Here is a 57,671-nt window from a genome sequence, read left to right on the forward strand (position 1 = left end):
ACGTGGCGTCGTTGACGGCACGCTTTGTCTGTCCCGATCCAGCCGGATAGGTCTTGACGAGATGCTCGATGCGAATAGCGGGTGCGGTCATTTGTAGAGCTCGTCAATCGCGGTGGCTGCGGTGGCCTTGCTTGCGCCTGCCGTTGTCACGGGCGGCTGCTCCCTGCGACGGCCTGCCAAGAGGAAAGCAAGGGGCCCGATGACACCGATGAGAATCGAAATCGCCAGCCACGCGACGCGGGGGAGTGTCAGACGGCTTTCCGGGGTCTTGAGATTGACGACCACAGCGAGCAGGAGAAGAACGAACTCGAGGACGGTCAAGGCAGCAATGCCGATCTGTAGGCCAGTCGGTAGGGATGAGAAATCAGCGTTCACGGCAATCTCCATTCATGCTCATGTGGTGGTGAGTGTGGGCTGCGCGGCTGACGGCGGTGCGCAGCGGGATGACAAAGTTGGCAAGGCCGCAGCCCAGCCCGATGAGGGCGCCCAAGCCACTGGTCCACGAGCGGCGGCTGCGGGTCAGATCCGCACTGACAGCGACATAGCCCAGCGATTGGGCGGCGATCCGGTCCACGATGGGTGCCTTGGCGAGCGTGGGCACTGCCGAGAAGGCGACGGCGACGGCTGCACCCACACGACGGGTCCTGATGGCGTGTGCCACGGCAATCGCCGCCACAGTCGCAAAAGGGATGGCAGCATCACGGGGGTGTAGGGCTGCCACGGCCTCCTCGTCGGCGTCATCAGGTTGGAGGACGCCCAAGCGGACGGCTACCGCGCCCAGATTGATGGCCCAACCCATCCCCAACGCATGTGGCACGATGATGCGATCATCGGCGGGGTTGAACAGCCGCCGCCCCCAGCCTTTGCCCACGGATAGGTTCCACGGAATGCCGAACAGGTGGGACGCCCGTGGCGGGTCGAACTCGTCGGGCTGTTCTGTCGCGAACTCGGCGTCGAGCTGGGCCGCAAATCGGCCAGGGTCACCCATCTCAACGCAGGCAGCACCCTCGCCGACGGCAGCTGCGCGCTCCTCCAAGGCGGTGCGTAGGTCATCAAGGCCCGCTCGCGCGGAAGGATTGGTCAGGGCTGTGCCCACCCTGGCCAGGTATTCGTCGATGGTCACTGATCTTCTCCTCTCGCGGACATGAGGTTGGACATGTCGTGGACCAGCCCGCGCCATGCGTCGGCGCGGCGGAGCCTCGCGCTTTCACCCTCTGGGGTAAGCCGGTAGTAGCGGCGCGGCGGGCCGCTGGGGGACTCGTGCCACGTCGTCTCCACGAGGCCTGAACTGCGGAGGCGACTGAGCATTGGGTAGACCGTTCCACGGGTTGTTGCTAGGGCTCCGTACTGGCCGAGCAGGTCGACGAGTTCGCCGCCATAAACCTCGCGTCCCGCCAGCAATTGAAGGACGGCCAACTCGACGGCACCTCGTCGGAACTGCAACAGATCATCCACGGACCTATTGTTAACCTAAGCATGCTTGTAACGCAAGCATGCTTAGGTTAACTGATCCTCGGATGGGGAGTCGGAGATCGACTTGTTCAGGATGGTGTCGATCCATATGGCCTCGCATTTGCTCAACAGCCCTGACCCATGAACATCGCCAGATCCTGCTCGCCGGATTCGCCCATGAACTGCGAGAACAACAAGTGGGGTGTGGCCGGGATCTCCCGCCATCCACCGCCTGACGGCAGAACCTCCGGGCGACCGACACGTTCAGTTCGATGTCGCTGGCGTAGGGGGAGCAGATTGGGTCGGTATCCGAACTCGACTCGCTGAACAAACATGAGGGCCTTGCACGCGGTTGGATCGACGTACCTGCGGGGGTTTCGACGCGGGATCCCGAAATCGTCGGGCTGGTGGCAACAGTCGTCACGGGCGCACTTGCCCCGAGACGCGGACGGTGGTGGCCATCGCTGGCTCCATCCCGAGAAGCACGAGGGCGCACACGCCAGGACTCTCACCAGAACGCCAGAACCAAGGCGCGGGGTTAACCCCGGCCGCATCTCGCAAGATCGTTGTCTGGATGGGGTAGCGTCATGGGCACCATGACCGGTTTACGCTACCCGCTTCGGTGGGAGTCCAGGGCTGGTCTTCGTTCTTCAAGATCGCAGAGGACTGGGTGCATCAAAGCAAGTCGCTCAAGAACAGGGATGACCGGTGAAGGTCTTCTCCAGCCAAGTCCCGTGACGTGTCGCCTCCTTGTGCAGCCTTACGCTCAAAGGAGGCGACGCAATGCTATCGCTCAATATCTACTGCGATGAGAGCACGCACCTACCCAATGATGGCCGACCATATATGGTCCTTGGGGCGATTGTGTGTCCGGTGAGCCGTTCGCGCGAGGTTGCCGTCAGGTTACGTGAGATTCGCGTGAAGCATCAGATTCGTCCTGATTTCGAGATCAAATGGACCAAGGTATCGCCGGCGAAAATTGAGTTCTACCTATGACGTCATAGATTATTTCTTTGACGACGATGATCTCAGCTTCCGTGCAGTTGTTGCTCCGAAGCGGTGTCTTGACCATTTGCGCTTCGAGCAGACACACGATGACTGGGAACACGCTGCTGAGGGTGGTCGAGGGTGTGGCCACCGTCGAGCTGGTGGGTTACCTGGTCAAGGAACTTGTGCCGGGGGAGATGCTGGTACTGGCGGCCACGAGTGTGTTGGATTGGGGTGCGGGAGCATCTGCGTAAGGTGTGCAAGGGGCCGCGGGTGGTGGCGGTGGCGTTCGGTGCGGCGTTGAAGGAGCTGGATCCAGCAACGACGATCGGGCTCACCGCCTCGGTGGACACAGGCGATCACGTCATCTACACCTATCCGCTGTATCGCGCGAACGCAGACCGGTTCGTCAAGGCACCGGTGTTGGCGTTCCGCAAGGCCGGGTATGACGCCACGCCTGCCTCGGAAGAGCAGCAGCCGCGTGATGCTTTCGCTCTGCGGGTGATCAAGCAGATTCACTATGACGCCTATGCGCAGGCCAACAATCGGCCGTCGCTGAATGCGATTGCCTTCGTAGTGTGCTCCAACGTGGACCACGCCATCCCTCTCGAGAGGGATGGCGGCCATGACAAGGCGAACGTGAGGCCGTGCCACTCAGCCAAGACTGCCCGTGAGGACGTGTGGTGGAGGAAGGCTCCGCGCGTCTACTTCTACTAATGCGGCTTCTACTAATGCGGCGCCGTTGCGCCATGTCTCGCGGGCCTCAACTTTGTGAGCTTCTGGGGCCAGTTCGCGCGACGTGGTGGATCCTCACGGCGTTGGTGAGAGGTTGGGGCCGTCGGGTCTCTAGAGTTGGCCGGCTCCTCAACGATGGGGGGCTAGCCACGCACAAACCCCGAATTCAAACATGTATTGACCTTTAGCGGGTCAAGAAGCGACGTTAGCGTGCGAGGGTCCTCGCGTAGGCGCGGGTTTTCTTGGCCGCCCACTCGTAGTGGGAACTGGTCGCCGACACAAAGTAGGAACCCAAGCTGGTCGTCCCCGTCCACCCGAAGTGCTTCTTGGTGAACAGCTCGTCGTTACTGAAACCTTCGATCATACCGAGTACGTGCTGGTGTGATGCTGCCAAGAGATCGCGAGCTGCTTCGTAGGTCGTATTCTGATGTTGGCGGACGAACTGTTCGTTGAGCGCGGCGTAGTTACGCCACGTGTACGGTTCAGGAAAGAAGCCTGTGAGGGTGCCAGCCTGATTGGCACTGACCCATACGGTGACGAGATTTTGCCATTCATGCAGGTGGATCACGACGTCACGTAGGCATTTGTCGCGCTGCCAATGTGCCTCAGTACCGCCTGTCAACAGCGCTGCCGGGAATGGCGCGTCGGCTTGCTCAGGAGTGAATCCGTCCCATAACTTCGTGAGCTTCGTGAAGGAGGCACTCGCTGCGGCCAACAGTTCGCTCTTCGTCGTCGGTCTGGGCATGCGATCATCCTAAACGACCCGAACCGCACGGGCAGGATGGACTGGAGGCATCCTTGGCGCCGTGATCACGTGTGCAGGCCAGCTTTGAGGGTAAACCCGTGGTCCGGCTGTCGCGCGATACCGGTATCGAATACGTCACCCTTGGCCGCTATCTTCGGGTCAACGAGACATGCCGATATCCGTGGTCTACCGGTGTGCTCTCCATTTGGCAGTCAGCGTTGAATCTTTTGTCCACGAAGCCGGGCAAAAGATGGGATGGACAGTCGACTAGAGAGGCCTCGGTCGTTTTGGTAGCGCTCATGAGGCCACTTTATCGGCGTGGTAGTCGTCATCATCTTGAGTTGTGTCTTGCATAACCTTGGTTGTGTAGGTCATATTTGGGGTGCGGAGTTGAGGTTCACGCAGGACCGGGTCGGCAAGGCTCACGTGCGTCACGTCGTTGCTACTTGTGAACCCATCCCGATTGTCACCAAGTGTGGAGACGAAGGTTGGTCGTACATCGGGGTCGACGACCGTGGCCTCGAACTCGAGGTTGTCGCCGTTGATATTCTCGAAGGTCTCCTGGTTATCCACGCCATGCCGACTGCGCTGAGAGGACGCTGACATGCGAGCCACACCCAAGATCACTGTGGACACGCCCATCGGGGCCGACGTAGACCTTGAAGCCGAGGATGTACGTACCAGCACCGGACGACGCCTTACCGACACCGTGGTCGACGAACTCGTTGAGGCGGCCACTGAGGCCCGCGGTGTGGGTAGGCCATCGCTGAGTTCTCCCGGCGTGCGTTCGCCGTCGGTGACCGTGCGGCTTCCCCAAGGACTCAACGCCAAGCTCGACCATGAAGCTGCGCGTACTGGGAAGCGACGCTCCGAGATTGTGCGTGAAGCGCTCGAGGCTGCGCTCGCATGAGGACTAGCCTCCCCAACACCTGATACGTGCAGGTTAACGGCGCTCATGCTGCCGCCGCCTCGTCGGAGTCGATGAGGTCGGCAAGATCGTCGGTGCTGCCGAGAAGCCGGTGCAGGATGGACAAGTCCTTCATGGTGACACGGATTGTGGGCGCGGGAGCCTCGAGCTCGCCTGTGCGATGGCTGAGGAATGGGCTGGAAAGCTTGTGGGTGAGCCTGCAGTTGTCGATTTGGGTCTGGTAGGCATGCCATTGTTTGCGCTCGCCTGACCGATAGATCCAACCCGCGCCGGCCATGGAGGCGAAGAGGCGATTTCTGCCGGTGGAGATGTTCGCGTCCCTCGACAGCACCTTGGCGGCATGATCGACCGACATGTCGTCATAGCAGGCGGCCATGGTCGTCCAGGGCTGTGCTGCCGGCTCGAGTTCCTTGGCGCGGAATTCGGCTGCCTCGCGGGCGTCCTCGGCATCGATGATCATGTGGGTGGATCGCCCTATGCTTGATGCCAGACTTTCTGGTTGTCGTCGGAGTCATCATCGCTGCCTAGCAGATGGCCTATTGCCGCGGATTCCCACCATCTCCACATATCACGATCAACGCTCCTTGCCAGGGGCGTTTTCATAGGCACGTGCGGTTTGGTGATCGTAAAGCGGAGCCATTGGAACGATTGAAAACGAATCTGAGAGTAGCGTAGAGGCCACGGTGTACATGCACCTGGCTAGACGTCGAACCCGTGGCCCGATCAAGAAGCAGCGCAACGGATCGCTACCGGTCCCAATTCGTCGTACCGAGCGGTCATGTCCACGCTGCCCTGCTGACATTTTGCACCTATGCGGGGCGGTGTAGGCCAGGCTTTACCTGCTGAAGTCGGTTGCCCCAAGCAGTGTGGCCAACCGTAAGAGAACGGGCACATGGCGGTGGCGAGTGTCGACGCCCAGGGCAAACCACAGAAGCCACCGATGGCCGGCATCCTGCCTGCTGTCGCGTCGAGCACGGCGACAAAGGTCTGGATGAATGTCTTGAGGGCGCGTTCACTCCCACCAGTCTAAAAAGCTTTGTCAGTCATCATTTTACCTTCCTTTTGATGTCGACTAGTGGAGCCCATCATGGTCAGGGGTTGTCGTCGTGATCGGACTTGTGGGGCGCCGAACTGTAGATTCCTGCCATATCGGCCCGTATTTGGGCGGTGGAAAGCTTCTTGCGAGTGGGGACGTGGTGACGGGTGCAGATGTCGCGCGCGAGAATGAGGTCTTCTCCACGGCAGTCACATCCGGGTGGTAACCGCTGCTCGTGGGTATAGGCATGTTACCGGCTGGCAAATGAGGCATCGAAGCTGCTGTTGGAGCATATTTCTATGCTGATGGAATGGGTATGTAGGCGGGCATAGTAGACGACTGCATCCTCGATGCATACATCGTACCTCCATGGATATGTTACCCATGTAATGGGCAGGAGCGGATCGAGTTGCTGAGGTGAAATATTCTGCTGCTGGCACCGCTTGCTCTAATAAGGGCGACAATAGGAATCCAGCATCGGGGCATGGTGGGTGAAGTACGGCTGTTCCGGGATAGATTGTGGTGGCATTCATGATGACAGGGCGGAACATATATCGCGGCATTTCCTCCCTTCTTAGGTTGACTGGAAAGGGGATATGACACCCATCGTCCTGGGTCTGACAGGGGTAGACAATATAGCTTAGAAATGTGTATAAGTAAGATGTTTCTCGCAATGAAAGACGATATGTCACGAGTTTTCTGGTGCTGTTTCCCGACACGGAACCGTTAGTTTGAACCAATTTTGAACTGAGGACACCAAGTTGACCCCCTGGTGTGCAACGATGCTTCTTGCTTGCAGTTGCGAGCAATTGTTCCCGATGAAAGGAACCCACAAATGAAGGTTAAGTTCTTAGCAGCGCCGCTGGTTGTTGGTGCCTTGATGGCGCCGGCAGCTTTCTCTGGAGCGACAGCTCATGCTGCCCCGGTTGCCCCCATGGTTGCGGTGAGCGCCACTCAGCCCAATAAGACCCTTTCTGTTGCGGAAGCGCAGAAGGAGTTGCAGGTTGTCAATGCCCGTATTGCCTCGCTTCTGGATACCCAGAAGAGCGCAAAGGAGGCCTTCGCACCCGCGAACGTCACCAACATCATTGGTAAGCTCCTCGAGACGGCCAAACGGATCAAGGAAGCACTCGTCAACATTATTAAGGGTGGGGTTGCCTTCCTGAAGTCGATCCCCACTCGTGTCGAGTTGCTGGTAACGATGGTCGATACCGTCAATGGTGCAGCCCACACCCTGCAGGACAAGGCCCAGCCAGCCCACTCCCACGTGTTCCTTGAGTTGGTTCACGCCAGTGTGCTGCTGGTGGCCGTGAGCGCCACTAGCGATCAGCTGAAGGACGAAATGGCGGCTGTGAAGAAGGCTCTTGCGGAGGCTCAGAAGATGCCTGACATCAAGCCCAACGATGGGGCCACCTTCTACACCAAGGCCAAGCTGGCCCGCGTGCTTCGCCAGATTCGTTTCGATCGCAACACCTGTGTGCTGCCCTTTAAGCGCTTGGGCACCATTTACTTCTTGAGCCGTGCCCTGCTCAAGGCCACTGGTGTGCTGATGGAACCGCTGGTGCGTGTTTCCGAGGTCGATCAGGCCATCACGGACGTCAAGGCTGCCTACCAGGATGCCCTCAAGGCTCCCAACAGGTTGCTGACCCCGGCAGTGCCGGCCGTCTGCGCGCCTGCTCCGGCCGCCTCCTGATGCTGTTGTTCTGACACTTGCATCGAGATCATTTACGGCATGGGCCCATTCCTTATTGAGGGGTGGGCCCATGTTCGTGTTTACGGCTTCTTCTCCTCCGGGCTCTATTGAGGTGGCGGTGTGGGGCACGTGGTTACGTCCCGCCACGACGTCGGATGCGTTATCGCTGAAATGAACTACGGGGTGACTGGACACGCACCCAAGTGATGAAATACCTTGCCCTTTGTGGCTTTCGAAATCCGCTGGTCTAGCCGGGTCGGCGGGGATGGAATGCCTGTCGGTGCTATCGGGCCCTCGGCTCCCCTTTGGTATCCCGAGTGGGCTTATTGACCCTGGCACATCTATGTCCCGAACTGGCCCCAGCTCACACCCGTGCGGGGCGTGGCAGCAACCCGTCAACAGCCTGGCACGTCGCATCGAAGTGGAATCGGGGTTGGCCTGTGATCATCTTGAGAGTCCGTTGACGATCGTGCCCCGATTCCCCGCCCGTGGGTGACACAATGGACCTTGTGATACTCGCGAACCCTCTCAAGGTCGGTGACCTGCTTGTGGCAAGTCGCCAAATTGACGAGGGTATTTTCTACGAGTCCGTCGTTTATCTCATCGACGTCGCTCTTGACGGCGTCCTTGGAGTTATCGTCAACCAACCATGCACAGCGGGGACCTTGTACAGACAACTTCCTGGCTGGGTGCATTTAGCTACCCCGCCGCAGGATCTCTTCCTCGGCGGTCCGATGTCGCCAAATGGGGCCATCTGCCTGGCCCGAGTGCAACGCTCGAGTGAGGAACCTCCCGGATGGCGACGTGTCCAAGGACTGACTGGTCTGCTCCACCTCGACACCCCGACTGAACTTGTGGAAGGTGCGTTTACCGACGTCCGGATCTTCGCGGGATACGCCGAATGGGTGCCCGGCCAGCTAGAGGCCGAACTCATTCGCGGAGACTGGATCAGAGCCGTCGCTCACCCCGAAGACATCTTCTCCTCTGAGCCGCGAGGTTTATGGCGGGCGGTGCTGCATCGTCAGAACGGCCCCGCGGCGTTGCTCGCAACGGCGACCGACACCCCTGCCCTCAACTGATCACCGGCCAGGAGTATGGGGGCTACCATATGCACCATCTCAGAATCCAGTCAGGAGGTCCACGGTGGACGCCGCCGGTGATTATGGGCCGATTCTTGTCGTTGACGACGACGCGGCCCTAGCGGAGATGCTTCAGCTTGTCCTCATCAAAGAAGGGTTCTCGACAGCATGGGTCGGGCACGGCAGCGATGTCATGGATGTATTCCGCGAGCACCGGCCCGCCCTGGTCCTTCTCGACCTCATGCTGCCCGGGCGTGACGGTATCCGGATCTGTCAGGACATCCGACGTGAGTCAGGCGTCCCGATCATCATGCTCACTGCTCGCTCTGACACCCCTGATGTCGTCCAAGGACTTGGTGCCGGAGCCGACGACTACGTCTGCAAGCCGTTCCGGTCCGCCGAGCTTATCGCTCGTATTCGTGCCCGGTTGCGCACACCCGTCGCCCAGCGTGAGGAGGGCGAGGTCATTACCGTCGGGGACCTGACGATTGATCCTGCTGCCCATCTGGTTCAACTGGGAGGCGAGGAGATCTCACTCACTCCGTTGGAATACTCCCTGCTCGTTACGATGGCCCAATACCCCAAAGGGTATTCAGCAGGGAGACCCTATTGCGTGAGGTATGGGGATACACCAACATCACCGATACTCGGTTGGTCAACGTCCATGTGCAGAGACTGCGTTCTAAGGTGGAGCGCAACGCGGACCATCCCCAGATGATCGTCACTGTTCGTGGCATCGGTTACCGCATCAACACCCCTGGGGAGGAAAGCTGATCACCCTGGCGGGGCGCGCCGGTCGTGGTCGGCGGCCGGGTTGGTGCCCATCGTGGCTGACCGGACCTCGACGGCTGTGGTGGTCTTCCCTGCCGCTGCGCACGGTTGCTGTCACTTTGTCGAGTAGCCTCGTCATTCTCATTGTTGGTGGCTTCTTCCTCGTTCGTCAGGCCACCGCTGGCATCGTTGAAGCTAAGCGTACCTCGGCCATCGCCGAGGCGACCGCGACCATCAATCGGATTCAGGGGCAACTGCGCGACACCGATCTGCGTACGGCATCCCTCTATGAGCGGCTCAATCTTCTTGCTGACGACGCCGCGAGCCAGTCCGACCAATACCACGTCCTCATTCAGGGACCGGTTTCCGGCCTCATCTCCCAAGGCGTGTCCCCAGATTCGGTCCCGACGGACCTGACAGCGATGGTGGGGGAGTCCAACGGCATGTGGACTGCCCCCACGACGGTGCACTACACCGACCACGTCCGTCCAGATGCCCCCGGAATCGTCGTTGGGTCGACGCTGTGGTCGCCAGAGGCCAGCCAATCCATCCCGGTATATTTCATCTTTCCCGAGACTCAGGAGGTTGCTGCCGTCGAGCTATTGCGTCGCAGTGTCATTAGCGTCGGCGCTCTCATGGCCTTGGCTATTGCAGTTACGACCTATTTGGCGACTCGTCATATTTCCTTGCCGATTCGCCAAGCGTCCATCACTGCTTCAAAACTGGCCAAAGGCGCCCTTGGTGAGCGGATGGTGGTGCGCGGGACCGACGATCTGGCGACCCTAGCATCGTCCATGAACGACATGGCTGCGCAGCTGGACCGACGCATCGGTGAACTCGAGAAGTTGTCGAGTCTGCAACAGCAGTTCGTTTCTGACGTATCCCACGAGTTACGCACGCCGATGACGACGATGCGGTTGGCCTCGGAAATGATCGAGGCCAACCCGGACGATCCGGTGCAAGTGCGATCCGTGGAGCTCATGCGCGCCCAGATGGAGCGGCTGGAACTGCTTCTCGCTGACCTGTTGGAGATCTCGCGGTTTGACGCCGGTGCTGCCCAACTCAGCCTAGAAGACTGTGACATTGTTGACTTGGTGCGGTCCGAGATCAGCGACGTCACACCGTTGGCCGATCGTCTAGGAGTATCGATCGCGCTCGTCGCCGAGGCTGCTCAGACCGCCGAGGTAGATCCGCGTCGTATCAGCCGCATCATCCGAAATCTGGTATCCAACGCCGTCGAGCACGCTGAGGGCAAGACCGTTGAGGTCACGGTGGTGGGCAACGACTGTGCGGTGGGAGTCGCTGTGCGTGATCACGGTGTCGGGTTTGAGGCATGGCAAGCTGAGAAGGTCTTCGGACGATTCTGGCGAGGCGACCCATCACGGGTGCGTACTGTGGGTGGCAGTGGCCTGGGGCTGGCGATCTCGCGTCAGGATGCGAACCTTCATCATGGCTGGCTGACAGCCTGGGGACGCCCGAACCAGGGGGCCTACTTCCGATTGGTGGTTCCCAGACAGCCCGGCGGAGTCATCGTCAAGTCCCCGCTCCCCGCATCTCCGACCGATGCCGACCGCTCTGACGACGAGGAGGAACGATGACTCTACGCCCTTCCCGGCGTGCTGTGCTGTCAGCTGCCGCTGTCTTGCTCACCGGATGCTCCGAAGTACCATCCCAGGGCCCAGTGAAGCGAGCCGATGATCCCCGCGCCGCCGCGCGGGAAGGCATCGACGTCGCTCCCCATCCTCCTGCAGACGGCGCATCCATCGACCTCGTGGTGGGCGGGTTCCTGCAGGCGATGGCGAGCGCGCGTGACGACTACCGGGTCGCGAGGTCTTACCTCACTAGAGACATGACAGATCGATGGGATCCTCATGCGAAAGTCACCATCTACGACGCCACGAACCATAAGCCGACCAGCACCGTCGCTACCGCAGCGCTTCAGGCCCCCGTGGTGGGGCAGATCGATTCCGGAGGCCACTATCATCCGACTAGTTCTCAAACTCTCAACCATGACTTCGGAATGGCGCAGGAATCGGGTCAGTGGCGTATCTCCCGGCCTCCAGAAGGGGTGCTCATTTCCCAGTACACCTTTCAACGGAGCTGGTCGACGATTCCCATCTACTTTTTGACAGAGGCGGCAGACCGCCTCGTGCCCGACGTCATTCATCTTCCCAGTGCCGCCGCCGACCCAGATGCCGCTCTTCGGGCGATGACAGCCGGGGTTCCCAAGCCTCTCGATGCGGTGCTGCGAACGGCCTTGCCGGACGGGGTGACGGTGACGGGGACGACGTCGGTGGATGCCGTCGGTGTGGTCACCGTTCCGTTGAGTGCTTCGGCGGCCCAACTGTCGCCATCCCAGCGGCGTCTGTTAGCCAGCCAGGTCACATGGACCCTGAATGGTTTCGCAGCGATATCGCGCGTCCGGTTTACTGCTGGTGGCTCTCTGCTTTCGCTTCCGGAGGCGGCAGAAGATCAAACCGTGTCCGCAGATCTTTACGCCGAGTTCATCCCCCTTCCCGCTACCCACTCACCGACCGTGGTCGCCGTCATCAAGGGGCAGATGGGGCGTGTCGCGGCCTCAGGACACAACTTCCAGATCATGCCCGGAGCACTGGGGCGAGAAGCGACCACGAACAACAGTGTGGCGGAGGTCGCATCTACCCAGCTTACGATGCCAATGATCTCCCCGCGCAGCCCAGGTGCGGTCTGGCATGCGGTCTCAGCAGATCGACGTTCATTGCTCACCTGGCAGGAAGGGAGCGAGGATATCCAGGTGTTGGCCACTGGCGTGAACTTGCTGCGGCCTCAAGTGCTCGGCGATCACAGCATCATGACCTTTTCGGACACGGACCCGACGCTGATCGTCATCGGATCAGACGGCACCCGAATGTCGACCGTCGTCGATCTCGGTGGGCGCAGGGTGAGGTCGTTCAGCGTGGCCCCTGACGCGGTCCAGGTCGCCCTCGTCCTTGAACGGGGGAAGACACGTGCGCTGGGGATCGGGCTACTGTCCCGCCAGGAAGGCGCGGTCCACCTCAGTCACATAGCCGACATCCCGCTGTCCTCCTCAGACGTGAATCTGTCGATCATTACCGACGTTGCATGGCTATCTCAGACTCGGTTGTGCGTGCTGGGTCGTGCAATCGACGCTGGTGTCACGACCCCTTACGAGATCGCCGTCGACGGATCTGGCGCGACGTCAATGGGTCAGCTCACCGCCACTAGCATGGCGGCCGTCGTCGCGTTGCCGAAGGAAACGGGCACCGAGGCAGTCGTGTTGAGCGAGGACGGGATATTGCTGCGCCACGAGGACAGTTTCCGCTGGCGTCAGATCCTCCAAGGTGTCAGGGCCGTTGCGGTCACTGCTTGACCCTTCCGCCGAAGCAGGCCGAGCCACGAAACTAATGGATCGTGAATACACTCGAATCGCTGGCGGATCTGTTTCTGGGGGCATGTTGTCCCGGTTGTACAGCGCCTGGAATCGGAATCTGTCAAGCGTGTCTGGAAGCCGTGAATCCGGCGCCACGGGTCATCCTTGACGGACCGCCCCCGATCATCGCCTGCATGGGCTACCACGGTCCGATCCCGGGGATCGTCACCGCCCACAAGGACCGCGGTGCTACGTGGCTCACTGATCAACTCGGCCAATGGCTGGCCTGTGGACTAGTACCGGCCGTGGCTGCCGCTCCTGGGCACGTTGACGTTGTCCCAGTGCCGTCATCGAGGAGGGCAGTCAGGAAACGAGGAGCTGACCACGCTGCCGACATGACTCGTTCGGCCTTGGAATGGCTTAAGGGACCTGAGGCAACCGTGAACCAGCTGCTGCATCGAACCCGTCAGGTGGCCGATCAGCTCGAGGTCGGCGATGAGCAGCGTGGTGTCAATCAACGAGGGTCTATGAGGGCCGATCCTGGGAGCGGAGACGTCATTATTGTTGATGATGTACGCACGTCCGGAGCGACGGTGGAGGAGGCCTGCCGCGCCTTGACCCAGTCGGGACGACAGGTGCTGGCCATCGTCGTCCTGGCTGACGCCGCGACCGCGACGCGATGGCCGTGATCATGACGAGATCCTCGGTATGATCACGGGGCGGGTCGCATCGTCACCGAGCGCGTCGAAGCTTGCCAAACACCTGTTGGGAACGTTCCGTATGGGCTAGCGTAGACACATGGCACGACCGAACGGCACCCGGATCTCTCATCAGAGGGTGGAACACGGTCGTGCCTTGTGTGTCAGCGTCGGAAAGACCGATGCAAACCCCAGCACAGGAGGTTGTCATGGAGGTCATCGTTTCGGGACGGCATTGCCACGTCAGTGACGACGTGCGCGCCCAAGTCGAGGACAGGCTCTCCGGGGTCGAAAAGTTGAAGGACCGGGTCCAGCGCGCCGAGGTGGTTTTCACCGCCCAAGGCACTAAGGGACCCAAAGACCAGGCCATGACGTGTGAGATCACGCTGCGCGCTAAGGGGCCGGTAGTGCGAGCCGTCGGACAGGCGGAGGACAAGATGGTTGCCTTTGACATGGCCGCCGATCGGCTTCGCACCCAGTTAGTCAAGGCTGCGGATCGTCGTCGCAGCCGCCGCGGGCTGCGTGTTTCTCAGGTCCTAGACATTTTACCTGAGGAGAGCACCGACGATGCACCCGATATCCTCACCACAAGGACGATCGCAGGTGACGTGGAAGTCACCGGGGATAGCCCCATCTACGTTAAGGAGAAGATTTTCCAGGCCGTCCCTCTGACCCTGGCCCAGGCTCTCGACGAGATGGAATTAGTCGGTCATGACTTCTTCCTCTACCTTGATCAGGATTCCAAGCGGCCTAGCGTTGTGTACCGGCGTAAGAAGGGATACAACTACGGCGTCATCCATCTGGACCTTGACCACGAGTAACACCTCCTGAAGTTTCGAGGTCGCGGCGATGTGGGTCTTCCCGCATCGCCGCTTGTCATGTTGGGGTGATTGACTCTCTGTGGCTTCCGGTGCCGGCATGGCGGAGATGCCGGCACCGCGTGTTCATGAGGTAGATCGAGCTGCGGCGTTCTTGGTTCGGCCGGGGACCCCCTAGGATGGGGGCGGTGGCTTCACTACGCCACTCGTCGGGCATATGCTCAGACGGTTACGACGTCTACTCCTTGAAGGACCCGCCCCGTGAACCTCATGGATCGCGTGCTGCACGCCGGTGAAGGCAAGATCATCCGCCGACTCAACCGCATTGTCGGCCAGGTTAACAGCATTGAGGAGGACTACGTCGCCATGGACGACGACGAGTTGGCCGGTCAGACCGCCGACTTCCGTCAACGTCTTGACAATGGCGAGAGTCTGGATCGTCTCCTCCCAGAAGCCTTCGCGACGGTACGTGAAGCCTCAAAGCGCGTGCTGGGTAAGCGACACTTCGATGTTCAGATCATGGGTGGTGCAGCCCTCCACCAATGCAACATTGCCGAGATGAAGACCGGTGAAGGCAAGACGCTGGTCGGTTTGCTTCCTGCCTACCTCGAGGGCCTGCTCGGCGAGGGTGTACATATCGTCACCGTCAATGACTACCTGGCCCGAGTGCAGTCAGAGCAGATGGGCCGTGTGCACCGGTTCCTAGGATTGTCGATCTCGGCGATCCTGTCGGACATGCCGCCGATGGCCCGCAAGGAGGCCTATAAGGCCGACGTCACCTATGGCACGAACAACGAGTTTGGCTTCGACTACCTGCGTGACAATATGGCCAGTTCGCTCAGCGAGTGCGTGCAGCGCGGTCACCATTACGCGATTGTTGACGAGGTTGACTCCATTCTCGTTGACGAAGCTCGTACCCCGCTGATCATCTCTGGACCTGCCGAGGAGAACAAGCAGTGGTACCCGGAATTCGCCAAGATCGTCTCGCGGCTCGAACGCGACGTTGACTACGAGGTGGACGAGAAGAAACGCACCGTCTCTGTACTTGGGCACGGAATTACCGTCGTTGAGGAGAGGCTCGGTATCGAGAACCTTTACGAGTCAGCGAACACTCCGCTTATCGGGTACCTCAACAACGCCATCAAGGCCAAGGAGCTTTTCCACCGCGACAAGGACTACGTCGTCGTCGGTGGTGAAGTCCTTATCGTTGACGAGCACACCGGCCGGACTCTTGCTGGCCGTCGTTACAACGAAGGCCTCCACCAAGCCCTTGAGGCCAAAGAACACGTCGAGATCAAGGACGAGTATCAGACTCTCGCCACGATCACCCTGCAGAATTACTTCCGCATGTACGACAAGCTCGCCGGCATGACGGGTACCGCTAAGACCGAGGAAAGCGAGTTCCAGAAGATTTACGGTCTGGGAGTCATCCCGATCCCGACGAACCGTCCGATGATCCGCAAAGATCAGAAGGACCTCATTTACCGCACCGAGGATGCCAAGTTCGACGCCATTATCGCCGATGTTGTTGAGCGTCACGAGGCGGGCCAGCCGATCCTTATCGGCACTGCGTCGGTGGCCAAGTCGGAGCTGCTTTCCGAAAAGCTCAAGCGTGCCGGTGTTCCGCACAAGGTGCTGAACGCCAAGCACCATGAGTCTGAAGCCGCTATTGTCGCCCTGGCTGGCCGTAAGGGGGCCGTGACGGTGTCGACGAATATGGCTGGCCGTGGTACCGACATTATCCTCGGCGGCAACCCCGAGTTCCTCACCGAGCTTGACCTGCGGGAAAAGGGCTTGGACCCCCTCGAGGACCAGGACGCGTACCAGACTGCGTGGAACAACACCCTGGCCAAGTACGAGGAACAGTCCCAGGCTGAACACAATGAGGTCGAGGGGCTTGGCGGCCTTTATGTCATTGGCTCGGAACGTCATGAGTCTCGCCGTATCGACAATCAGCTGCGAGGACGTTCCGGTCGACAGGGCGACCCCGGTGAGTCGCGGTTCTATCTGTCGCTGCAGGACGAGCTCATGCGGCTATTCAAGCCCGAGGTCATTGACCGTGCCATGGTGACCCTCAAGATGCCCGAGGACATGCCCATCGAATCGAAGTGGGTGTCGCGACAGATTGAGAGTGCCCAGAAGCAGGTCGAAGCGCAGAACTTCGAGATGCGAAAGAACGTCCTTAAGTACGACGATGTCATGAACCGTCAGCGTCACGTCATCTATGGCGACCGTCGCAAAGTCTTGGAGGGGGCTGACGTCGAGGCTGAGTTGCGTGCGACTACCGACCGCGTTGTCGAGGCGGGCGTCCGCAAGTACGCCGAGGGTTACTCGGAGGACTGGGACCTTGACGCAATGTGGAACGAGATTGGGACTGTATATCCGGTTGGTTTGGACCCTGACGAGTATGCCGATTGCCAGGACGTTGAGGAACTTATTGAGGACTTTAAGGCCGACGCCCAGGAGGCCTACGATCGCCGCGAGTCCGAACTCGGCGAGGCAACTATGCGGCAGCTTGAGCGTGAAGTCCTGCTGACGGTGTTGGATCGCAAATGGCGCGAACACCTCTACGAGATGGACTACTTACGCGAAGGCATCGGTCTGCGAGCCATGGCGCAGCGTGATCCGTTGGTCGAGTACCAGCGCGAAGGTGGCGACATGTTCAACTCGATGATGGATTCTTTCAAGGAGGAGGTCGTCGGGTTCCTGTTCAACCTCGAGATTGAAACCGGCCCGCAGGTCGGCCTGGTCACCGACGATGGGGGCAACCCGGTCACGGCTGACTCAGTGCTCCCCAAGGTGAATCGTCCACGACGGGCCTTGACCTATTCGGCGCCGGATGAGCAGGGCGAGGCAGAGACAACCTCAGAAGGCGGACAGAAGCCCCGCGGCGAGGGGAACCGCGCCGCCAGAAGGTCCGCGGCGTCGAAGAAGCCAAAGAATCGCCGCAATAAGAAGCGTCGGTGAGTGGTCGACGGCGCCAGTTCCACGTGGCTGGCGCCGTCGTTATCATCCCAGCCCGACGGTCTCACAGGTGATTTTCTTCAACGTCAATAACGTGGCCACCTTGGGGTTGAGGACCAGTTCGACGGCGTCGAGACGCCAGGCACGTTCCTCAAGTATCAGGCTGGTGGCCAGCGGTAACCGTCTGCCCCTGAGGTCAAGCAGACCCACCCCGTCGACCCGGTTGTCGTCGTAACTTACGCGTGGCTCACCAACGAGGAGCATACGGCTCCAGCCCGGGCCGCGAGGCCAACGTCTCATCGTCGCAACTGCACGAGTGCTACTGGCCTTGACGAGCTGGCTCATAGGTCGTCGTCCAGCCATCGTCTCCACGATGATGATGTGGGCTGCGCGGGTGAGCCTTACCGCCTCGTAGCGAGCTTGTGAGTCATCTCCGTTGCGGCTCAGTGTCGGTGCCGATGAGACGATACATAGTTCGTCAGGCCACCAATCCCGATCAAGTTCCAAAAAGATCCCGGAATGGTCTACCAGTGCCGAGTTGAGTGGTATAGGCGAGGATGTCGTCGTCATGTACCCAAGGACAACGCATGAGATACCATAAGCGGAAGGGTTGTTCGGGAAATCTGTGGACAACTCTGGTGAGCGAATCGTTCCATCATCTGGGATGTCGCGAACCAATATATGGTTCTTGCTCGCACTTGAGTAGCGTGGATCATGGATCTGGGGCCACGCCGACCAAGGAGGGTTCAATTGTCGACATCCACCATCGTCTTCATCCCGACCAGTGCGGAGCGGGCTCATCAACTCGTTGCTGCACCAGGGAAACAGGTAACGGCTTTCACGGTTACCGAGGAGTTGCAATCCATCCTTGATGTCACCGATCCGGAGGAAACCGAGCATGCCGCCATGGTCATCGGTTCTGTGTGGGGATTGACCCACACTGGTCGACGCTTGGTACTCGTAGCTCACGTCCCGTCTGAGCAGATCACCGACCATGAGGAGGTCGACAACGGCGGAGTGACTCTGACACATCTCGAGCCTTCTCAGATCACCGCGTGGTTCGCTGATGATGACGACGCTCACTCACGGGAGGCGGCGGAGGCAGTCAAGGGCATGACTATTGATGACGCGTGGAACGACGTCACTATCCAAACCCTTATCGGTGAGCACGAGTTGTCATGGCATGACGTCACCGAGGAGCTTCCTGCGGTCAGCACCGACCCGGAGGGTTTCCGCGGTCTTGAGTGATGCTGACCGCCTCGTGTGGTCCGGTGTGGTGTTCAGTGAGAGGCTAACCAGTCGTTGCCAGCATCCTGTTGCATGTTAAAGGCCTGAGTGATGTGAGGAGCTGCGGCTTTTTCGAGTTTCTTACCAACTAAAGGCACCGACACTGTGAATTTTCCAGTATAGATAACCTCAGTTCCGGTGGCGTCGGGGCGCACTGATGCGTGTCCATCCGCTTTCGCAGGCATGCCTTGAGGGACGATCTGGAGGCTACCCTCGCGTGATCCGTTGGGGCCGGCTGGTTGCCACGACAGCGTTTGCTTGGCGGTCAGAGTCGAACCGACGAACTTGGTGATCTGGCTGGGGGCTGGCATAGCTACGTCCAAACTCAGTGAATCCCCTGTAACGACGGCGTTGCTGGTCGTGCCACCGGCACGACGGTGGACGTCTTGCCACCATGCCGGATCAGTCATCATAGCGACGACTTGGTCGGGGGTTGCGTCGAAATGGGCCCGTGAATTGATGTCCATGCCACCATGATGCCGGACGGTTACGGCACATCTCACACTATGCCTGTGCGTGGTGGTTCAGGCCAAGGCATTGACCCTTGTAGAGTTCTCGATGAGGACCACGTGGAGGTGGCCCCGTGACCATGACGAAGGTGACCTGATCGTGTCAGAGATGGATGAAGTCATCCCGGCTCTCGTGGCAGCTGTGCAAGAACAGCATGCCACCGGAGATCATTACCGTGACGATGCGATTCGTCAAGCGATGGAACACCAGGCGCAGCTCGCACTGCGACCTGGGCCGGTTCGCGTTGACGTCATCGTCGATCCGCCGTGGTCAGACGGGCAGATAAATTCTGTTCAGGTCGTGACGGGTGACCGTCCTTTCCTTGTCGACACTGTGGTGTCCTGCTTGCTGAGGCACGGGTGGAGGGTCGAGGACGTCCGGCATCCGATCATCGGTGTGAAACGCGACCGCGGCACGATTGAGGCGGTCGGAACGCCCGGTCGGGGAGGTTGTGCCTCGGAGTCGTGGATCCACATTGATGTGACGGCCCCGCTTGGTACCGATATCGGACAGGCAGCCGAGCAACTTCGTGACGATCTGTGTGCGTGCCTCGATCAGGTTGTTTGTGCCACCGATGACTGGGGGGCAATGCATGAAGCAATGCTGCGCACCGCTGAGCTCGTCAGCGCTTCCTCAGGACCAGCCGATGATCGCGATTCGAGTCGTGAGTTACTCGAGTGGCTGGCTGATGATCACTTCATGTACCTCTCCTACCAGGAATTCGCGGTTGATGGCGAGACGATGACTCGGGTTGCAGGTACCCATCTTGGTATCGCTGAAGAGGGGCCGCGATTTGACGCCGTTCCGCATAATGACGATAAGGCGACCGTTATCGTCACCAAGGATTCGGTGCGCTCGGCAGTACAACGCAATGGTTACCGCGATTACATCGGGGTAAGGATTCGTGACGAGCATGGCGCCGTCGTTGCTGAGCACCGGTTCCTTGGCCTGCTGGGGTCCGCGGCGTACACGGAGTCTGTGGCCCATATTCCAGTCTTGAGGGCTAAGGCGTCTCGTATCCTCGCGCTGTCTGGCTATCGCGCTAACTCTCATAGCGGAAAGGCGGTTGTTCGCACGATTGCTGAGTTCCCGCGTGATGACTTCTTTGAGGCGTCTGCCGAGGAACTCGTGCCGCTTATTATGGCCATTGTCGATCTGCGTGAGAAGCAGCGCTTGCGTGCCCTGGTGCGTCGGGGTCCATGGGGTCGTTTTTTCCACCTTCTTGTCTTTGTTCCGGCAGATCGTTTCGACGCCAGCACTGTCGGCGTCGTTGAGGGAATTGTGGCTAAACGCACTGGCGCGGTGGAAGTTGACTCGACCACCATGATGGGGGAGTCCTCGCTGGTACGGATCACAGTGACAGCCAAGGTTGCTGATGGACAGGTGCTACCACCGATCGACGACGAGAAATTGCAGGCTGAACTTGCAGATGCCACCTCGAACTGGGATGACGAGTTCATCACCTTGGCCAGTGCCATTCCTAGCAACCGACGAGGAGTCGATTTCGGCCCCGAATACAAGCAAGAGTTCACCGCCAAGCAGGGCATTTTGGATCTGGAGCTCCTCAACAGCCTGGCTGAGGATGATCTGGGACTAGTGATGTATCGCCCCGATGACCCAGCTGATCCGTCTGATTTGCGACTAAAGATCTTCAACCAACGGGCTCCGATGACACTTTCTCAGGTGATGCCACACCTGTCGAGCCTGGGTGTTCAGATTATTGACGAGCATCCACATCGCATCATATTGCGCGGGCGAGAAGTGTGGCTGTTCGACCTTGGTCTGCAAACTTCTGGTGAGCTATGGAAGGTCGCTGGACGACGTCGTTTCACCGAGGCGTTTGCAGCGTCGTGGAAGGGGGAGTGCGAGTCTGACACCTTCTCCGGATTGGTGACTGAAGCTGGACTGTCGTGGTCCCAAGTAGCGATGCTGCGCTGTATCGCTCGGTACTTACGACAGCTCGGTAGCCCTTTCTCACAGACGTACATGGCGCGGGCTTTGCGGGCTAACCCGAACCTGGCAAGGGACCTAGTGGGGATCGTTGAGGCGAAGTTCGATCCCACTGCTTTTGATGATGGAGTTGACGCCGGTCCGCAGCGTTTGGCTAAGGTCGAAGAACTGTCCGAGTCCTTCCTCACTGACCTTGAGGAAGTGGCTTCGCTTGACCACGACCGCATCTTACGCATGATGCATGCCGTCATCAGGGCTATGATCCGTACGAACTGGTGGCAGAGCGGTCGACGGGCGTTGGCCTTCAAGGTCCGTCCTACCGATCTCGGCTTTGCCCCGGCCCCGCGGCCCAAGTTTGAGATTTTCGTCAACTCGCCACGAGTGTCCGGAACCCACCTGAGGTTTGGTGCCGTGGCGCGAGGTGGCCTGCGATGGTCCGATCGCCCCGAGGATTTTCGCACCGAAGTACTCGGCTTGGTCAAGGCGCAGATGGTCAAGAATTCGGTTATCGTTCCGGCCGGTGCCAAGGGCGGATTTGTGCCTGCTCATCTACCCGATTCAACGACCAATCGCGCGGAATGGGCTGCAGAAGGTAAGGAGTGCTACCGCATTTTCGTGTCTTCGTTGCTGTCGCTGACAGATAACGTTGTTGAGGGTAAGGTCGTCGCCCCTGAGGACGTGGTTCGTCACGACGGCGATGACCCGTACCTTGTTGTTGCGGCCGACAAAGGCACAGCAACTTTCTCTGATACCGCAAATGCCATCGCTGCCGAACACCACTTCTGGCTTGGTGACGCTTTCGCCTCTGGCGGTTCGCATGGCTACGACCACAAGGCGATGGGTATCACGGCCCGTGGCGCGTGGGAATCAGTCACTAGGCACCTTGCGGATCTAGGGATCGACCAGGCTACCGAGGATTTCACGTGCGTTGGCATCGGCGATATGTCGGGCGATGTCTTCGGTAATGGCATGCTGTTGAGCAGGCACATCAAATTGGTTGCTGCTTTCAACCACCGCCATGTTTTCGTCGATCCGAACCCAGATCCTGAGACAACGTGGCAAGAGCGTCGCCGTCTCTTTAACCTTTCTCGCTCGAGTTGGAGCGACTACGACTCTTCCCTTATCTCTGAGGGTGGTGGCGTCTGGGATCGCACCTTGAAGTCGATCCCAGTGAGCCCGCATATGCACGAGGCTTTAGGAATTGACGCTTCGGTGAACCGGATGACGCCCGATGACCTCATCTCCGCGATCCTGCGAGCCCCCGTCGATCTGTTATGGAATGGCGGCATTGGCACCTATGTGCGCGCTACCAGTGAAACTGATGCCCAGGTAGGCGATCGTGCTAACGATCCTGTGCGTGTCACCGCCAAGGAGGTTCGTGCGAAGGCTGCCGGTGAAGGTGGAAACCTAGGTTGGACCCAGGCTGGCCGTATCGAGTATGCCCGCAATGGTGGCCGCATTAACACCGACTTCATCGACAACTCAGCAGGAGTCGATACCTCGGACCACGAGGTCAACATCAAGATCCTCCTGGACGCTGAGGTTGCGGCAGGCCGAATCAGCGAACAAGAACGCGATAAATTGCTGCCGACCATGGCGGATGATGTTGCTTCCCTCGTGTTGCGCCACAACCATTCACAAAACTTGGCCTTAGCTAACGCATTGAGCTCAGATGGCCCGACTGCGGGAGTGTTAGAAGCGTGGATGTGCGAGTTGGAAGAGTCGGGTCATCTCGATCGCGCTGTCGATACCATGCCGTCGACCACTGAAATGAACCGGAGAATGGCCGCAGGGGAGAGACTCGCTAGTCCGGAGCTGTGCACTCTGCTGGCTTGGACGAAGATCGCCCTGTGTGATGCCGTGCTGGCGACAGACTTGCCGGAGGATCCTTTCGTTGCGGACCGCTTGGTGGGCTACTTCCCGCCACTTTTGAGGGAGAGGTTCGCTGAGCGGATGCCGACACATCGGCTGCACCGTGAGATCATCACGACCGAGGCTGTGAACCGTTTCGTAGATTCGCAGGGTATTACGGCCTATTACCGGTTGCACCTACAGACGGGGGCAGACATTGCCCAGGTCATCCGATGCCAGCTAGCAGCACGCTCGGTGTTCGGACTAGGGCGAGTCGAAACGGATCTTACCCACCTCGGGTTGGATGCCGTCCGTACCGCCAAGATTCGACTCGCATTGACAGACCTTGCCATGCATGCCACCCGATGGTTCCTCAACCATGGTGGCGCCGACGACATCGCTGGCACTATCGAGACCTACCGGCCTGGTGTAGCTACGCTTGTTGAGAAGTTGTCTGAGCGGCTGCTTGGCGACAGTGCTGATGCCTGGCAGGAGAAGGTCGACGAGGTCACCGAGCTTGGGCTTGATCGTTCTGACGCCGCAGTTGTTGCCGCTTATGACTGGAGTCCAGTACTCCTCAGCATCGTAGAGATTTCGGAAGAGGGCCACCCTCTTGACGAGGTTGCGGATGCTTATCTGACGCTGGCTCGCCGTGTCGACATGATTCGCCTCACCAGGCTCGTCGAGCAGCTTCCGCAGGATCGTCCGACGGATGCCAGAGTGCGGGCGAGTTTGCGAGAAGATCTGTTGCGAGTGATGTCGGACGCGACCCGACGCGCCCTTGTGATTGGAACAGACAATGTTCTGGCAGACGGTGGTCGTATTGTGAAGTCGATAGCGGCAAATCCGGATCTAGCGCACTGCGTCGTGATGGTCAGTGATCTACGGTCCGCCGTGGGCCAGGAGGTCACATTGTGAGAATTGATCTTCACACCCACTCCACGATCTCAGACGGAACAGACTCACCGACCCGCCTCATGATGAAAGCTGCCGGGAGTGGTTTGGACGTTGTCGCCCTGACTGATCATGACACCTTTGATGGGCTGGAGGAGGCCCAGGCAGCCGGACAACGTTTTGGTGTCCGGCTGCTGCCCGGCTTCGAGATGACATGTCATATCGGCGGCCGAGACGTGCATCTGCTCGGTTATGGTGCCCGTCCCGACGATCCGGTATTAGGTAGGGAATTGCAGGCCACCCGAGCATCGCGAGCAGGACGTCTAGACGCTATCTGTCAACGGCTGTCTGACGCCGGGATGACGGTAACAATTGACGATGTGCACCGGACCTCCGGGTCTGCTTCCAGCCTGGGTCGCCCTCATGTCGCGGATGCAATGGTGGCTAAGGGATATGTCGAGGACCGTGATGAAGCCTTCCGCGACTGGTTGTCAGACGGAAAACCGGCCTATGTGCCAAGGCGCAGCGTGGCACTAGAGGAAGGCATTGACCTCATCCACAATGCCGGTGGTGTTGCTGTGCTAGCTCATCCGTGGGGAAGAGGAGCGCAGCAGGATCTCACCCCGCAGGTGATCGCGTCCCTGTCGGCGTACCACCAGTTGGACGGGATTGAGGTCGAGCATCAAGATCATGACCAGGTCGCCCGTCGGATGCTCTTCGACTTAGGCGGAAGGCTCGGATTGGTCCGGACTGGCGCAAGTGATTATCACGGGTCCGGTAAAAGGGATCACGAGTTGGGGTGCAATGTGACCCGTGAGACTGCGTATCGAGAGCTGGTGACGAGGATTCAGCTGCGCGGTGGAGTCCTTCGCGTCCGGTGAGACTGCTACAGTGACCACCATGACGAGTGCACCTGCGATTGCCACCTCGTGGTGGCGTCGTTGCGTGCGGCACTGACAATGTGATGGCCGCCTTGCCTGGCGCGTCTCCTCGTCGCCGGGAGCGGCGAGGAAGGATTAACAACGATGACCAGCGACGCCCCCGGGATTGGCTCGAACGCCGCCACTTTGGCGCGTTCCCAGGCTCGCAGTGACAAGGTCGAGGCTGATTTGGCGGTCCATCCTGACAAGTGGCGCATTCTTACCGGGGACCGTCCTACTGGCAGCCTGCATATCGGTCACTACTTCGGGTCGCTGGCGAATCGGGTACGCCTGCAGAACAAGGGCATTGAGTCTTTCCTTGTCGTCGCTGACTACCAGGTTATCTATGACCGCGATGGGGTCGGTGACCTGCAGGCCAATGTTATGTCGAATGTCGCCGATTACCTGGCAATCGGCATTGACCCAACGCTTACCACGATTTTCACCCACTCAGCGCTGCCAGCTCTCAATCAGCTGCTGTTGCCCTTTTTGTCTTTGGTGACTGACGCTGAGCTGCGTCGCAATCCGACTGTCAAGGACGAGTTGGCTACGTCAGAGCGTCCGATGTCCGGTCTCATGCTCACCTTCCCGGTACATCAGGCCGCTGACATCCTCTTCTGTAAGGCGAACCTTGTTCCCGTCGGGCGTGATCAGCTTCCTCACATCGAGCAGACCCGTGTCATCGCGCGTCGTTTCGACGAGCGGTACGGGCGCGCCGAGGCCTCCAAGCCCGTCTTTCCCGAGCCTGAAGCATTGTTGTCGGCGACTCCGCACGTTCTCGGCTTGGACGGCACCAAGATGAGCAAGTCGAAGGGTAACGCCATCGAGCTCGGTATGACCGCAGACCAGACTGCAAAGCTCATCAAGAAGGCCAAGACCGACGCTGACCGTCACATCACGTGGGATCCGGAGAACCGCCCGGAGGTCTCCAACCTGCTGCTGCTCACCGCCCTGTGCGAACACGATGATCCGGCTACCATCGCTGAGGAAATTGGTGATGGTGGCTCTGGCACTCTCAAGAAACGTCTCACTGCTTCCCTCAACGACTATTTCGCCCCCATTCGAGAGCGTCGTGCCGAACTGGCAGCTGATGAGGATCACCTTCGTGAGGTTCTTCGTGATGGCAACGCGAAGGCCGCTGCGGTAGCAGACCAGACGTTGGCGGAGGTGCGCGAAGCTATGAAAATGGTGTACTGAGGGAGTTGTTTCGTAGTCTTATCGCGCACCAGTGTGCCAGTAGCCTCATGGTGCGGGGCCTCGTCAAAAAGTGATGTCTTCCTGGGCGTTGAGCTCGGGATGGCGCGCCTTGTTGCGTTTAACGGCTGGCCAGGCGACGAGCATAACGGCGATGTACACCAGGGCTGCAGCCAGCACGATTCGATTCTGGGGATCGAGCACCATGAGGGCCGTCACCCCGGCCAAGCTGACAATTCCGAAGATACCCGTAATTGGGTAACCCGGCATATGGAAACCGGAATCTGTGATCCGACCCTCATTCACTCGTCGGCGCAACACCAACTGGCACCAGAAGATCGTCGCCCATGTCCAGATAACACCGACCGCAGCCGTGTTAATGGATATCTCGAAGGCACGCTCGGGAACGACGTATTCGAGTCCGACCCCCAGTAGGAAAACGCTGGCGGTCATGAGGATGCCACCGGCGGGTGTCTTGAATCGGTTAAGAGTACCCGCGAATTTTGGAGCTTCTCCTGCGGCCGCCAGCGATTTGAGGACTCGACCCGTCGCATACAACCCGGAGTTCACCGAGGAGAACGCAGCGGTGATGACGACGATATTCATGGCGTCGCCTATCCATCCCACTCCCATGGCCGAGAATGCCGTAACGAAGGGCGATTCATCGGCGGAGTATTCCTTATACGGCAGCAACATGGCCAGCAAGGCCAAGGACCCTAGGTAGAACACAACGAGCCGGAAGACAACCGCATGGACGGCTTTGGGGATAACTTTGCGGGGATTCTGCGTCTCCCCGGAGGCGGTGCCCACTAACTCGATGGTGGCATAGGCGAAGATGACACCTTGGATGACCAGGATGAGGGGCAGAACCCCCTGTGGGGCGAATCCGCCGTCGAATCTCCATAGGTTCGACACCGCTGCGCGGTGTCCACCGACGTTGACGTGGGAGGCCACTAGGCCGATGGCCACGATGATGAACGCTGTCAAAGCCACAACCTTGAGCAACGCTGCCCAGAACTCGAATTCTCCGAAGGCCTTAACACTGATGAGATTGACCGACACGAGGATCATCAAGGCGACAAGTGAGGGTACCCACATCGGCAGGCTGGGCCACCAGAATTGCAGATAGGTACCGATGGCAGTCAACTCAGCGATGCCTGATGTCATCCAGTTCAGCATGTACATCCAGCCAACGGCATAGGCCCAGCGATCGCCGAGAAGTTCCCGGGCATAGGACACAAAAGAACCGCTAGAGGGGCGGTGAATGACCAACTCGCCGAGCGCTCGCATGACGAGGAAGGCGATCACTGCGCAGAACGCGTAGGAGATGAGGACCGCTGGTCCGGCACTGCGCAGGCGGCTCCCTGCTCCAAGAAAGAGACCGACCCCGATCGCCCCGCCAATCGCCATCATCTGGACCTGGCGATTGGTCAGGGTCTCGGCATAACCTTGGTCGCCGCGATCGACGATCGGTTGGATCTCTTCAATTGTGGCGGCTCGGGGATCGTCACGGGTCACGCTGACCTTGGGGCCTTGCGGATTGTCCTCGTGTGATCGCTGGGTTGTATGGGTCATCATCGACCTTCCAGTACGACTGATTAAGCTGCACGTGGGGTTCCGGTGAACCGGAAACGCCGCGCATTTTGTTCAGTGTAGGGGGTGATGCGGTCACTCCGTGGGCGTCTGGCCGCACGAATTGTGGATCAGACGTGATCGTTACAGCCTGTTTGATGGTCGGTTGTGCAGGGCATTCCGGGCGCGTCGGTGTCTCGGCCGCGCCTCGCGCGGGCCGGCGACTATATCGTGATGGTGGCTGTTTGCTGCGTGTCGGTTCTGGTCTGCTTTCTGGTGAGGTGCGGGGTTGAGTGAGGAGCCCCTGACCACTTTGCCGTTGCGGCGACGAATGCGCTTTCGCCGCGCTTTATCTCCATCCTTGGAAGCATCACGAGAGCGCCGCCGTGTGGCCTTCTCATGGTGGGAGCCATCATGGCCGTGGCGATGCTGTCGCCGTTTCTTCTCGGAAGCGGCCTTCTCAAGGTCGATGATCTGGCCCTGAGCGTCCTCGGGTATGTCGAGATCGGTGTAGAGGTGGGGGGAGGTGGAATAAGTTTCGACCGGCTCGGACAGCTCGAGGTTGAGGGCCTTGTTGATGAGCTTCCAGCGGGTGACGTCAGCCCAATCTACGAGGGTGACGGCGACGCCCTTGGCACCCGCGCGGCCGGTGCGACCAATGCGGTGGACGTATGTTTTCTCGTCTTCGGGACATTCATGGTTGATGACGTGGGACACCCCGGTGACGTCAATGCCACGGGCAGCGACATCGGTCGCCACCAGGATGGTCGCATCGCCATGACGGAATTTCTTGAGCGCTTTTTCGCGCGCGACCTGCGTGAGATCACCGTGGATGGCGCGGGTTTTGAAACCGCGGTCGTCGAGGTCGTCAGAAAGCCGCTGGCATGCACGCTTGGTGCGGCAGAAGATGATGACCTTCTCGACGTCGTTGGCCTGCAGAATGCGTCCAATGATCTCAATCTTGTCGAGGGGATGGGCCTGGTATACAAACTGCTGGGTGTCGGGGACCGTGGCCTGGGTGTCGGCTCCTTCGGCGCGGACGTGCACCGGACGATGTAGTTGGGACCGGGCTAGGGCCATAATCGGGGCCGGCATAGTGGCCGAAAACAGCATCGTCTGGCGAGAGGCCGGAGTGCGTCCGATGAGATTCTCGACGTCAGGCAAGAAGCCGAGATCAAGCATCTCGTCGGCCTCGTCAAGGACGACTATGCGCACATGGGACAGATCGAGGTCCTTGCGCTGGGATAGGTCAAGAAGGCGTCCAGGAGTACCGACGACAACATCGACCCCCGCTTTAAGTGCGTCAATCTGCGACTCATAACCAACCCCACCGTAGACGGTAAGGACACGTGCGCCGCGGACAGAAGCGGCAGTGGAGATGTCTTTAGACACTTGGAGAGCCAGCTCCCGGGTAGGGCACATCACGAGTGCTTGGGGCTTGCCTTTGGTGGTGAGTTCTTCCCAACCTTCGTCACCGGGCAGGGTGATGCGCAGCAAGATGGTGATGCCGAAGGCGAGTGTTTTGCCAGTGCCAGTACGCGCCTGCCCAATGAGATCCGTGCCCTCGACGGCAATCGGGATCGACATGGCCTGGATCGGGAACGGGGAGACAATTCCCACCCCTTCCAACGCCTGGCAGATATCTTCTCGGACGCCGAGGTCGGCGAAGGAGGTGGGAACGGAAACAGTAGTCTCGGTCAGTGTCTTGGCCTCTTCGTGCGTGGGCCCTCAAGGCCCGGTGTCGTTCTTGTGACGTCGTTTAATGCCACGTCTGGTGTGGACCAGCGAAGATACGCGTTCGACACACCATCAATCACTTTACCTCTCATGCCATCAACCTTCTAACCTGATGGGGTGAGCGTCGACGACACGAACCCCAGTCACACCGCCGTTGCGACGATTTTTTGGTCTGTCTCGGCGTCTTGCGCCCTGCATGGATTCTCGGCGATAGTTTCCGGCATGGCGTTAGTTCCCGGGCTTGCGGAACGGTTCCTCATCGTTGATCGCAGCGCCGAGATCCAGCGCATTCTGGCAGAGGTTAGGACGCGGCTCACAGACCGCGAAACCCTCGCTGAGGTCGAGCCTCTCATCGGCTCGGTGGAGGAATACGTTCCCGCCCAGGACTGGTCGCAGGTCCTGTTGCGCGACCACATCGTGGTAAACCTTATTTCCGACTTCCTGGATCGAGTTGAGCCAAATCTCGAGCCCCAGCTTCGTCCTAGAGGTGGGTCCTTTGGCCCGTGGTTGGGACGAAGTACTGGAAACCGGGTGAGGTGGGACGCCGCGATGCACCATGTCCTCGCAGCGCATCAAGACAAGTCTGGTGACTCTCTTTTTGCTCGGCGGCTTGTAGGTGAGGTGTTGTCAGTGGCCCAACGACTCTTTGCTCGACATCAGAGCCTCACCTCTGCACTGACTCAGGCTGGCGGCGGTGAATTCGATGATCTTGATCTCATCAATGAAGTGATGGCCGGCGTACTTGGCGCCCACGATCAGCGCATGATTGAACTTGGCTTGGAGCCCTAAGGACGCTCCGAGAGCTCCCACAGCTTCGTCGTGACCTAGGTCAGAGGGTTCCGAACCCCACTTGACGGCTATTGGGCTGGCCCAAGTCGAGGTAGGCAATTCCACGAGCCGGAATGAGGACCTTGCGGCCTTTGGCATCAGTCAGAGTGAGGATGGCGTTCGGCTGAGCCAGGCTCTCCCTGAGTTGCTGTTCGATGGTCTCGACGCTCTCCTGAGCATCGATACTGACTTCGCGTGCGGCGTTGACGATGCCGATCTTAATCTCCATGAGTACCAACCTACCGTCGGATCAAGAATCCCGGCGCCACAGAGCTACCGTAATGTTGTCATGACCGCCGCAATTATTGGCGTGGGCGATAAGTCCGTTGGCTACGCCTGCCGGAGAAGCGTGGCCGTGATCATCAGTGTGCGCTTTGCTGACGAGGTCGGCCATAAGCCGGGCCAAATCGCCGGCATCCGGTACGTGGTTCCACAATCCGTCGCTGCACACCAATAGCCATCCAGATTGCTGAGGTTGATAGGCCATGACACGAGGCGCAACGTCGGTAGCCGATGCGCCGATCCATTTTGTGATGGCATGAGCACCCATCCCCCTCTCGGCCTCTTCCCGAGACAATCCCAGGTCCATTTGGGCCTGGGCCATCGAGTCATCAATCGAGAGGCGAACGGGGTCGCCGTCATCAGGGAACCAGTATGTACGAGTGTCGCCAATATTGCCGACGACAATGCGATCGTGGGTAGCAACTGCTACAGCGAGTGTGCACGCACCGATCGGACCCGATCCACTGACTACCGCCTCATGGGTTTTCTGAAAGGTGCGTTCGAACAAGGTGACGGTGTCGTCATCGTTGATCGGCAGGCCCTGGTCCATTGTTGCCGTGAGGTAGTCACGCGCAGTGTGGGAGGCGACCCTGGCGCATTCCTCGGCTCCCTCAGTCGAGGACACGCCATCAGCGACGACAAGGACAATGTGATGTCCTGACCCGTCGATACCGAGCGCTGCGGCATCCTGATTGGTCTCGTGACGCAGCCCAATATGCGACGCACACGCGACATCTCCACGCGCTGCAGCTGCGTCAGTGAGGTCCACTCGTAAGGTGGCGGCGGTATCGGGTGTCACGGTGTAGGACTGGTCCGACTTGTTCATGAAAGTCCTCAGGCTGAGCGGGTGTTTTCCGCGTGGACCCTGGGGTCACGAATCGTGCTCACTTTGGTCGTGTGCCAGTGGTGGATGGACATCTACCGGCACGTCCATAGTGAGCTATTCGGCGCGCGGATGTGCCTCATCCGTATGAGGCAACAACTCCACTTTTTCATATCGCAGGCAGCTGCGGCTAGGAAATGACTCCTGACGACGCTGTTCTGTGTCATCGGCATCGGGCTTCGTTACCCCTGTCGGAGGCATGTGGTGGCATGTGTGTCATGCATGGTTGGGATGGCCTCCAGGCTCGAGTGCTTGCCGATGACGCCAGTACGGTTCTCGTCATGGGCGGGCCGGGTACGGGGCGGACGAGCCTATGCCTCGACATTGCGGCGCGGCACGTTGCCTCTGGGGGGCGGTTGTCTGAAGTTTTGGTGTTGGCACAGACCAGACCGTCGGCTCAGGCGTTACGTACAGCGCTTGTTCGTCGACTCGGAGGTGCTCACCTAGACCCTCAGGTTATGACGGTCCACGCTCTCGCTCGTCGTATCGTCGCTTCCCCGTCGAAGCGGTTGCTCACGGCACCGGAACAGGAGTTTCGGATGAGAGAATTGCTCGCGGCGCGAGACATATCTGACTGGCCGGAGGAGTTACGTACTTGTGCCGGTACGGCTCAGTTTGCCTCTGATGTCCGGGTGATGGCGGCGCGTCTGCGGCAGGAAGGATGTGATCCGCAGGATTTGACAGAGGCAGGAACCGCATCGGGGGTGCCCGAATGGCGCATGTTGGGGCCTTTCCTGGCCGACTATTTGGATGTTCTCGATTTGGAGGGGTCACTCGATTATGCCGAGGCTGTTCATCGGGCTCGGATTGCGTTAACTCGGCCAGGAGCTGATGTGGAGGTGCGATCACGGATCAAACTTCTGATCTGTGACGACCTGACGGAATGCGACCCGTCCCAAGTTCGTCTCCTCGCTCAGATCGCGCGATGCCACGTCCCCTGTGTGTTGACTGCGGATCCCGACCAGACGATCTATGGGTTCCGCGGCGCAGTGGCGGAACGGCTTGACGAGGTTATTGACGAGTTCCCTGACGTGTCGGTCCACCACCTGACAACGAATTATCGCAACAGTCAGCACATCGCTGAGGTTGTCGAGAGCTTGCGAACTGGGATGCCTGTGGTGCCCTCATCGAGTCGGCTACGTCGCCATGCTAATCACAGCACCTCCACTGAGGCAGGAACGGTAGCCGCGCTGCGAGCCCCTAGCATCACGCGGTTGGTGAGAAAGATTGCCGGCACACTTCGTCATGCCCGCGTCGCTGATGGTGTGGCGTGGCGGAGTATGGCAGTGGTTACACGCCACGGCGGTGAGCTGGACGTGATTGCGACGATACTTGCCGCCGAGGGTATTCCGGTTCTGAGGTCGCGTGATGAACACGCGCTGTCGGATATCTACGCCGTCACGCATATCTTGAATGCGTTGGAGATGGCAGTGGCTCTGGCATCGGGGGCACAGCCCAGTGCTCGAGACGTTGCAACACTGCTGTCGAATCCGCTAGCTGGGATCGATCGCAGTGTTATTCATCGGTTAGAAACCTGGTGTCGGCTGGTGCGCGGCGTCGATGTCGACTGGGCGCTGCTAAAGGAGCTCGGTGCTGATCCGACGGTCACGGCGGCTGGGAAGTCCGAGCGAACTGACGACGCTAGTCGATCCGGGGATGCCATTACGGCAGAACTCGACACCGCATGCGAAGTGTACTCAGTGCCTCCAAGCTTACGGGCTCTCGCTCAGCCGCTAGCCGTGATGACTCAGCGGGTGCAACGTGCTGCGGATCTCTTGCGCTCTGGTGCCACTTGTCATGAAGCGTTGTGGGCCTTATGGCAGGGTAGTTCGTGGGCGTCGTCGTTGCGTAGGCGAGCCGTGGCAGGAGATTCGACTGCTAACCGTGATCTGGATGGTTTGTGCTCTCTTTTTGACATGGCCGAGAGTGCTCAAACGATGGCGGGAATTGCAGGAGGTCAGCGTCTCATCGAAGTAGTGCGGCAGGAACAGATCCCAGCTGACCGAGCACGTGAATCCGATGAGGACCGTGATGGGGTGAGCGTTGTGACGGCCCACCGCATTAAAGGTCGCGAATTCGACGTCGTCGCCGTGTGTGGTCTCGAAGAAGGTAATTGGCCTGCTGGTAACCACACAGGGTCCCTTGTTCGCGCAGACCGCTGGTCTCCCGACGGCCTCGTAGCAGCGCCTGGATGGTCAGAAAACCTTCGGGCTGAAACGAGGCTATTACTCGTGGCATCTTCACGGGCGCGTCACCAGCTCCTGTTGTGTTCGGTCGACTCTGCTGAGGAGGGGAAACGCCCATCGGGGCTGGTCGCCGGACTTCCTCACATCGAGGACAATGCGGATTCGCTCAGTTTTGCCAGCCTCACTGAACTCGTCGGCGAGCTGCGTCGAGTCATTGCTGATGAGTCTGAATCGCCGGGAGTTCGAACTGAGGCTCAGGCACTACTTGATGATTTGCGCAACGAGGAGCATCACGGACGGCGATTGGTGCCACAAGCTGACCCGGCGACCTGGTGGCGCCAAGGGGTACCTCGCCAGGACGACATGGACGGGGAGATAGAGCTCAGCGCGTCCCATGTCGGGGAATTGCTCACTTGCCCGAGACGATGGTTTATGACCCGCCGTGCCGGTGCCAGCAGCGGATCAGCGTTTCGGGCAAGTATTGGCTCCCTTGTACACCGGATCTGTGCGGAAAACATGGACCAGTGGTCACTACCTAAGGCCCTGGCCGAATTGGAAGCCGCATGGCCTGAAATTGAGTTGTCGGCAGAATGGCAGCGCAGCGCTGAACTTGCGGATGCGAAAGCAGCTGTACAGCGCTTTGACGGGTGGTTGCAGTTACGTAACCGTCAGCTCATCGGAACTGAGGTGCGGGTCGATGGCACGATCACGGTGCCCTCCGGAACAGCGCGAGTGCGGGGCAGCATCGATCGGCTCGAGCGCGACGCAGAAGGTGCGTATTACGTGGTGGATCTCAAAACCGGGACCAGCCAGAGCGATGAGATAAAACAATCTCACCGACTACAAATTGGTGTGTACCAAGCTGTCGTCGCATCTGGGGGAGTTGAAGCCATAGGTCCGACGTCGGTTAGCGGCGCGGAATTAGTACATCTTCGGATTGGCGCAGGTAAAGGCCAAGCAAATCCGAAAGTCGATTATCAGAATGGTCTTGTTGATGTGCCTTGGCCTGACGAAGCCGAGGCTGTTGACGGCTGTTGCAACTGGATTGAAGCCAGCGTCGATAGGGCATTGAGAATTGTTAGATCAGGCGAGTATCCCGCAATTGCGAATAGGGGCTGCGGCCACTGTCCCGCTCGGGCAGGATGCCCCGCGCTGGTACCGATGGATCCGGCGACTGCCGGTTCTGACCGACGAAGGAATGTCCCATGACGAGCTTGATTGGTGACGCCCCGGTTGATGGTGTCGACGTGGCAGCGCTGCTAGGCATCCCCATTTCCGCCGAGCAGGAGCGAGCAGTTCAAGCGCCACTCAAACCCTGTGCGGTGATAGCTGGAGCAGGCACGGGTAAGACGACGGTGATGGCCGCTCGCGTGGTGTGGTTGGTTGCCAGCAGACTGGTAAGCCCGGAGGAAATCCTCGGGTTGACATTTACCAACAAGGCGACTGCGGAATTATCCGAGCGCATTGAATCCAACCTCACTCGGGTGGGCCTGTTGACGTCAGAGCAGCCCCGTCCGACAGTGGCGACCTATGACAGTTTTGCGGGGACACTGGTAAACGATTACGGAGCCTGGGACGGTATTAACACGGGGGCACATCTCATAACTGCTGCCAGGGCTTACCAGCTCGCGGCGGAGGTCATCATGGGACTTAACAAGGCTCCGCTGGCCGCTACCCATATGGGGCCAACGTTCATAGCCCAAGCTGTAGTGAAACTGGCTGGAGCCATGGCCTCACACGATGCGAGTCCGGGCAAGGTCAGGAGAGCTGATGCCCGGTGGCGCCAGATGCTCCTTGACGCTCCGACAAAAAGGGGAGGGGATAGATACGCTGATATCGATAAATGGCTCTCGCGAGTCGATGAACGCGAAGAACTCCTTGATCTTGTTGCCGCCTATCAGAATCTCAAGAAAGAACGCGGATTGGTCGAGTTTGGTGACCGTATGGTTCAAGCCCTCCATCTAGTAACTCATCACCCGCGAGTGGGGGAGGAGCTGAGGGCCAGATACCGTGTTGTTCTCCTCGACGAGTATCAAGATACATCGTCGGCCCAGGCTGATGTGCTTGCTGCACTATTTTCGGGTCCGGACTCAGCTCATGGCATGGGCCACCCAGTGATGGCTGTCGGCGATCCGCTTCAGGCCATTTACGAATGGCGTGGCGCGGCCGCCAGCAACATCTTAGAATTTCACCGGCGCTTCCCGAATAAGGAAGGGACGCCAGCCCAGGTGCTCTCTCTCGCAACCAACCGCAGATGCGCCGATCAGATCATCAATGCGGCGAACGTAGCGTCAGAAGAGTTGCGACAAACGCTGTCGTCAGCGGCGGAGTCTGACGATCATGACCCCGCTGGCGATCGGGCTGAGGTGGCAGTCGGACAGCCGCTTATCGCGCCCGAGGGGAATCGACGTGGCGAGGTCACGGTGGCCGCATATCCCGACTGGGTTAAGGAATGTCAGGCGTGCGCCGATATCTTGGTGGAAGCCAAGGAACGTGGCACCATCGCACGCTGGTCTGATGCCGCAATCCTTGTTCGACGTAATTCAGACGTGGCCGACCTCTACGACTCCCTCACTGCTCGTGATGTCCCGGTGCGATTTGCGAACTTGTCTGGATTGCTTCGACTCCCGGACATTGCCATGGTGGTTGCTCATCTTCGGTTATTGGTGGATCGTCAGGATGACGCGGCGATGGCGACTCTACTTGCCGCACCACGTCTTGGACTCAGCACGGATGATCTGGCGATGGTGTATCGGCGCGCCCGCGCTCTGGCGAAAGCTCGGGCCAAGGATGATGGGCTAGACCCCGATGATGTCGAGATCCACCTCTCTGACGCTGTGATGGAAGGGCGACCCGGTGGTCATGAACGACTGCAGTGTGCAGTGAAACGGGTATGTGCCGAGATCGTCGAGGTTGACGCGCACCAGGGGGATAGCCCCGATGACTTGGTTCTGCGCATTGAGGCCATTACAGGACTCATCGACGATATAGCTGCTGACGACCCGCACCGGAGTGCAGCACGGCGAGATCACCTGGATGCGCTATGGAATGCGATACGTGAGGTTCGTCGCAGCGATCCCACTATGACGATCACAGGAATCGTCACTTGGTTGGCGGCTGAAGAAGATGTTGGCGACGGGCTTCCCCGGGCCGCTACCGACGATCGCGACGCTGTAACAGTGTCGACAGTTCATGGAGCCAAAGGCCTGGAATGGCCGTTAGTCATCATCCCCGACATGGCTCAAGGTGTATTTCCGTCAACGTCGACTCCAGACAACTTCGCCTCGGAGGCTGCTGTCCTGCCTTCCTTCGCTAGAGGAGATGCCAGCGACATTAGCCATCCACTATCGGGAAGTGTCGTCGATACTAAAGCGTACGTAGCGGCGCTCAAGGAGGATTCACAGTGGGCTGAGGCTCGACTCGCCTATGTGGCCCTTACCCGTGCCAAAGAACGATTGGTGGTGTCGTGGCATCAATGGCGCCCACGCCGCAAGGGTAGTTTAGGGCCAGGTCGATATGCAGACCTTCTCGCCGACATGCTTGGAACGGTGTGGCCGGACTTTGGTGAGCGTCCTGACAACGTTATCCAGGCTGGCACGCCCTGGCCTGTGTTCGCTGATGTGGGTCACGGCCTCATCGACAACGCATCCCGATCCGTTGATGATCCTGGACAGGCTGATCGGGTGAGGGCGTGGTGGACTGACGCTGATGCTCTGCTCAAAGATGCGAGACGACACATCGATCTGCAGGATGAGGTCGCGCTTCCACCTCGCCTGACTACCTCGCAGATCGTGAGGCTCCACGCCAATCCGCAGGCGTTCCGGGACGATTTGCGCCGCCCAATGCCTCGACCAGCTGACAGAGGAGCTGGAATTGGTACAGCATTCCATGAGTGGGTGAGCCAACGGCTCGCGCCTGCAGAACCGATCCCGCTGTTCGATGCCGAGGAGGTTGCGGAGCTTGACGAGGAGAACACTACACAGGAGGCTGTCGCAGCTGAGCCTAGTGGTGCCGAGAGCCGTGCGCTGCGGAGCCTTTGCCAAGCCTTTGAAGAGAGTCGCTGGGCGGGCGCCACTGTACTGGCAGTAGAGAAATCCTTTGTTATGACGATCGGTCAGACGGTCGTGCGTGGTCGTCTTGACGCCGTCGTCGCTGATCCGGATCACCCCGGAGATGAGCTCGTCATTGATTGGAAGACCTCACCACCACGCTCAGCAGACCCGCTCCAGCTATCCATCTACCGGTTGGCGTGGGCGCAGGCGAGGGGGATTGATCCGTCGAGGGTGAGGGCGGTGTTCCATCATGTTGGCGCAAATGAGACTATTAGCGCCGAACCTCTCTTAGATGCGGACCAGGTAGCAGCTATTTTGACGACATCGTCTTCCGGGAACAGACCGACGAAGAATGCGTCTGACGCGTGATAATCGGATGATTCATAACGGGTATAAAGTGGCCGCGTGAATAGGACCAGTGATTCCCACATCGTCGGGCGGCCTTTATTAGACCGCTGCCATGCCGATCGGGACAATGATAAGGCAAATCGGGCTAGGTGGGATGATCCGGCTGCCCAGTTGTTGCTCATTGATCCCTACGACAAGGTCGTCATGGCTCAAGACAGAGTGGTCGCGGTTCCCACTGAGGGTGAGCGCGACGATCAGCACGATCTACTGCTTGGTGTCGTCGACGGGGTGCCTTGGTTCACCCGTCGTACCAATGAGTCACGTCCGGAGGCTCGGAGTGTGCGCGCGGTTGATCTTGTCCCGGTTGATCGGGAACTCGTCATGTCGGCGGTGGCAGCGCTGGCTTGGCATGAGAGCAACCCGTTATGCCTACGGTGTGGGCAGTCCACCCGCATTACGAGCGGTGGGCCGGCCCGGGTCTGTCCCCAGGGCCACTACGTATTCCCGCGTACAGACCCGGCCATCATTACCGCAGTACTTGACGACGAGGACCGCATCGCGCTTGCCCGCCAACGTTCCTGGGAACCGCATCGTAGGTCGGTATTGGCGGGATTCGTCGAGGCCGGCGAACCGGCAGAGCATGCTGTGGTACGTGAGGTTGCCGAGGAAACAACTCTGACGATCACCTCGGCCTGCTATATAGGGTCGCAGGCATGGCCGTTCCCCCGATCGCTCATGTTCGGCTACGTAGCTCGGGCGACCGGAACCATCGATGTCGGCCACGACGAGCTAGCGGAGGCTAGTTTTCTCAGCCGTCAAGAAGTATCCGACCAAGTTAATGCTGGGCGTCTCCAGTTGCCACCGACTCTGTCCATAGCAAGAGCACTTATTGACGCGTGGCTAGAACACCGACTTCCGGAGCCAGAGAGCGGGTTTGACTTATCGGCCCCACTGAGGTGATAGTCCATCGACCTTGAGACTCCGGTCTCATCAGGAAGTGCGACTTTCTTCCCACCGGCGCTGAATCCCAGAACGTCGATCATTAGCCCGGTCAATCGCCCTCTCCACAGACTCCCTTGTGCCTACCACAGTGAGGTGTTCACGTGCACGCGTGATGGCGGTATAGAGCAACTCACGAGAGAGGAGGGGCGAGTCAGGCGGTGGCAGGACCACCGTTACGTCCGTGAATTGGCTGCCCTGCGCTTTGTGAATCGTCATCGCCTGTAAGGGTTGCAGCGATGGGATGAGGGAACAGGGCAACCGTCTGGGGACTCCACCGGGTCCCGGTAGAGCTATCGTGGGGACGGGCCTTGTTTCAACGATGACCCCGCAATCACCGTTATTGACTCCCAATTGTGCGAGGTTATGCGTCACTATCGCAGTTTCGCCGAGAACCCACCGGCCTTGGCCAACACCAGGCAACACATCTGAAAGCACAGTAGCCATGCGCTGAGACCACTCGTCTACCCCGTATGGCCCCTCTCGGTGAGCGCACAACAACCGGTGGGCATCGACGAGTTTGAGAGCAGCAGCGTCGGCACTGGCCTGAGCAAGCTCAAGCATTCTTGCCCCGGTGCGTGCGATCACCTCCGCGATCGCCGGAAGGTCGGCCATGGTGATACTCGCCGGGTCAGCGTCGATCCACGTAATACTGCGACGGCCACTGATCGTCGCGATGCAATCGGGGGAAGGAGAGTCGTGTGTCACTCCAGCAGCTGTCGCCAATACGTCCAACGCAGCGCTCTTGTCTCCCTCGCGTACCGCCTCCGACAGCCGTGCGATATCTCCTCTCGAGCGGTGGTTATAGGTGAGGATCGTGACAGGAAGTTGCGCTTGGAGGGCATCAGCCGACGAAACGATGTCGGCCAACACGCTACCGGCGTCCACCGAGACAAGCTGCCCTGGGTCCCCGACGAGAATTAAACGAGTTTGAGGCCCGATTGCAGAGAGGAGGCTAGCGGCCAGAGGCAGAGAAAGCATTGATGCTTCGTCAACAACGACGACTCCGAACGGAAGCTTGTGTTGCTCGTCATACCCGAATGAAGTTCCCGGCCCCTGCCATTTCAGCAGTGAGTGGACAGTAGTTGCGTCAGCAACAATCGGTTTCAGATCATCGGGAATTCGCTCTGAAACGTGCGAAACTGAGTCACGCAAGCGTGCCGCTGCCTTGCCGCTGGGAGCCGCAAGGGCCACGGCTCCAAGATGAGGGTCAGCCTGTTGCAAGGCAGCTAGGAGGGCACATACCGTAGTTGTCTTGCCGGTTCCGGGGCCACCTGCAAGCACACTAACTCGGTGCATAATTGCGGCGATGGCAGCATCAGCTTGAGCTGGATCCAAAATAATTCCGGATGCTGCTAAGGCATTACTGACGCTGGAAACAACATCGTCGGCCAACACACGGCCTTGGCTTGGTGAATCCGCAGCGAGGGTAGCGAGATCGCGGGCGACATCGTGCTCAGCTTGCCAATATTTCTCTAGGTAGACCAGACCATCATCAAGCCGAGCCGGTAACCGGTTGATCGGATCATCACGGCCAGCAATGACGGGGCTGGCCTCTAGCGTGGACAGCCACTCGCCTGGATGTGGCCATTCCAATTCCGCGAATAGGGCTGCCTGGTCGCTGGTTTCGATGTCTGGAATTGCCGGATCAAGGATTTGCTGGCGGACGACGTCTGCGATTTCATGAGGGTCCCAAAACACGGACCCGCGCCGAAGCTCACGGCATGATAAAGCGATGGCGAGGCTGACATCGCAGTTGGTCTCGCCACCGATGCGGCACACTAGATTGGCTAAATGGATGTCGCTGGCCTCGAGGACTCCGGCTCGGGCGAAGGGCTCGAGCCGACTTCCTGCTGCTACCGGGACGAGGTCAGTCATGGAGACCTCCCAATTGCTCGCTGATCGCCTCAATGAGTTCAGGTCTCGGATGCCAGGTAAAAACTCCGTCAGGCATGTCACCGTCGGGTACTGGACGATCAGCCATACCTCGAACAAAAAGGTAGCCAATGGGGCCAAGATGGGTTGCGGGGTCGTATCCAGGCAGACTTGATGCCAGGAATCGATGCAAGGCTGCCGAATACAACAATCCTTGCAGCGGGTAGTGAGAACTGAACATTATGGCCCTCATCGTGTGTGCGTCATACATATGAGGACTGAGCTTGTGGACTCCAGGAATTCGGTTCGTCTTGTAATCGACAACTAGATGACGACCATCGGGTCGCCTCAAGACAGCATCGATCGAACCCGTGAGAAAGCCGCGTAGCGCCTTGGGGATATGGGCCAATATTTCGCCGTAGCCGCTGATGGGATCGTCGGGTGGCACCAGACTCGGATCGCAGAGGAGGGACGCTAGGTCTGTCATGGTGGTCGATCGTCCGTGCTGGGTCATGGCAAGTTCGAAATTCATCTCAGCCAGTCGATCCGCCGGGGAAAAATCTGCCAAGGTCATGCCCGGGGCCAAGGGTCCGAGATCACTATGAAGAACCTGCTCCAAACTGGTGGCGAGTTCAGATGGTGGGACGTCTGGTAAGGGCGACATTCGAAGGGCTCTGCGGGTGATTGAGAGTACCTCGCTGGAGAGGTCGGTAGCCGCGGTGTCGATGTACTCAAGGACCGTGTGAACCAGGGTGCCGAAGGAGGTTCCTCCGGGTAACCCACACAGACCGGGGGCTGTGTCATCGACGGACTCGTCGTCAACGGGTTCGTCGATGAGGTTGTTAGTCATAGATTCCGACACGGCTGCGTGCAGGTTGGCCGTCAGTCCTGAATATGAGGTTCGGGCAAACGCGGTGTCGAGTGGTCGCGTCAGCGTCCTAGGGACAACGCAGGCACGAGGCTGGGCGCTGACCGACCGGGTAAGGAGTTTCTGGTTAGCAGGTGCTATTACTGTCGCAATCGGTCCGGAGTTGAACCAGGGGAGAGTTCCGGGGTCGGTCCCGGCAACGCCTGAGCCGAGCTCGCCCGTCGTGCGGTCCATCTCGACAAGGCGTTGGAAGGCGGACCATCGATGACGCCGAGGACAAGGGGACCACCATAGTCGTACAGCAGATCGGGCGCGGGTGAGGGCGACGTACAGCAAGCGAAGGTTCTCGCCCCGCTCGTCCTCTTCGTGGCTCTCGATTGCTATGGAACGATCGGTTCCCTGCGAACTGATGTCCAACACGCGCCGTTGCCCGTCATGCCACACGATCGGACCATTGATGCTCTGCTTCGGCGCCCATCCATTGGTGATGTCAGGCAATAACACGACGGGGAATCCCAGACCCTTTGCCTCATGGACGGTCATGATGATGACAGCCTGTTGGTCACTATCAAGGCGACGGGGTTCGTCGTCGCCTGCCAGTTGCTGTTGCTCGCGGATCCATGCTGCGGTTGCCGTCGCCGTCAATCTTCCTTCACAGGCCGCAATATGCGCCTTTTGTGCCACCTGACGTAGATCGGTGACGTATCGCTCACCACCTGCCATGCTTACCAGACGCACCAGCACACCGGGGCGATGAAGGGCAGCCTCAACCGTTCCCCATACCCCCGTCATCGTCCAGGTACTCGACCAGCGAGCCAGGTCAATCGCCAGGTCAGAGCGCACCCGCGAGTCGGATGCTGCCAAATCGGCTGGCGTTGCACCGATGAGGTCAGACAGGCACAACCTGGTCCGCAGCCTTTCATCGGTATTCTCGAGAGCCTCGAGCAAGGTCATAAGATCTTCAGCCGCCTGAGACGACCACACCGGTGAAGCACCAGAGAACACTGCAGGCTGATGGACCTGTGATAGCGCTGTCGCAAGTTCGGCACCCCTGCGACGTGTTCGCACCAGGATCGCGATGTCGTTGGGGCGAAGTGGCCTTGACCCGTCGCCATCTTGAACGACCGTTCCGCCCTCGAGCATCATGATTACCTGATTAACGAGGTCTTCAGTAACGAACTGATCGGAGGCCGCTGTGTTGAGCTGCGCGCCGGCAGGAGCTTGGAGGCAGCGGATCTGGAAGGGTTGAGACCAGTGGTAGCGCGGTCCATCGGTGGCCGCTGTCTTAATTCGGGATTCCTGATGATGGGCCGTCACTAACTCCGTTGAAATACCGTGGCCCAACTGAGCATTGCTAAAGAGGGTATTAACGGCCTCGACAATGGGCTTATCAGTTCGGTAGTTGACGTCAAGATGAAGGACATGGCTGGCAGATTGGGCCGCGTCTTGATAAGCGTGGATGTCAGCCCCTCGGAAGGCGTAGATCGATTGTTTTGGATCTCCGATTAGCCAAAGGTTGCTGTGGCCATGAAAGGCTCGTTGCAGTATCTCCCATTGCAGAGGATCAGTGTCTTGGAACTCGTCAACCATGACGAGTCCAAACCGATTAGCAAGCGTTGCGCAAGCTAACGGGCCACGGTATGGGTCACGAAGAGCCTTGACAAGATCGCCAATAAGGTCGTCAAAGGTATGCACCGACCGCGATTTGGAGCGTCTCCGGACGTCTTCTCGTACTGATAAGGCCCACAGCACGTCTTGCACAGGCGTGTCTGCATCTTCCTTGGAGAAGATCGGAACCTCGCCGTATTTCACCGCGACATCTCGAGATAGCTCGCGTTTTTCGCGCACTGAGGGCGGCCGGTCACAGTCGAGATACTGTGCCAGGTAGTGGTCATCGGATACCTCGGTTGCTAGGGGGGCAAGATCAGTCATCAGCACTGAGGACGGGTCATGGTCTGATAACACTCCCAACTCCACAAGCATTCGGGACGCGAACTCATGGGTGGTGGTGATAACCGCCCTGTCGAAGTTATCGAGAGCAGACTCCACTCGTGTGAGTCCTGCCTGGCCACATCGGATAATCGACCAATCGCAGGGGTCAGAGGGTTCTCGGGCGCCTGCTAGTAGCAAACGGGTGTTGACAAGGCGTTCGTAGACTCGTCCGCGCAGCTCGCGGGCAGCTGATCGGTTGAAGGTCACCAGGAGAAGGTTCTCCATGTGAACCAGACCAGTCGCGATAGCTTTCGCGCACACCGCCGAGATGGTCCATGTCTTTCCAGTCCCGGCACTTGCTGCCAGCAGGACGGTTCCTTGTGGCAGTGGTCGAGTGATGTCAAAGGAGGTGTTGGTGGTCATGCCCTCCTCCCCGAATTCGAAAACTGTGCCATCGTCGAGGGTGAAGACCCAGCCCCTCTCAACGCCTGCTTAATCGGGTCGAAAAGCCATTCGGAAAGTTCCTTCAAGGTGGTACCTAACTCATGGCAGCAGGCGATGAGCTCACCCACATCGGTTCCCAAAAATGCCGCCCAGTTTGGATCCCGCTCTCGCGACCACTGCACTTGGAGGGCGCTGGCTCCGGTGCGATAGTCGTTATGCGCCATGGGGGACAACTCGACGAGCGCGTGTGCCAATTTCACAGGCAACGGGATGAGTTGCTGGTTGCTCCACCAGGCGACTCGGGCGAGCCCAGCCAGGATGTCGCGAGCATGATCCGGCGCTGGGGAAGCCATCCGCAGGACGTTGCCGTTCGGGACAAGGACTCCAAACCATCCGGGTTCGTCAGTGGCGACGGTCACAGCGAGCAGATCGACCCACAGGTCGAGGAGCGGTCTAGCATTCGCCCGGGACGCGACAGCGTGGACAATATGATGGTTCCTCACACCGACTCGACCACGCAGGTGAACCGGGTGCATGGGATCGACAATGAGTTCGTCAGGCCATAGCAATGGGGGGCTGTCACCCTCATCGAGATCGATATCAATTTCGATGAACTGCTCGTCTTGGTCGCCGCGGAGCTGATTGGCCCTTTGATAAATCTGCATCGCATCCTCAGCCAATTTGGTGACGATGCGTTGGCCCAGGTGCCCTGGAGGAGTAGAGCCGCGGAGTCGTTCGGCATTGATGGCGTCGTCTGGCAGAGAACCGTGTTCCAGGTCAGCCAGGATCCGGGAACGTATCCAGTATTTGTCTAATGAGCTTGGTGCAAGTGGCAGGTCGACCGGCAGGTCAGTAGATCTTTCATTAGCTGGTGCGCCAGCACGGGCTCGCAAGAGCGTTCGTGCTGGGTGAGACAGGGCGAGAGTGAGGTCGGTAAGGGACATCCGGGATTCAGGTAACTTGGCTACCGGGGGCAATACGACGCGATGAGGTCGAGGCTGTGATCCAGGATGACACCCTGCCGCTGCGGCCGCGGCGTTGTCGAATCCACTCCAAGCGGTATTACTGTGATGAGAGAATTCATCGGCAGAGAACGGTTGCAAACCGTGTTTAACGCAACGCGGTGTTGCGGACTGCGCCTTGAGAGCTTGGGAGAGGGTTCTTGTAAAGGGGCCCCGCAACACGGTGAGGTTGCTCACAGGGCTGCGCGCCTGCCTCACGACGACCAGGAGAGTTCTGGCCGACAGAGCGACGTCGAGAAGGTCTTGTCGTGCTTTAGCAGTCGGATCGAGGTTTTCATCTCGCAAACCTTGGAGGAGATCGGCATGAACAGTTTCTTGGTCGGGGTCGACGACAATCACGACTTCGTGATCGACGGGGGTAAGCTCGCCCGGACGGCACACCTGAATTGATCCATCGAACCAGCTGTGCCGCCCACGATGGATGCCTGAGAGCCAGTTGAGGAGGTCAATGATCTCCTGGCGATTAAACTCTCTGTCTTCTGCGACCCCTTCCAAGCCTGTCAGCAGGGCAAGAGTCTGTAGCGCCGATCGAGGAGCGTCTGCGGGAGCGGCGGTAAGGTTGTCAACGATCTGCCTGACCCGGCGTTTCCAGGTGGCAATCGGTGCGGGTGTTTCAGTGTCGAGGAACGCCTTGCGCATTCTGGATACGAGTTCAGCGAGTTTCCCGACGAGGGGGATTGTTGTCGATCCGACGTCAGTAATCGGCGTAACTGTCCCCAGATAAGTTGGTGGTGTAGACGACATCGCGATGGCGAGAATCATCCTTTCGATGCCAGCCAGCCAGGTTGATTGTCTGATCCGGCCCAGCCCTGCCTTGTTCCTTGCGGCAGGATCAACTCCCCACCGGATATCGGCCTGGCTCACCAGCCGTTCAATCGCCTCCTGGTCGTCATCGGAGAATCCGAATCGAGTCCGCACCGCAGGCATGGCGCACAGACTGAGTAAGTCTTGTCCCGTGGCACGTGAGGAGGCCAAGCCCAAGATGGTCGTTACCGCTTCGGTGACGGGATTAACATGCTCGCGTTGCGGAGGGGTCGTGAACCGCAACTGATGTGCGGGGTGATTGATATCTGCCAAAGTCCCAGCGGAAAGAAGGTGGGCGGTGTCCTGGCGCCCGCAACATATGACGACGATGTCCCTGGGTTCCAAGGTTGGGTAGTCGGCGAGAGCGGCGCACACAACATCACGCACTACTTCGGCCTGACGATCAACTCCGTGGCATTGGTGTATTTCGACTGTTGGCAGCTCTTTGCGGTGGGTAACCGCGCTCTGCGCTGTACGGATCGATGATGATGTCCATCGCGCGGTCGTGGCAGAGCGCGCCCGGTCAAAAGTCCGCCACGGATTCGCACCACCAATGCCATGATCGAGATGGACGATAGTGACGTCGTGTGAGGCCGACAACGCTTCCGCGAAGCTGACGTCGTGCTGAGCCGTGGTTGTCGATGAAAACCACACGATCGGCGGTTCAGATCGTGACTGAGTAAGTATCGCGTCGACGAGGAGTTGGTGTCGGCTCACGGGGTCCGGAACATGGCACGGTTCGGCAAGAAGGGTACGCCACAGCGGGGCCCACCACGCGCGGGCGGGATCCAGCGGGTCACCCGCAAGGTCAGTATCACCCTTGTGAGATGTGGGGGCGGCACCGGCGGCCCAGGCATTCAAGACGTCGTGAGAGTCGCGAGCTAGCGCGCAGATCGCGTCTGCAGCTTGTCGTGCAGTTGTCCATGTTGCACGCGGCACTCCTTGCCGACGGCTGGCTTCCAGATGGGCTGAAACAACCTCAAAACCGGGGGGATTGTTCTCAATGATGCGGCATATACGCAGGGCCAGGGGCCCGGGCTGCCACGGATCGTTTTCCCGCTTGATTCCCAGGAGATCTTCCTCGAGTCGTTCTCGTAGACCCAGCGGCGTTGTTGTATCGATACCGGCGGCGATTCCATGACGGCGGGCGAGGGATTGCAGCAAAGATCGAGACTGAGCATTGCCAGGAGCAACCAGAATCGGCCGGACGAATGGATCGGTGGTGGGCTCCGACAAAGCTGCTACGACGGCGTCACTGACGCAGCGCCAGGAATGGACGACCTTCACCACACCGGCCATCAACGCACCTCCTCGTGATAACTTGACCTTCTGCCGAACCGGTTAATCAGTTTAGTGGCGAGGCATGACACGTTGACGAGTCAGCTGTGGTACATGTGCGGAACACTCACAATGCCACGGCGGCATGTTGCTGTCGGTCACGACCCTTATGGTGATCGCTGTGAGAACCCGAACGGCAGATGCGATTCTGGCGGCACTGGATCCTGAACAGGTCAAGGTTGCGAAGACCTTCGATGTTCCAGTGTGCGTCATAGCTGGTGCCGGGACAGGTAAAACTCGTGCTGTCACTCATCGCATTGCCTACGGTGCAGCGACAGGCAAGCTTGATCCGCGTCGTACCCTCGCGGTCACTTTTACGACTAAGGCAGCTGGCACGATGAGAGGTCGACTCGCTGATCTTGGGGTTGTTGGTGTGCAGGCTCGCACTATTCATTCTGCGGCGTTGCGGCAGATCAAGTTTTTCTGGCCTCGTGCATATAACTGTGAGTTGCCACCGGTGAGTGATTCTCGTTTCTCGATGGTGGCGGAGGCGACCCATCGCATTGGTCTGGGCAATGACAAGGCGCTGCTGCGCGACTTGTCCGCCGAGATCTCGTGGGCGAAGGTCTCAAATGTGCCGACTGATCAATACGCATCCCTGGCTAGGGCGGAAGGTCGGGTGGTGGCGGGAGTTTCGGCAACTGACGTAGGACGCGTCCTCGCTGGATATGAGGCTGTGAAGAGGGAACGCTGCGTCATTGATCTGGACGATATTTTGTTGTGCGCGGTGGGATTGCTGGTTCAGCACCGTGACATCACTGAGGAGATTCGGGCTCGGTACCGACATTTCGTTGTCGACGAGTACCAGGACGTTTCTCCGCTGCAGCATAGGTTGCTTGAGCTGTGGTTTGGCGATCGAAATGATGTATGCGTCGTGGGAGATCCGCACCAGGCCATTCACTCTTATGCAGGTGCGCGAGCTGACTACCTCCTCAACTTCGTTGCCGATCATCCTGGCGCTAAACGCATCGATTTGGTTCGCAACTACCGCTCTACCCCCGAGATCGTTCAGTTGGCCAATGAAGTTCTTGTCAACCGTATGACTCCAGAGGAGGCTCTGGAACATGGCAGGGGAGTTACATTGGTTTCGCGGGGACGGTCCGGTCCCGAGCCCATCTATCAGGCTCTCGGGGACGATGCCTCCGAAGCTTCAGCTGTAGCAATGTGGATTGAATCGCGCCATGCTGCGGGAATCCCATGGTCTGAGATTGCCGTCTTGTACCGGATTAATTCTCAGGCAGCCCAGCTTGAGACCGCGCTGGCCGAGAGGTCCATCCCATATCTTGTGAAGGGTTCTGAGCGCTTCTATGACCGGGGCGAAGTGCGACGCAGCCTTGACGCTTTGGCTCGGCTTGCTGCTGATGAACCAGGTGCGGATCCGCTACGGGCTTTTGATCGGATACTCGCAGCTCAAGGTTGGTCGGCTATCGCGCCCGAGGGAGAAGGTGATGTCCGGCAACGGTGGGAATCGTTGCAAGCTTTGCACGATCTGACGGTCTCGGTTGTAGACGACGGGACGAGGACGCTGGAACAACTGGCAGCCGTGTTCTCCCGTCGGGCGGCCACTCAGGAGGCGCCGGTCGGCGACGGCGTTACCTTGGCAACCTTGCATGCATCTAAAGGGCTCGAATGGGATGTCGTGGCCCTCTATGGCATCAATGACACGATGGTGCCCTTCATCATGGCTGAAGCTCCGGCTGAGGTGGCTTCGGAACGCCGGTTGTTGCATGTTGGCGTAACTCGAGCACGACGAGACCTGTGGGTCTCGTACTCGTGGTCTGGAGGGAACCGGGACCGGCAGGGGATCTCGCGATTTTTGCGCGGCCTCCCTGGGACGGGGGAAATGACCGACAACCCCCCGCGACATCGCCGGAAACGTCGTGCCACGATCACAGTCTGCTCGGTGTGCGGCAAAGCCCTTACGGCGGCCAGAGACCGAAAACTCGGCCATCACCTTGCCTGCGAGGTGGGGGTCGACCCAGTTCTCGTCGAGAGGTTGCGGCAGTGGCGCAGCGAACGCGCGGAAGCCGATCGAGTGCCAGCTTTCGTCATTCTCACGGACGCTACCTTGCTGGGCGTGGCGGAGAAACGACCTAACTCTATGGAAAGTTTATTGCAGGTCCCCGGAATTGGTAAGCGCAAGGCCGATCTTTACGCGGCTGATCTCATCAAGGTGCTGCACGGTTCCTCGGATAACCAACAGTGACATCCAGGCTGGGCTGGCACCTCAATACTGCGTTCGCCGGCAATGGTACGCACGTGGAAGGTTTTCGGTCGACGGGAGACCGTCGAGTCGCGGATAGATAGTGCGGCACGTTCAATTCGATTGACAAGCCACTCGGTGACTGCGGGATCGTACTCCCCCTCCTTCATACTGCGAGCCATCGTCACCCAGTCAGGGTCGCGGGCTGCCATCGCCATGTCAGCACAGTGTTGGCATCCGGGGCTGCCATCGCTGATAGGGCCAAGCACGGCCCAATGATGGCGTCCCCATGCGACGACCGACGGTATCCCCGCGCGATGACATTGCTCGGCCACATCGCGGCCTCCGAGGAGGGTGCGGGGGCAAATAACAACGACATGAACGTCAAGATTGGCATGCCCACTGATGCGACGAAGATCGCGGGTGTTTCCGGGCTCAGGCGTTCTTACCCACGTTGTGATGTCGATGCGACGCGCTGTGAGACCCCGCACCAGATCGTCGGAACAGCCATGATCACTGACGACCGCCACTCGAAGATCGCAGGGCTCGGTGACTACGCCCGCTTCATATAAGTGATGCGCAACTTTTGCCGGGACTTCGACATGTCCATCGGCGCTTGCCGTCGCGCCGCGCAGTCGGAAAGACCGGCCATCCGGAGCGAGGAGGCGTAACCCGCCTGAAACCGAGACCCAAGGACAATCAAGTTCAACGTGCATGACCTGAGTTTTCCCAGGACCTGGGAGCTTACGTAAGTCCCGGCGAAGAAACGGGCAACACCATGAGGAAAATGGGCAACAACTTGAACCATTCGGACAACATCTCATGCCGTTGGGACAACACGTCGTCAGGACGCTACCGAAGCTGACTGGGAACGATACAGATACATAAAACCCCCGGACCATCACGATGTGCCTTCCCCTGCACATCTGAGATCCGGAGGCTAACGTCAATCTAGGACAGGCTCTAGTTCTCGTCAACTTCGTACGTCCTTTTGCCGAAGTCAGTGGTGTCAAAAGTGTCCTTCTCACCCGGCATGATGGGCGTTATGGCTGACATGGCTGTTCCGGACGAGATCATCGAGGCACGAGATGGTAGACCTGAGATCATCATTCGACGTAGCGCTCGTAGACGTCGCACCTTGAGCGCCAGGATGGAGGGGAGTTCCGTCCTCGTCATGGTGCCCATGGGTATGCGAAAGGCTGACCAGGATCGTCAAGTGATGGAACTGGTGGACAAGGTGACGAAGTCCGATGCTCGTCGGCGACACCATGACAGCAATGACGAACTGACTCGGCGCGCCCTTCGGTTGTGCCAGAAGTATCTCGATCCGCGTGTCAACGACACGGTCGAGCCGGCGTCGGTGCGGTGGGTGTCCAATCAGAACAGCCGCTGGGGTTCATGCACGCCGTCGACCGGTCAGATTAGGTTGTCTGACCGCATGATCGGATTCCCCGACTGGGTCGTTGACCATGTCTTAGCCCACGAGCTTTGCCACCTCGTGGAGGGCCATCACAATCGACGATTTCACGAGTTGCTCGCCGGGTTCCCTAACGCCGAACGGGCGGAGGGTTTTCTGACTGGTTTTCAGTGGGCTGTCTCCGGGGAAGCTGATAACACCAGGAACGATCCTGACGATAACCCAGCGGATCAGTCGTCGTGACCGTGATCTCGCAGCAGCTTCTCTAACTCAGCGTCGAGGTCGTCGCCGCCCTCCGAGGGATCTTGGCGATCCCCCGAGACATAGCCCAGTGGATCGTCAAGGTCGGCGGCAGTGGGGACGAGGTCGGGGTGGTTCCACACATGGTCCCGCCCGACTGTTCCTCGGGCCTCGCGCAGCGCTGCCCACAGATTTACGGCATCGCGCACCCGGCGGGGACGTAACTCAAGACCGAGCAAGGACTGGAAGAAGACCTCTGCAGGGCCGGATGTGGCACGGCGACGTCGTACCGCCTCGGCAAGCTGATCGTGACTAGGAAGCCAGGTGCGAGCAACCTGGAAGGTTACCTCGTCAACCCATCCCTCAATAAGTGCCAACAGGGTCTCTAGACGCTGAAGCACGCCATCCTGCTCTGGTGTGCGGGTTGGCTCGAAGAGGCGTCCCCGTAAACGCTCCGACATTTCCTGGGCTTTTTCTGGCGTCAGCTGGGAGAGGTCGTCAATGTCGATGGCATCTTCAATAGCCGAGGAATCGATGCGGATCTCGCGAGCATAATGCTCGACCAGGGCTAGCAGTTGCGGGCCGAGCCAGCTCACCGCGTTGAATAGGCGTTGGCGAGCGGATTCACGCAGTACGAGGTAGAGCTCAACGTCCCTCGGATCGAGGTCTAGGTCGTTCCACGCGGCGGCGATATTGGTGGGGAGGATGACGACTTGGGGTACAGATAGCACCTGTAGGCCAATCTCGCTGCCGGTGACTGTTGAGGTCGACAATTCTGCGAGCCCCTGGGCCAGCTGGGCCCCGTACAGCATCGCTGACATCCTGCGCAGTACCGGGCCCATCATCTGGGTAAGTGCGGCCATCGGATCGTTGGGGCCGCCCGGGGACATCAGCCCGGTCATGGCTTCCGTGAGGGAGACCAGCACTGGCTCGACGACAGACTGCCAGGAGGAGAAGGTATGTTCAATCCACTCTGCACGACTCCAGCACGCTGGCTGGACGTTCACCTGAGCGAACTCGCATTCGCGGTCGAGCCAGCTCTCTGCAAGACGGGACGCATCGAGTAAAACTGTGCGTTCCTGCTGACCTGGCGCCGGGTCAGGGCCATGGGAAGCGGTGATGTGCCTAGCCATGTCTTTGATGTGAGACCAGTCGACTGGTCCATCACTCGGGTTTGTCCCGGGCATGCCAAACCCTACCGAACTACCGGATCCGAACATCTGTGACAACTGTGTCATAAATGAGGTGAGATCACCGCTGACGGGTAGGCCTAACTGCTGCATCATGCGACGCAATTGCTCAGCCATCTCCTCGGGGTCGGGTTGCCCAGGATTCTGGGGTCCGTCGTTCATTCCCGTCTCCGTTCGCTCGTCGTGCGGTCTTAACCAAGTCTAGGGCTGTGGCAGTCGTGGAAAAGTCATCGTTCGCAGCGGCTAACATGACCATCATGTCCGAGCCAACCACGCCCACGTCGCAGGCGCATGACTCTGGCGCGTCCGCCAACGTAATAGCAACGGTCGAGACCGAAATCCGGCAAACGGCGCGCTTTCCTACTCGCTGGACAGCGATCTCGTCTGCCCTCGTCGTGTTGCTATGCGTCTTGGCCTTAATTCTCGTCCCGATCCCGTTCGTGGCGCGGTCTCCCGGCCAGACCGTGAATCTGCTCTCGACGAACGAACGGGGCAAGCCAATGATTCAGGTCGACGGCTTGACCACTCGGCACGGTGAGGGCGAGATGCGGATGACGACCGTCTCTATCACCCGTGCTGATTCACGTCTCAGCATGGCCGAGGCGTTAGTCGCTCATCTGCGCGCGGACCATGACGTACTTCAGCGGGAGGCCATTTACCCGCCGGGACGGTCTCCTCAGCAGGTCGATGCTGATGAGTCGTACATGATGGACACATCAGAGCGTGACGCCGCCGTGGCCGCTTTACGAGCTGCCGGTCAACCTGTCACTGAGATGCCCATGGTCAGTGCTGTCAGTGCCGCAGGTCCGGCGCATGGAAAACTCGCGCCCGGGGATCTCATTGAGAAGGTGGATGGGAAACCAATGGCCTCCGTTCGCGACGTCGGCAAGGCCGTCCGGAAACATACGGTGGGGGACACCGTCGTGTTTGTGGTTCTGCGCAATTCGTCTGTGAAAACCATTGCGGTGACGACAGTTTCGTCAGTAAGTGATCGACGCGCCCCGGCAGTAGGTGTCACTATCGATACGGGCTACCGATATACCCCAACGATCACCTATAACATTCCGGGGGATATCGTCGGTCCATCTGCTGGGCTTGCGATGGCATTGTCGATTTACCAAATGGTGGCCCCGAACGACCTCATCGGTTCACTGCGGATCGCGGGAACTGGCGGCATTTCCCCAGACGGTAACGTTGTTGCTATTGGCGGCATTCAAGAGAAGATCGCGGGAGCTGAGCGCGACGGTGCGAAGATCTTCCTCGTTCCAGCCGGCAACTGCCGCGATATAAGTGGAGTCGAGACTTCCATGAGACTGGTCAAAGTATCGAGTCTTAAGGACGCCATCGCTGCTATCCAGAAAATCCGTGCCGGGGGAACGGGAATACCGCATTGTTGAATGATGAGGACGTGGAGATGACGCAGGATCCCCAGGTCGCACAGGGAGTATCAGAGTCGGCTGATGATGCCTTGATTGCGTGCTTGACTGAGATCGAGAGGTTTGTTGCTTCGTCGAGCTGGGGCGGTCCGCCTCGTCTATTCGCGCTGGTGCGTACCGTCGATCTTGTGAAAGCTGAGCCAGCGCTGGCTGGTCAGCTTGCCATCGGTAGCCATGACAGCTTGTCCAGTATCGAGCAGGACGACTTTCGTCCCGGTGAAGACCTTGCTCAGGCCCTTGCCACCACGACGTGGGGTGATGCTGTGGATGGGGCCGCTATCTGCGTCGAGAGGATATTCTTACCCGATGACTGCGCCGATGAGATACCTCACGATCCGGAAAAAGCTGCGGCGTTTGTAGCTGCTCATCCGAAACGTCAAGAGGTACGAGTGGTGGCCGGGGCGCTTCGCGATGGAAGCCACTACGGTGTCGCCCGTCTCGTCGAGCACCCCGACGAGCTTCTTGGCTCGATTGATCTGGTGCCTGCGCTGGAATCAGCCGTGCTGGAGACCCTGCGCTGACGACTTGGCGCGAAAACTGCCTTCTGGTCGGTAATGTGCGCGGTGGTGCCGCCACATCTAGGAGACGATCATGACGGATCATCAACCAGTCCATGAACAGGTCCGTGTCCAGGACCAGACCGACCACGGGCCACGTCGCACGCCCGGAAGATATCAGCGTTCACCTCGCGGAACGATGAAGTGCCGTCCTGTGATCGTCGCGATCATGCCGGGCATCCCGAAGCCGGTGTTGGAGACGGGTGTCGAATACGCGAAGGCCATGGGCAGCAAAATTGTGTTCGCGCACGTGGCGACGGACCGAGTCTCTAGTCCGTCGAACCCCGACACCAGCCATCCGCTTGACCCGACAGCGCAGCGGATCTCAATGGAAACTGCCAAGTCAGCCATTTATAGCGCTCTCGACGCTTTCATGTCTGACTATCCGGAAGCGGATTGGGAGCTGGTATATCTGTCTGGTTTGCCGGATCAGCAGTTGGCGCATCTAGCTCACACCATCAACGCTGGATGTTTCGTCCTTGGTACCCGTAGGCCCGGGTTCCGCGCTGGCGTTCAGGAGTGGTTGGACGGCTCGGTTGCCGTGCAGTTGGGACGCCGTCAGCTGCGGCCGGTCATCATCGTGCCGCTTCGAGGCGAGGATTGGAAACACCCACTCTGCTCGTGATGGCAGCAGGATCGTGGGCCGCTGTTCGTCGCCATCTCATCGGACGTTCCGTATCTCCAACGGGCTTGCTGCCGGACTGACGTGACGGCTGCGCCTCGCGCATGTTCTTGCACGTCAGGCGTGCTGTGGGGCATGAATCCTCCCTTCGAACATCCGGTTTGAGGCGAGTTCTGGCCAGTTTTGTAGAGTCTGCGACGAATCACATGTGATCCGGACGATCTGAGAAACTCTGGTCGACGTGGCCGCTCAATCTCGTTATTTTCTGAATAAACTGTGCTATCTTACATATTGGAGACGATACCCAAGGAGAAAGCGGTGGGGGAGCACCTACCTTTTGGGGGTATCTCTAGAAATTTTCTTGCTGGAGTGGTGTTATTGCGTATGAGGGTTCAATGTCTACGAATTGACTCATCCTGAAGTCCTTGTTCTGAGTGTTCTGCTCGACACCGTTTGCATCCTATGGGGAGTGGAAAACTATGTGCACCGTGAGTGCGCCCGCATGCGTGGCAGGATTGTCTAAATAATTTGGGAGGATATGTTGGGTTGGATGTGGTCGAAAAGCGTGAAAATCTCCGATGTAAATCCATTGTTTGGATCTCCAGTGTTCCAAGACGCACGTGCAGCCAAGTACTGAAGTTCATCTGCATACCTTTGCCTTCAGTATCACTGGCACGATCACCAACGTCGACCACACCATAACCGCCTAACTCGCCGCCGGAATGAACGGAACCCTCGACGTCAATCAGCTCAACGAACTTATCCCCGCCCTCGTCCTCAAAACTCGCCACCTTCGGCACTAACACCGAGCTGTCTAAGTCAATCTCAGCCGAGGAATGATGCATGGAGCGTCGGGGCCATGAATAGCCACGCCACATCCTGGCCTCGAATACATAAACTCACCAAAAAGCTGAGAGTTCCCATTTCTATTGACATCAACGGGTTATATATGTCTATAACAGAGGCGTCGGTAGCCGGGAATGTACATTACTTCTCCCCGGTTAGCGCCGACGATCTGATCCGCGACTCGATCGAGCAGATGGCCGCGAAACAGAGACGTAAGAACCAACGGTGAAGGCGGTGGCGCGGCCGGCTGCCGCGACACCGCCTCAGCGAGTAAGGGACAGCGGAATGCTTGAAGACCAGCTCAGACTCCAAGGCCAAACCCACTCTGGGTTCTCGTCATCTCTCCCTACTTTTATCGCGAAGATAAACCGTTGTATCCCCGGCGGCGTCAAGGTAGGCGCTAATAGCCGAGCGCATAATGTCAGCGGGCTTGCGTCCAGTCTTAGTCGCGAGATCATCGAGCCGCGCATCTGTCACAACATCGAGGCGTACTTGGCGGCGCCGCAAGTTGCCTGTTTGACTGCGCCCGGTCCCGGCACGAGTGATCCGGCCAGCTTCGACATTGGGATATCCAGCCCACGCCAACGCGCGGCGCCCAGCAGCACGAGCAGCTGCGCCACGAAGTATCCGGCCCGGCACGGTCACGGGTGCATCCGACTCAGCCCATGCAGCCAACTCCGCGTCAAGTTCGTCAGTCATTGTTCTTCCTCCTCATTAATTCAAAGGTTTTCTTTCGACACTTCATGTCATGGAAAATTACGAGTGTGTGATCTGACCGCGTGTACCCCATGACCTCAATGGCCACCCCGGACAAGGCAGGCCTAATATGCAGGCTCGGATCACCATGTCTTGGGAACTCTTGACGCCTCGAAATCCTCTTCAACAGTCAGGGCATTGCGCATCTCGTAGAGCACGTCAGCCTCGGTAAAACGGTGTTTTTTAGCGCTCCGCTTAAGGATAATGCGCGCAGTAAATATTGTACGACGCTGTGGGGTCATAAGCCGAGCGTTCGAAAACGACCGTTTTCGGGCGCGTCGAGGGGTGGCGTGTAGTGAGGTCGACCGCTCTGCCGTGCGGGTTGTCGCGCGGTTGGATAAGAGTCTCGGCGTCGGGTGTGGGAGCTCATTTTGGGCTGCGCGGTGTCACGTCAGGATCTCAGTGTATTCAGGGTGATATGACGCCCCATCAGGTGTCTACGGGGTCGTCTTTGCTTTCGGTGCTGGTGATCCGGGGACGAAGTTGCCGTATCGGCGGATCAATTCGTGCTCGTGGTGGATCGGTGATCCCACTGCCCCTGATTACAACCGGTGGCGTCAGGACTGTCGCGCGTTGTCGAAGTCGGACAACGAGCTACGTGGGCCGTCAGTACCGGCAAGCAGCCGTACTGGATTTCAACTATGGCTCGCCGGCGCGTCATGGTGCCGAGTCGGGGGGCAGCGATCTTTTTGCATTATGCGACGCGTTACACTGCTGGGTGTGTGAGTATGGACTCACTGTCAAAGCTGACTAACACGCTGCGATGGATTGACCCGGCTCAGAATCCCAAGATCATTATCTTGGGGTGAGATCGTGATTCATGCTGTCGCCTGCATGACTTCCTTGTAGCGCGTGCATGTGAGGTGATGTTAGCTTGCGGCATCGAGGTAGTCGATGAGGGCGGTGCGCATGATGTCGGAGGGGCTGCGCCCGGTCTCGGCCGCTCTCCTGTGCCCATCGTGGCTAGCGAGCGGGGCTGACCGCGGCGTTGATGCCGCGGTCCAGGATCATCCCGCAGACAGTGCACACGCATGTGCGTTCAGACAGGGGCAGCCCCGCCACAGGTTTGGACGAGTGGGAGCGAACCTTGGTGCCGTTCTAGCCGAATTTTCCTGACTCAAACGACTTGATGCGGAGCATCTTTCTTAAATCACCGCACATCGGCCGGACCCAGGGAACCTTTACCAGTGAAGGCATCCCTGGAAGGAAAACACACCGTGACTCCCGTAGCTTTACCGAGCATCGCTGATCTCGACCATGCCGTCAACAACCTCACCGACGCCCTTATCACCGCCACCGACGCCACCGAGACCAGTACCGACAGCGGCTGGTACATCGAAAGCGCCATCGAG

At 59.1% G+C, this 57,671-nt stretch carries 48 protein-coding genes and 4 pseudogenes (2 of these 52 running past the window's edge); 28 read left to right on the forward strand and 24 right to left on the reverse strand.

The annotated features are described in order from the left end of the window. The 4 genes in view from LRP59_RS04680 to LRP59_RS04695 are tightly spaced (each overlapping or abutting the next) and all read right to left on the reverse strand, a layout consistent with a single transcriptional unit that may run on beyond the window. Positions 1 to 91, reverse strand: the 5' portion of a protein-coding gene (locus LRP59_RS04680) for an ABC transporter ATP-binding protein (protein WP_002513351.1). The gene continues 854 nt to the left of window position 1, outside the view; 91 of the gene's 945 nt are visible here — the first part of the coding sequence; the start codon lies at positions 89 to 91; its stop codon lies off the left edge, out of view. Beyond that, entirely contained in the window at positions 88 to 387 is a 300-nt protein-coding gene (locus LRP59_RS04685) for a PLDc N-terminal domain-containing protein (protein ID WP_002521483.1), read from the reverse strand. Before LRP59_RS04685 ends, LRP59_RS04680 begins: the two co-directional genes overlap by 4 nt. Then, on the reverse strand, positions 365 to 1,123 hold the full coding sequence (locus LRP59_RS04690; protein ID WP_002513353.1) for a DUF5808 domain-containing protein: 759 nt from the start codon (positions 1,121 to 1,123) through the stop codon (positions 365 to 367). Before LRP59_RS04690 ends, LRP59_RS04685 begins: the two co-directional genes overlap by 23 nt. Beyond that, positions 1,120 to 1,455: a PadR family transcriptional regulator gene (locus tag LRP59_RS04695; RefSeq protein WP_002513354.1), complete on the reverse strand. Its 336-nt coding sequence runs from the start codon at positions 1,453 to 1,455 to the stop codon at positions 1,120 to 1,122. The genes LRP59_RS04690 and LRP59_RS04695 overlap by 4 nt, the downstream gene beginning before the upstream one ends. A gap of 843 nt (positions 1,456 to 2,298) precedes the next feature. Here LRP59_RS04695 and LRP59_RS12220 point away from each other — a divergent pair. The 3 genes from LRP59_RS12220 to LRP59_RS04705 all read left to right on the forward strand — a co-directional run bounded on the left by LRP59_RS12220 (position 2,299) and on the right by LRP59_RS04705 (position 3,156). Further along, positions 2,299 to 2,448 carry a hypothetical protein gene (locus LRP59_RS12220; protein ID WP_002513356.1) on the forward strand — a complete coding sequence of 50 codons (150 nt, stop codon included), beginning with the start codon at positions 2,299 to 2,301 and terminating at the stop codon, positions 2,446 to 2,448. A gap of 98 nt (positions 2,449 to 2,546) precedes the next feature. After that, positions 2,547 to 2,693 (forward strand): hypothetical protein, encoded by a 147-nt coding sequence (locus LRP59_RS04700; protein ID WP_002513357.1) that lies wholly within the window; start codon positions 2,547 to 2,549, stop codon positions 2,691 to 2,693. A 22-nt stretch (positions 2,694 to 2,715) separates the two neighbouring features. Continuing rightward, on the forward strand, positions 2,716 to 3,156 hold the full coding sequence (locus tag LRP59_RS04705; RefSeq protein ID WP_197089092.1) for a restriction endonuclease: 441 nt from the start codon (positions 2,716 to 2,718) through the stop codon (positions 3,154 to 3,156). A 223-nt stretch (positions 3,157 to 3,379) separates the two neighbouring features. Here the strand turns inward: LRP59_RS04705 and LRP59_RS04710 are convergent, their stop codons facing one another. The 3 genes and pseudogenes from LRP59_RS04710 to LRP59_RS04720 form a co-directional block, all read right to left on the reverse strand. Then, positions 3,380 to 3,919, reverse strand: coding sequence for a ClbS/DfsB family four-helix bundle protein (locus tag LRP59_RS04710; RefSeq protein ID WP_002513359.1), 540 nt, complete (start codon positions 3,917 to 3,919; stop codon positions 3,380 to 3,382). A 65-nt stretch (positions 3,920 to 3,984) separates the two neighbouring features. Continuing rightward, positions 3,985 to 4,135 (reverse strand): annotated as a pseudogene (locus LRP59_RS04715) (cytidine deaminase). Positions 4,136 to 4,216: 81 nt separating this feature from the next. Then, on the reverse strand, positions 4,217 to 4,525 hold the full coding sequence (locus LRP59_RS04720; RefSeq protein WP_002513360.1) for a hypothetical protein: 309 nt from the start codon (positions 4,523 to 4,525) through the stop codon (positions 4,217 to 4,219). 103 nt (positions 4,526 to 4,628) lie between these two features. Between LRP59_RS04720 and LRP59_RS04725 the strand changes: the two genes are divergently transcribed. Next, complete coding sequence (locus LRP59_RS04725; protein ID WP_032499663.1) at positions 4,629 to 4,829, forward strand: ribbon-helix-helix protein, CopG family; 201 nt, start codon at positions 4,629 to 4,631, stop codon at positions 4,827 to 4,829. Between the two features lie 43 nt (positions 4,830 to 4,872). Here the strand turns inward: LRP59_RS04725 and LRP59_RS04730 are convergent, their stop codons facing one another. From LRP59_RS04730 to LRP59_RS04740, 3 genes and pseudogenes are all read right to left on the reverse strand, one after another. Continuing rightward, on the reverse strand, positions 4,873 to 5,307 hold the full coding sequence (locus tag LRP59_RS04730) for a phage antirepressor KilAC domain-containing protein (RefSeq protein WP_002521488.1): 435 nt from the start codon (positions 5,305 to 5,307) through the stop codon (positions 4,873 to 4,875). A 631-nt stretch (positions 5,308 to 5,938) separates the two neighbouring features. After that, positions 5,939 to 6,323 (reverse strand): annotated as a pseudogene (locus tag LRP59_RS04735) (hypothetical protein). Continuing rightward, positions 6,262 to 6,692: pseudogene (locus tag LRP59_RS04740) on the reverse strand (hypothetical protein). Before LRP59_RS04740 ends, LRP59_RS04735 begins: the two co-directional pseudogenes overlap by 62 nt. Positions 6,693 to 6,718: 26 nt before the next feature. Here LRP59_RS04740 and camp1 point away from each other — a divergent pair. The 8 genes and pseudogenes from camp1 to secA all read left to right on the forward strand — a co-directional run bounded on the left by camp1 (position 6,719) and on the right by secA (position 17,279). Further along, the gene (gene camp1 / locus LRP59_RS04745) at positions 6,719 to 7,576 is read left to right on the forward strand and encodes a CAMP factor pore-forming toxin 1 (RefSeq protein WP_002513364.1); all 858 of its coding nucleotides are present in this window, start codon (positions 6,719 to 6,721) and stop codon (positions 7,574 to 7,576) included. A 500-nt stretch (positions 7,577 to 8,076) separates the two neighbouring features. Continuing rightward, a complete protein-coding gene (locus LRP59_RS04750) occupies positions 8,077 to 8,655 on the forward strand; it encodes a YqgE/AlgH family protein (RefSeq protein WP_002513366.1) in 579 nt (192 codons plus the stop codon). 64 nt (positions 8,656 to 8,719) lie between these two features. Then, a pseudogene (gene mtrA / locus LRP59_RS04755) lies at positions 8,720 to 9,429 on the forward strand (MtrAB system response regulator MtrA). Between the two features lie 89 nt (positions 9,430 to 9,518). Continuing rightward, a complete protein-coding gene (mtrB, locus tag LRP59_RS04760) occupies positions 9,519 to 11,024 on the forward strand; it encodes an MtrAB system histidine kinase MtrB (protein ID WP_254935082.1) in 1,506 nt (501 codons plus the stop codon). Further along, complete coding sequence (locus tag LRP59_RS04765) at positions 11,021 to 12,796, forward strand: GerMN domain-containing protein (protein WP_236887494.1); 1,776 nt, start codon at positions 11,021 to 11,023, stop codon at positions 12,794 to 12,796. Before mtrB ends, LRP59_RS04765 begins: the two co-directional genes overlap by 4 nt. A 194-nt stretch (positions 12,797 to 12,990) precedes the next feature. Continuing rightward, complete coding sequence (locus LRP59_RS04770) at positions 12,991 to 13,485, forward strand: ComF family protein (protein ID WP_148378420.1); 495 nt, start codon at positions 12,991 to 12,993, stop codon at positions 13,483 to 13,485. 218 nt (positions 13,486 to 13,703) lie between these two features. Further along, positions 13,704 to 14,315, forward strand: coding sequence for a ribosome hibernation-promoting factor, HPF/YfiA family (gene hpf / locus LRP59_RS04775; RefSeq protein ID WP_002513371.1), 612 nt, complete (start codon positions 13,704 to 13,706; stop codon positions 14,313 to 14,315). A gap of 267 nt (positions 14,316 to 14,582) precedes the next feature. Further along, positions 14,583 to 17,279 (forward strand): preprotein translocase subunit SecA, encoded by a 2,697-nt coding sequence (gene secA, locus LRP59_RS04780; RefSeq protein ID WP_002533453.1) that lies wholly within the window; start codon positions 14,583 to 14,585, stop codon positions 17,277 to 17,279. A 42-nt stretch (positions 17,280 to 17,321) separates the two neighbouring features. Here the strand turns inward: secA and LRP59_RS04785 are convergent, their stop codons facing one another. Continuing rightward, positions 17,322 to 17,846 carry a hypothetical protein gene (locus LRP59_RS04785; protein ID WP_002521497.1) on the reverse strand — a complete coding sequence of 175 codons (525 nt, stop codon included), beginning with the start codon at positions 17,844 to 17,846 and terminating at the stop codon, positions 17,322 to 17,324. Between the two features lie 180 nt (positions 17,847 to 18,026). Here LRP59_RS04785 and LRP59_RS04790 point away from each other — a divergent pair, with 180 nt between their 5' ends. Beyond that, positions 18,027 to 18,524 (forward strand): DUF6912 family protein, encoded by a 498-nt coding sequence (locus LRP59_RS04790; RefSeq protein WP_002513374.1) that lies wholly within the window; start codon positions 18,027 to 18,029, stop codon positions 18,522 to 18,524. A gap of 32 nt (positions 18,525 to 18,556) precedes the next feature. Here LRP59_RS04790 and LRP59_RS04795 read toward each other — a convergent pair whose 3' ends face one another. After that, complete coding sequence (locus LRP59_RS04795; RefSeq protein WP_002513375.1) at positions 18,557 to 19,030, reverse strand: DUF2505 domain-containing protein; 474 nt, start codon at positions 19,028 to 19,030, stop codon at positions 18,557 to 18,559. A 91-nt stretch (positions 19,031 to 19,121) separates the two neighbouring features. On the opposite strand from LRP59_RS04795, the gene LRP59_RS04800 reads away from it, so the two are divergent. From LRP59_RS04800 to trpS, 3 genes are all read left to right on the forward strand, one after another. Further along, a complete protein-coding gene (locus tag LRP59_RS04800; protein WP_102046168.1) occupies positions 19,122 to 23,792 on the forward strand; it encodes an NAD-glutamate dehydrogenase in 4,671 nt (1,556 codons plus the stop codon). A 2-nt stretch (positions 23,793 to 23,794) separates the two neighbouring features. After that, positions 23,795 to 24,649 carry a PHP domain-containing protein gene (locus LRP59_RS04805; RefSeq protein WP_073885314.1) on the forward strand — a complete coding sequence of 285 codons (855 nt, stop codon included), beginning with the start codon at positions 23,795 to 23,797 and terminating at the stop codon, positions 24,647 to 24,649. A gap of 144 nt (positions 24,650 to 24,793) precedes the next feature. Continuing rightward, positions 24,794 to 25,885: a tryptophan--tRNA ligase gene (gene trpS / locus LRP59_RS04810; RefSeq protein WP_002513378.1), complete on the forward strand. Its 1,092-nt coding sequence runs from the start codon at positions 24,794 to 24,796 to the stop codon at positions 25,883 to 25,885. A 63-nt stretch (positions 25,886 to 25,948) separates the two neighbouring features. Here the strand turns inward: trpS and LRP59_RS04815 are convergent, their stop codons facing one another. Beyond that, positions 25,949 to 27,460 carry an amino acid permease gene (locus LRP59_RS04815; protein WP_002513379.1) on the reverse strand — a complete coding sequence of 504 codons (1,512 nt, stop codon included), beginning with the start codon at positions 27,458 to 27,460 and terminating at the stop codon, positions 25,949 to 25,951. A 138-nt stretch (positions 27,461 to 27,598) separates the two neighbouring features. Beyond that, entirely contained in the window at positions 27,599 to 29,083 is a 1,485-nt protein-coding gene (locus LRP59_RS04820; RefSeq protein WP_002513380.1) for a DEAD/DEAH box helicase, read from the reverse strand. Positions 29,084 to 29,413: 330 nt separating this feature from the next. Here LRP59_RS04820 and LRP59_RS04825 point away from each other — a divergent pair, with 330 nt between their 5' ends. Next, positions 29,414 to 29,980 carry a hypothetical protein gene (locus LRP59_RS04825; protein WP_002521503.1) on the forward strand — a complete coding sequence of 189 codons (567 nt, stop codon included), beginning with the start codon at positions 29,414 to 29,416 and terminating at the stop codon, positions 29,978 to 29,980. Between the two features lie 40 nt (positions 29,981 to 30,020). Here LRP59_RS04825 and LRP59_RS04830 read toward each other — a convergent pair whose 3' ends face one another. Together LRP59_RS04830 and LRP59_RS04835 are read right to left on the reverse strand one after the other, a co-directional pair. Then, positions 30,021 to 30,248, reverse strand: a complete 228-nt coding sequence (locus LRP59_RS04830; protein WP_002513382.1) for a DUF3107 domain-containing protein — start codon at positions 30,246 to 30,248, stop codon at positions 30,021 to 30,023. Positions 30,249 to 30,269: 21 nt separating this feature from the next. After that, the gene (locus tag LRP59_RS04835; protein ID WP_002513383.1) at positions 30,270 to 31,127 is read right to left on the reverse strand and encodes a PP2C family serine/threonine-protein phosphatase; all 858 of its coding nucleotides are present in this window, start codon (positions 31,125 to 31,127) and stop codon (positions 30,270 to 30,272) included. 266 nt (positions 31,128 to 31,393) lie between these two features. Here LRP59_RS04835 and LRP59_RS04840 point away from each other — a divergent pair, with 266 nt between their 5' ends. Genes LRP59_RS04840 through nudC form a run of 3 tightly spaced genes read left to right on the forward strand, consistent with a single transcriptional unit; the run spans position 31,394 to position 38,730 of the window. Continuing rightward, positions 31,394 to 34,579: an ATP-dependent DNA helicase gene (locus LRP59_RS04840; RefSeq protein WP_002533457.1), complete on the forward strand. Its 3,186-nt coding sequence runs from the start codon at positions 31,394 to 31,396 to the stop codon at positions 34,577 to 34,579. Beyond that, a complete protein-coding gene (locus tag LRP59_RS04845) occupies positions 34,576 to 37,791 on the forward strand; it encodes an ATP-dependent DNA helicase (RefSeq protein WP_002513385.1) in 3,216 nt (1,071 codons plus the stop codon). Before LRP59_RS04840 ends, LRP59_RS04845 begins: the two co-directional genes overlap by 4 nt. Before the next feature lie 36 nt (positions 37,792 to 37,827). After that, on the forward strand, positions 37,828 to 38,730 hold the full coding sequence (nudC, locus tag LRP59_RS04850; protein ID WP_002513386.1) for an NAD(+) diphosphatase: 903 nt from the start codon (positions 37,828 to 37,830) through the stop codon (positions 38,728 to 38,730). A gap of 30 nt (positions 38,731 to 38,760) precedes the next feature. Here the strand turns inward: nudC and recD are convergent, their stop codons facing one another. From recD to LRP59_RS04865, 3 genes are read right to left on the reverse strand one after another with little or no spacing between them, the layout of a single operon-like run. Further along, on the reverse strand, positions 38,761 to 40,647 hold the full coding sequence (recD, locus tag LRP59_RS04855) for an exodeoxyribonuclease V subunit alpha (RefSeq protein WP_002513387.1): 1,887 nt from the start codon (positions 40,645 to 40,647) through the stop codon (positions 38,761 to 38,763). Next, on the reverse strand, positions 40,640 to 43,867 hold the full coding sequence (locus LRP59_RS04860) for a UvrD-helicase domain-containing protein (protein ID WP_148378386.1): 3,228 nt from the start codon (positions 43,865 to 43,867) through the stop codon (positions 40,640 to 40,642). Before LRP59_RS04860 ends, recD begins: the two co-directional genes overlap by 8 nt. Next, entirely contained in the window at positions 43,864 to 47,013 is a 3,150-nt protein-coding gene (locus LRP59_RS04865) for an exodeoxyribonuclease V subunit gamma (protein ID WP_002513389.1), read from the reverse strand. Before LRP59_RS04865 ends, LRP59_RS04860 begins: the two co-directional genes overlap by 4 nt. Before the next feature lie 124 nt (positions 47,014 to 47,137). Here LRP59_RS04865 and LRP59_RS04870 point away from each other — a divergent pair, with 124 nt between their 5' ends. Beyond that, positions 47,138 to 49,258, forward strand: coding sequence for an ATP-dependent DNA helicase UvrD2 (locus LRP59_RS04870; RefSeq protein ID WP_002533460.1), 2,121 nt, complete (start codon positions 47,138 to 47,140; stop codon positions 49,256 to 49,258). Here the strand turns inward: LRP59_RS04870 and LRP59_RS04875 are convergent. After that, positions 49,204 to 50,160, reverse strand: a complete 957-nt coding sequence (locus LRP59_RS04875) for a hypothetical protein (RefSeq protein ID WP_002533461.1) — start codon at positions 50,158 to 50,160, stop codon at positions 49,204 to 49,206. The genes LRP59_RS04870 and LRP59_RS04875 overlap by 55 nt on opposite strands. Positions 50,161 to 50,288: 128 nt before the next feature. Between LRP59_RS04875 and LRP59_RS04880 the strand changes: the two genes are divergently transcribed. After that, complete coding sequence (locus LRP59_RS04880; RefSeq protein ID WP_002519440.1) at positions 50,289 to 50,915, forward strand: M48 family metallopeptidase; 627 nt, start codon at positions 50,289 to 50,291, stop codon at positions 50,913 to 50,915. On the opposite strand, the gene LRP59_RS04885 is transcribed toward LRP59_RS04880, so the two are convergent. Continuing rightward, a complete protein-coding gene (locus LRP59_RS04885; protein ID WP_002513394.1) occupies positions 50,903 to 52,264 on the reverse strand; it encodes a zinc-dependent metalloprotease in 1,362 nt (453 codons plus the stop codon). The two genes, LRP59_RS04880 and LRP59_RS04885, sit on opposite strands and share 13 nt — an antisense overlap. An 86-nt stretch (positions 52,265 to 52,350) precedes the next feature. Between LRP59_RS04885 and LRP59_RS04890 the strand changes: the two genes are divergently transcribed. The 3 genes from LRP59_RS04890 to LRP59_RS04900 all read left to right on the forward strand — a co-directional run bounded on the left by LRP59_RS04890 (position 52,351) and on the right by LRP59_RS04900 (position 54,720). After that, a complete protein-coding gene (locus LRP59_RS04890) occupies positions 52,351 to 53,499 on the forward strand; it encodes a PDZ domain-containing protein (RefSeq protein WP_002533462.1) in 1,149 nt (382 codons plus the stop codon). After that, complete coding sequence (locus tag LRP59_RS04895; protein ID WP_002513396.1) at positions 53,496 to 54,059, forward strand: PPA1309 family protein; 564 nt, start codon at positions 53,496 to 53,498, stop codon at positions 54,057 to 54,059. The genes LRP59_RS04890 and LRP59_RS04895 overlap by 4 nt, the downstream gene beginning before the upstream one ends. Before the next feature lie 175 nt (positions 54,060 to 54,234). Continuing rightward, positions 54,235 to 54,720 carry a universal stress protein gene (locus LRP59_RS04900; protein ID WP_002519443.1) on the forward strand — a complete coding sequence of 162 codons (486 nt, stop codon included), beginning with the start codon at positions 54,235 to 54,237 and terminating at the stop codon, positions 54,718 to 54,720. Between the two features lie 389 nt (positions 54,721 to 55,109). Here LRP59_RS04900 and LRP59_RS04905 read toward each other — a convergent pair whose 3' ends face one another. Beyond that, the gene (locus tag LRP59_RS04905) at positions 55,110 to 55,562 is read right to left on the reverse strand and encodes a hypothetical protein (protein WP_002519444.1); all 453 of its coding nucleotides are present in this window, start codon (positions 55,560 to 55,562) and stop codon (positions 55,110 to 55,112) included. Positions 55,563 to 55,576: 14 nt separating this feature from the next. Between LRP59_RS04905 and LRP59_RS04910 the strand changes: the two genes are divergently transcribed. Next, positions 55,577 to 55,792: a hypothetical protein gene (locus LRP59_RS04910; protein WP_002521509.1), complete on the forward strand. Its 216-nt coding sequence runs from the start codon at positions 55,577 to 55,579 to the stop codon at positions 55,790 to 55,792. Between the two features lie 107 nt (positions 55,793 to 55,899). On the opposite strand, the gene LRP59_RS04915 is transcribed toward LRP59_RS04910, so the two are convergent. Next, entirely contained in the window at positions 55,900 to 56,262 is a 363-nt protein-coding gene (locus LRP59_RS04915; RefSeq protein ID WP_002513398.1) for a CopG family transcriptional regulator, read from the reverse strand. Between the two features lie 140 nt (positions 56,263 to 56,402). After that, positions 56,403 to 56,561, reverse strand: a complete 159-nt coding sequence (locus LRP59_RS04920) for a hypothetical protein (RefSeq protein ID WP_002513399.1) — start codon at positions 56,559 to 56,561, stop codon at positions 56,403 to 56,405. 670 nt (positions 56,562 to 57,231) lie between these two features. Here LRP59_RS04920 and LRP59_RS12090 point away from each other — a divergent pair. Beyond that, positions 57,232 to 57,435, forward strand: a complete 204-nt coding sequence (locus LRP59_RS12090; RefSeq protein ID WP_002519446.1) for a hypothetical protein — start codon at positions 57,232 to 57,234, stop codon at positions 57,433 to 57,435. A gap of 101 nt (positions 57,436 to 57,536) precedes the next feature. Next, positions 57,537 to 57,671 carry the 5' portion of an IolC protein gene (locus tag LRP59_RS12095; RefSeq protein ID WP_002513401.1) on the forward strand. 183 nt of this gene lie beyond the right edge of the window, so only the first 135 of its 318 coding nucleotides appear in the window; it begins with the start codon at positions 57,537 to 57,539; its stop codon lies off the right edge, out of view.

The sequence above is a fragment of the Cutibacterium sp. 37298 genome (assembly GCF_023838685.1).
Taxonomy (GTDB): Bacteria; Actinomycetota; Actinomycetes; order Propionibacteriales; family Propionibacteriaceae; genus Cutibacterium; species Cutibacterium acnes.

Bases quoted from the DNA above. Each gene is read 5' to 3' on its own strand.
- LRP59_RS04770 (WP_148378420.1), top strand. From the start codon at position 12,991: ATGGGCTACCACGGTCCGATCCCGGGGATCGTCACCGCCCACAAGGAC.
- LRP59_RS04800 (WP_102046168.1), top strand. From the start codon at position 19,122: ATGAGGACCACGTGGAGGTGGCCCCGTGACCATGACGAAGGTGACCTG.
- LRP59_RS04860 (WP_148378386.1), bottom strand. From the start codon at position 43,867: ATGACCACCAACACCTCCTTTGACATCACTCGACCACTGCCACAAGGA.
- LRP59_RS04815 (WP_002513379.1), bottom strand. From the start codon at position 27,460: ATGATGACCCATACAACCCAGCGATCACACGAGGACAATCCGCAAGGC.
- LRP59_RS04785 (WP_002521497.1), bottom strand. From the start codon at position 17,846: ATGACGACGACATCCTCGCCTATACCACTCAACTCGGCACTGGTAGAC.
- LRP59_RS04685 (WP_002521483.1), bottom strand. From the start codon at position 387: ATGGAGATTGCCGTGAACGCTGATTTCTCATCCCTACCGACTGGCCTA.
- LRP59_RS04845 (WP_002513385.1), top strand. From the start codon at position 34,576: ATGACGAGCTTGATTGGTGACGCCCCGGTTGATGGTGTCGACGTGGCA.
- LRP59_RS04840 (WP_002533457.1), top strand. From the start codon at position 31,394: ATGTGTGTCATGCATGGTTGGGATGGCCTCCAGGCTCGAGTGCTTGCC.
- LRP59_RS04905 (WP_002519444.1), bottom strand. From the start codon at position 55,562: ATGCATCATTCCTCGGCTGAGATTGACTTAGACAGCTCGGTGTTAGTG.
- recD (WP_002513387.1), bottom strand. From the start codon at position 40,647: ATGACTGACCTCGTCCCGGTAGCAGCAGGAAGTCGGCTCGAGCCCTTC.
- LRP59_RS04710 (WP_002513359.1), bottom strand. From the start codon at position 3,919: ATGCCCAGACCGACGACGAAGAGCGAACTGTTGGCCGCAGCGAGTGCC.
- LRP59_RS04910 (WP_002521509.1), top strand. From the start codon at position 55,577: ATGAATAGCCACGCCACATCCTGGCCTCGAATACATAAACTCACCAAA.
- LRP59_RS04885 (WP_002513394.1), bottom strand. From the start codon at position 52,264: ATGAACGACGGACCCCAGAATCCTGGGCAACCCGACCCCGAGGAGATG.
- LRP59_RS04915 (WP_002513398.1), bottom strand. From the start codon at position 56,262: ATGACTGACGAACTTGACGCGGAGTTGGCTGCATGGGCTGAGTCGGAT.
- LRP59_RS12090 (WP_002519446.1), top strand. From the start codon at position 57,232: ATGTCGGAGGGGCTGCGCCCGGTCTCGGCCGCTCTCCTGTGCCCATCG.
- hpf (WP_002513371.1), top strand. From the start codon at position 13,704: ATGGAGGTCATCGTTTCGGGACGGCATTGCCACGTCAGTGACGACGTG.
- LRP59_RS04920 (WP_002513399.1), bottom strand. From the start codon at position 56,561: ATGACCCCACAGCGTCGTACAATATTTACTGCGCGCATTATCCTTAAG.
- LRP59_RS04890 (WP_002533462.1), top strand. From the start codon at position 52,351: ATGACCATCATGTCCGAGCCAACCACGCCCACGTCGCAGGCGCATGAC.
- LRP59_RS04700 (WP_002513357.1), top strand. From the start codon at position 2,547: ATGACTGGGAACACGCTGCTGAGGGTGGTCGAGGGTGTGGCCACCGTC.
- LRP59_RS04835 (WP_002513383.1), bottom strand. From the start codon at position 31,127: ATGAACAAGTCGGACCAGTCCTACACCGTGACACCCGATACCGCCGCC.
- LRP59_RS04880 (WP_002519440.1), top strand. From the start codon at position 50,289: ATGATGGGCGTTATGGCTGACATGGCTGTTCCGGACGAGATCATCGAG.
- trpS (WP_002513378.1), top strand. From the start codon at position 24,794: ATGACCAGCGACGCCCCCGGGATTGGCTCGAACGCCGCCACTTTGGCG.
- LRP59_RS04900 (WP_002519443.1), top strand. From the start codon at position 54,235: ATGAAGTGCCGTCCTGTGATCGTCGCGATCATGCCGGGCATCCCGAAG.
- LRP59_RS12220 (WP_002513356.1), top strand. From the start codon at position 2,299: ATGGTCCTTGGGGCGATTGTGTGTCCGGTGAGCCGTTCGCGCGAGGTT.
- LRP59_RS04830 (WP_002513382.1), bottom strand. From the start codon at position 30,248: ATGGAGATTAAGATCGGCATCGTCAACGCCGCACGCGAAGTCAGTATC.
- LRP59_RS04720 (WP_002513360.1), bottom strand. From the start codon at position 4,525: ATGTCAGCGTCCTCTCAGCGCAGTCGGCATGGCGTGGATAACCAGGAG.
- LRP59_RS04865 (WP_002513389.1), bottom strand. From the start codon at position 47,013: ATGGCCGGTGTGGTGAAGGTCGTCCATTCCTGGCGCTGCGTCAGTGAC.
- LRP59_RS04750 (WP_002513366.1), top strand. From the start codon at position 8,077: ATGGACCTTGTGATACTCGCGAACCCTCTCAAGGTCGGTGACCTGCTT.
- LRP59_RS04730 (WP_002521488.1), bottom strand. From the start codon at position 5,307: ATGATCATCGATGCCGAGGACGCCCGCGAGGCAGCCGAATTCCGCGCC.
- LRP59_RS04825 (WP_002521503.1), top strand. From the start codon at position 29,414: ATGGCGTTAGTTCCCGGGCTTGCGGAACGGTTCCTCATCGTTGATCGC.
- LRP59_RS04870 (WP_002533460.1), top strand. From the start codon at position 47,138: ATGTTGCTGTCGGTCACGACCCTTATGGTGATCGCTGTGAGAACCCGA.
- LRP59_RS04795 (WP_002513375.1), bottom strand. From the start codon at position 19,030: ATGGACATCAATTCACGGGCCCATTTCGACGCAACCCCCGACCAAGTC.
- camp1 (WP_002513364.1), top strand. From the start codon at position 6,719: ATGAAGGTTAAGTTCTTAGCAGCGCCGCTGGTTGTTGGTGCCTTGATG.
- LRP59_RS04765 (WP_236887494.1), top strand. From the start codon at position 11,021: ATGACTCTACGCCCTTCCCGGCGTGCTGTGCTGTCAGCTGCCGCTGTC.
- secA (WP_002533453.1), top strand. From the start codon at position 14,583: ATGGATCGCGTGCTGCACGCCGGTGAAGGCAAGATCATCCGCCGACTC.